A 51,244-nucleotide genomic window follows, 5' to 3' on the forward strand; every position below is an offset into this window, starting at 1 on the left:
CCCCCTGCAAGAGTAGGACGTCGCTGGGCACAAAGCCGTCTCCTGATGGAGGCGGTTTTTTTGTGCGGAAAAATGGCTGTTTTGTTTTCTTGGATGCCTATCTTCTGCCCATTCATAAAGAGCACGACCGCACATAGAACCCGAACAAGTGCACATAGGAATCTTCCCTTTCTCCCATGATTCTCCCATCAAACTCCGTCGAGTGTTAACTAAGGCTTTCTGAGTGTTAAGTAAAGGTCAACTGAGTGTTAAGCATCGTTCCTTTCACCTTCCTCCTGCCGGAAATCGGACCCGTATGCCATTCTCCTTACTGGCCCATTGACTAAGCGCTAATAGTAGCGCTATATGATCTGCTTAAAAGAAGGGCTTCCCTAATACCTGCACCTGCATATCAAACCCAAGGCTATCCGTCATCCGTCGTCCCGTGCGTGTTATAATGGACCCATTGAACGGATAAAGGAGTTTATGCAATGAGCAGTCAGTCGCGGCGGCCGGTCGTGCACATGCTGGAGCAATTCGCAAAAAGCGACCCGTTGTCATTTCATGTGCCCGGCCACAAAAACGGAAATCTGACAGGATTGCCGGAAGCCGTCAGAGGAATGATGTCCTGGGATGTGACGGAGCTGCCGGGACTGGATGACCTCCATGCTCCGGAAGGGCCGATCCGGGAGGCGCAGGAACTTCTGGCCGCTGCTTACGGCGCGCACCGGAGTTTTTTCCTCATCAATGGCTCGACGGCCGGTAACCTGGCAATGATACTTGCCGCCTGCCGTCCCGGAGACAGGGTCATTGTGCAACGCAATGCGCATAAATCTATTTTTAACGGTTTGGTGCTTGCGGGGGCGCGTCCGGTGTATGTCGATCCGGCATGGGATGCGGAAACCCGGTCTCCCGGACACGCGGAAGCGGAGCTAATCCGCGAAGCGATCGAGATGTACCCCGAGGCAAAAGCGGTGATCTTGACCAACCCGACCTATTACGGCAAGGTATCCCCGCATCTCAGTAACATTGCGGACATCTGCCATGATGCGGGCATTCCGCTTCTCGTAGATGAGGCGCATGGGGCGCATTTCAGGATTGGCGCGCCGTTTCCTGAACCATCGCTTGCCCAGGGGGCGGACGTGGTCGTCCAGTCGGCACATAAGACGCTTCCTGCAATGACCATGGCCTCATTTCTGCATGTTGCTCACGGATCGCTGCTCGATGCACAGCGCATCGATTATTACTTGGGCATGCTGCAGTCCAGCAGTCCATCTTACCCGATGATGGCATCGCTGGACGATGCGCGGCATTATATCGCAACCTTCACAGAAGAAGACGTGAAGGCATTTCTTGACTATAGAAAGACGCTGATCATGGGATTGGACGAAGTAAAAGGTCTGTCTGTCATCCGGCCGGATGATCCGCTCAAGCTGCTTCTTCGCGCGGACGGACATTCGGGGAATTCACTTGCGGAAGCGCTGGCCCATCAAGGTGTCCACACCGAACTTTCAGATCCGTATCAGACGCTGCTTGTGCTGCCCCTCCTGAAAAAGGGACAGGATGTTCACCTGGGGGAAACGCTTGCTGCAGCCGCGAGAGCCGTAAAGTCACTCGGACCCGGAAAAGAAGCGAAAGAGCTCGATGAACCGTTTTCACAGCCGGCCGTCACAGCGGCTGATGGTCCGCCCGCTGTCCAGCCAGGAAACTCAACCGAGTGGATTGACTTCCGGGAATCGGAAGGGCGTCTTTCCGCCGCATCCGTTATCCCCTATCCGCCGGGCATCCCGCTGCTCCTGCCGGAAGAACCCATCACCAGGGAGAAAATCCGGACTTTGCATCATTATCTGGCGGCCGGCACGGCTTTCCAGGGAACGCACCGGCTGCATATACAACAAATTTTGGTCTCACGACAGTCACCGGAGGCATAATATACATGAAGACAAATGGTTTATTCATCACACTTGAAGGGCCGGATGGGGCAGGAAAAACTTCCGTCCTCGAGATTTTGGCGCAACGATTCGAAGAGTCGGGGACCGAGTTTCTGCGGACACGCGAGCCCGGAGGCATCCGGATTTCAGAGAAGATCCGGGAAATCATCCTGGATAATGACCACACAGAGATGGAAGCCCGGACCGAGGCGCTGCTTTACGCGGCGGCGCGGCGCCAGCATCTGATCGAAAGGATCATCCCCGCTCTGGAGGCAGGAAAAGTGGTTCTCTGCGACCGGTTCATCGACAGCTCAATCGCCTATCAGGGGGCAGCCCGGGGGATCGGTACGGAGGAGGTCCGCTCGATCAACCGGTTTGCAATCGGGAACACGATGCCCGACCTGACCATCCTTCTTGATGTGCCAGCTGAAGTCGGCATCCGGCGGATCAGCGAAGGAAGGGGCCACGAGGTGAACCGTCTCGATGCGGAAGGGCTCGACTTCCACAAAAAAGTGCGTGACGAGTACCTGAAAATCGCGGAAAGTGAGCCGGAGCGTGTGGTCTTGATCGACGCAACCGGAAGTCTCACCGACACCGCAGAAGTTGCCTGGGACTCAATAAAAAGTCGCATGAAGTAAAGACCGTTTGTGCTATACTTATATAAAAGCTGGCGAGGAGTGATCCACATGAAATTGGTTGTAGCGGTCGTGCAAGACCAGGACAGCAACCGTTTATCCGCCGCTCTGACAAAAAATGACTTCCGTGCCACGAAGCTGGCCAGTACCGGCGGTTTCCTGCGCTCGGGCAACACGACTTTCCTGATTGGTACAGATGACCCGCTGGTGCCGAAACTGCTTGGCATCATCCGGGAGAACTGCCGTTCCCGTGACCAGATGGTCGCACCTGTATCCCCGATGGGCGGGAATGCGGATTCTTACATTCCGTACCCCGTTGAAGTGGAAGTCGGCGGCGCAACAGTTTTCGTACTGCCGATCGAGCAGTTCCATCATTTCTGATTTTAAGACGACCACCCGTGCCCGTGAGATTTTCGGACACGGGATTTTTCTAACAGGGAGGAAGGACGCCGGTGGACACCGATAATAGCATCATGAAGCGGCAACCTAAAGCGGCCTCTCTGCTGGGGGGATCCGCGGCTTCCGGACGCGTTGCCCACGCTTATTTGTTTGATGGCGTGAAGGGTGCCGGGAAAGAGCTGCTCGCCCGCTTTTTCACCCAGCTGCTCCTCTGCCACGGACCCGCGGACGGCATGCCGTGCGGCGAATGCCGCAACTGCCGGAGAATACGGGAGGACAACCATCCAAACGTCACTCAAATTCATCCGGATGGACAAGACATCAAAAAAGGACAGATTTCCGACCTGATCTACAAGCTGAACAAGACCGGTCTTGAGGAAGGCCGCAAAATCTACATTTTGCATCAAGCGGACCGAATGAATATTTCCGCTGCCAACACACTCCTGAAATTCCTCGAGGAACCGGAAGGGGAAGTGACCGCAATCCTGCTCACAGACCGTGTGTCGGCCATCCTTCCGACGATCCGGTCCCGCTGCCAGGAGATCCACCTCCAGCCACCGCCGAGAGAGGCGGTATTGGAGCAGTTGGTTGCGGAAGGCGGCGTCACCCGCACGATGGCGTCGACCGTCACGATGATCACGGCCGATCCGGGAGAGGCACTTGCGCTTTCGGCGGATGAGCAGTTTGGACAGGCCCGTAAGACAGTGATAAAATTGGTGGAAGCATCGGACAAAAGTATCCAGGAAGCCCTGCTGTTCATCCAGACGGACTGGGGTCCGCTCTTCAAGGAGAAGGACGAGACCGAACAGGGGCTGGATCTGCTCCTGTTCGCCTACCGTGATATTTCCGCGGTGAAGGCGGGACTCTCCACGCCGCTTGCCTATCCGGAAAACCGGGCCAGATGGGAAGAGATGGCGCTGCGGCTGACGTTCAGCCGGCTCGCTTCGATTCTCGAAGCCATCCTGAAGGCCAAGCGCAACCTCCAAAGCAATATGAACCGCACGCTTCTAATGGAACAACTGGTGCTCAACATGCAGGAGGGTCAACATGCTCTATAATGTAGTAGGCGTCCGCTTTAAAAAAGCGGGTAAAATATATTATTTCGATCCGGGCGAATACAGCCTGGAAAAAGGCGAATACGTTATTGTCGAAACGGCGCGGGGCGTCGAGTACGGCAAGGTCGTCATTCCGCCAAGGCAGATGAGCGGCGATGATATCGTCCTGCCGCTCAAAATGATTGTCCGCCCGGCGACAGAACAGGACCGCGCTTCCGTCCGGGAAAACGAGGAAGAAGCTAAGCGGACATTCGACATCGCGGCCGGTAAAATCGAAGATCACGGGCTGGAGATGAAGCTGGTCGACGTCGAATACACATTTGACCGAAATAAAATCATTTTCTATTTCACGGCAGACGGCCGTGTCGATTTCCGGAATCTCGTCAAAGATCTTGCATCAGTGTTCCGGACCAGGATCGAACTGCGCCAGATCGGAGTGAGGGATGAGGCAAAGATGCTCGGCGGCATCGGTCCTTGCGGGCGTATGCTCTGCTGCTCGACGTTCCTCGGGGACTTCGAGCCTGTCTCGATCAAGATGGCAAAGGATCAGAACCTGTCGCTGAATCCGTCCAAAATATCCGGACTGTGCGGCCGGCTGATGTGCTGCCTGAAATACGAAAATGACGAATATGAGGAAGCAAAGCGCCTCATGCCGGACGTCGGCACCCGCATCACTACGCCGGATGGTGCCGGAAGAGTCGTCGGGCTCAACTTGCTTGAGCGCATGCTGCAGGTAGAGCTGTCCGGTGAAAAGAAAGTGATCGATTATTCGATGGACGAAATCTTGCAATCGGTTTGACGCAATCAATATGGGGTGTGAGCATTGATGGACCGGAACTTCTTGGACAAGGTCATGGAATTCGGGCAACACCTTGATTCGGCCAATCGCCAGTATGCGGAACTGAAGGAGTCGGTCGCACAGATGATGGAGGAGAACCACGCTCTCCAGATCGAAAACCATCATCTGCGCAACCGCCTGGAAGAGATCGAAAAGCAGCTGGAGGACAGGGGCCGGAAGCCCGGAAAAAAACATCAGCCGAAATCGGCGGAGATCGGGGAAGGACATGACAACCTCGCCCGCCTTTATAATGAAGGGTTCCACGTCTGCAACGTCCACTTTGGAAGTTCGCGGAAGGGCGAGGACTGCCTGTTCTGCCTCTCATTCTTGAACAAGCAGAATGGATAAAGACCGGTTCCGCTATTGGCGGAATACGGTCTTTTCTTTGGGCTTCAATGGCTTCTGCCCAGAAACTGTTTCACGGAGGATAAAAGGCATGAATATAGAACTGAACGAAGATGAACGGCTGGATGATCTGCTCGCGGAAGGGCTGAAAATCATTCAGAGCCCCCAGGTGTTTTCATTTTCCCTGGATGCTGTATTGCTGGCGAAATTCGCCTATGTACCGATCCGCAAATCCGGGAGCATCATCGACCTTTGCACGGGCAATGGGGCGATTCCGCTGTTTCTGAGCGCGCGGTCGAATGCGCCGATTACCGGGGTGGAACTCCAGCCAAGGCTGTCAAACATGGCGGAGCGCAGTGTCGCGCTGAACGGCATGGAGGACCGGATTCGCATCGTCACAGGGGACGTAAAGGGGATTGCGGACATACTCGGGCATGAAAAGCACGATACGGTGACATGCAATCCTCCTTACTTTCCCGCACATGAGCTGAGCGACCGCAACATGCTGGAGGAAGTCGCAATCGCCCGGCATGAATTGTATCTGACGTTGGACCAGGCCGTGGAAAATGCGAGCGCCTTACTGAAACAGGGCGGCAAAGCGGCATTTGTCCACCGTCCGGGAAGGCTGCTCGACATCATCACTTCGATGAGGCAGCATCGCCTGGAGCCGAAGCGGATCCGGTTCGTTTATCCGAAGAGCGGCAGGGAGGCCAACACCCTCCTGATCGAGGGAACAAAGGACGGCAAGCCGGACCTGAAGATCCTTCCGCCGCTTTATGTCTATGAGGATGACGGAGCCTATACGCCGGAAATACGGGAGATGCTGTATGGACCGGGTGAATGAAGGGGAGCATGTGCTCTATGTGCTCGAGTGTTCGGACGGGACCTATTATGCGGGTTATACCAATAACCTGGAGCGTCGGGTAAAGGTGCACAATGAAGGGAAAGGCGCGAAATATACAAAGCCCCGGCGGCCGGTCCGTTGCGTCTTCAATGAAACATTTGAAACCAAGCAGGAAGCGATGCGGGCCGAGTACGCGTTCAAGCAGCTCAGGCGGGTTGAAAAGATCGACTACATGAAGCGGAATGGAGGCGGGCGTCCATGAAGTCCCAGAAGAGCGTACAGGACCCTGGCGGAAAACTTTATCTTGTCGGGACACCGATCGGCAACCTCGAGGACATCACATTCCGGGCGATCCGGATCCTGAAGGAATCAGCGGTGATTGCTGCAGAAGATACGCGAAATACGAAGAAACTTCTGAACCACTTTGATATCCAGACACCGCTTCTGAGCTATCACGAACATAATCTGAAAGAAGGCGGGGACCGGATTTTATCCGCGCTGGCAGGAGGGGAAGACGTGGCCCTCGTAAGTGATGCGGGCATGCCATGCATTTCGGATCCCGGAGCGGACATTGCGGCCCGGGCAATCAGTGAGGGATATGCCGTTGTCCCGGTGCCGGGAGCCAATGCGGCGCTGTCTGCACTGATCGCTTCAGGTCTTCCGGCACAGCCGTTTCTGTTCCACGGCTTTCCGCCACGAAAGAAAAACGACAGGCGGGACCTGTTCGGAAAAATGGCCGTGCGTGGGGAGACGGTGATTTTCTACGAATCACCACACCGGCTAAAGGATTCACTCCGTGATCTCGAGGCTGCCTTCGGATCGGAGCGACGGGTCGTGCTCGTCCGGGAACTGACAAAGAAGTTCGAAGAGATTCTGCGCGGCACCGCCAGTGAGGCGGTGGCTTATGCAGAATCAACAGACCTCAAGGGAGAATTCTGCATCGTCGTCGAAGGCGCGGATTTGAAAACCATCCGGCATGCCGAAGAACAGTCGGAGTGGTGGGCCGGCCTGACGCAAAAGGCCCATGTAGAGGCCGTGATGGAGCGGGAAGGTGTTCCGCCGAAGGAAGCCATCAAAATCGCGGCAAAAGAACGCGGAGAACCGAAGCGGGATATTTATCAGGCGTATCATCTGAAATAATGCACGGGTACGGACCCAAACGAAACCATCAGGCCGAATAATATAAGGCCTGATGGTTTTTTATGTACTTCTTTGTCGGATATCCCGAGTGCGATTAGTGAAAGAAAACGATTCCTGAAACCGACTATTTAATAGGAAGATACTCTTGAGTAAAAAGCGGATCCTTCCGCATAACAATAAAACCGCCCGGAAAGTTCCGGGCGGTCTGTAAGGTCGTTTTATACGTGCTGCTTTTGGCCGAGACGTTCTGAAATTTCGTCAACGAGCTTTTTCGCGCCTTCTTCGCTGAGAATCAGTTTTCCGTCAATCAGGCGGAAATTGTCATCGGACACATCGCCTGTGATGGCACAAGTCATGTTTGGCATGTATTTTTTCAGGATAATCCGGTCGTCATCCACGTAAATCTCCAATGCGTCTTTTTCCTTGATGCCGAGTGTGCGGCGGAGTTCGATTGGAATGACTACCCGTCCAAGTTCATCGACTTTACGTACAATACCCGTCGATTTCATCCAGTATTGCCCCTTTCGAGTTCTATCTTATTTTCGTCAAGATTCGACATGCTAATTGACTAAATCCATCATACCAACTAATGCCAATACCGTCAATTTACAAGGCCAAAAAGTTTTGTAAAAACAATATTTTTTCCGGCCTAAGTCAAATTTATACCATTTCGGGCGATAAATAAAGTGTTTTGTTAGAACGTACTCAAAAAAGTGCTAACAGGTGAATAATGATTAATGGAAATTGTCCTGCCGGCTTGCCTGCATTGAAGTGAAGGGTGGCATCCGGTAGAATGGAGGAAATGCGTATTCATGGAGGCCAAGGCATGAGTGAACAGAAAACTTTTTACTTGACGACGCCGATTTATTACCCGAGCGGCAAGTTCCACATCGGTACTGCGTACACGACAGTGGCATCCGACACGATGTCACGCTACAAGCGGCTCCGCGGCTATGACGTCCGCTTGCTGACGGGGATGGATGAGCATGGACAGAAGATCCAGCAAAAAGCCGAAGAGGCCGGCATGGCTCCGCAAGCGTATGTCGATGAAATAGCCGAAGGCGCGAAGAAGCTGTGGGGCATGATGGACATCTCCTATGATGACTTTATCCGGACGACCGAAGAACGCCACAAAAAGGGCGTTGAAAAGATCTTCAAAAAATTCCTCGATAACGGGGATATTTATAAAGGCGAATATGAAGGCTGGTACTGCACGCCTTGCGAATCGTACTTTACCGAAGCACAGCTGGAGGACGGAAACTGCCCGGACTGCGGCCGCCCCGTCCATAAGGTGAAGGAAGAGTCCTATTTCTTCAATATGAAGAAGTATGCGGACCGCCTACTCAAGTATTATGAAGAGAATCCCGATTTCATCCAGCCGGAATCCCGTAAAAATGAAATGATCAACAACTTCATCAAGCCGGGGCTCGAAGACCTTTCCATTTCCCGCACGTCGTTTGACTGGGGTATCCATGTGCCGGGTGATCCGAAACACGTCATCTATGTGTGGGTCGATGCGCTGTCGAACTATATCACATCGCTCGGTTACGGAACGGAGGACGAATCGCTGTTCCGCAAATACTGGCCGGCTGACGTTCATGTCGTCGGGAAGGATATTGTACGCTTCCACACGATTTATTGGCCGATCTTCCTCATGGCGCTTGATCTGCCATTGCCGAAGAAAGTGTTCGCGCACGGGTTCATCATGATGAAGGATGGAAAAATGTCGAAGTCGAAGGGCAATGTCGTTTATCCGGAGATGCTTATCGAGCGTTACGGCCTTGATGCGACGCGCTACTTCCTTCTTCGTGAGCTGCCATTCGGATCTGACGGCGTGTTTTCGCCGGAAGCATTTGTCGAGCGCATGAACTACGACCTGGCGAATGACCTCGGCAACCTGCTGAACCGCACGGTGTCGATGGTCAACAAGTATTGCGGCGGAATCGTTCCGTCGCATCCGGAAAGTTCGACTGAATTCGACGAGCCGCTGAGACAGGTGATGGAAAAGACGGTGCGGAAATATGAGCAGGGCATGGAGAACATGCAATTTAGCGTCGTCCTGTCGGACATCTGGGCGCTTGTTTCCCGTACGAACAAATATATTGACGAAACCCAGCCTTGGACGCTAGCAAAAGACGAGTCGAAAAAGGGTGAGCTGGATTCCGTCATGCATCATCTTGTGGCAAGCCTTCACGAAATCGCGGTCCTTCTCCAGCCGTTCATGACAAAATCGCCAAAGCAGATTGTCAATCAGCTTGGCCTCGGGGAAGAGGCACTTGCCTGGGACACGCTGGAAGCCGGTGCAATCAAGGAAGGCATGAAAGTGGCCGAAAAAGGGACGCCTGTGTTCCCGCGCCTGGACCCGGAAGTGGAAATCGCCTACATCCGGGGAGAGATGCAAAAATCAGTCCAGCCGCAGGAGGAAGAAGCTGCTGCCGGAGAAGACAGCGTCCCGCAATCTCCTGAAAAGCCGGACGTACCGGAAATCACAATCGACGATTTCACAAAAGTCGACCTTCGTGTGGCGACAGTGACGGCTTGCGAGAAAGTGCCGAAGGCGGACAAGCTGCTGAAACTTCAGCTGGACCTTGGCTATGAAACCCGGCAGGTCGTCTCGGGCATCGCAAAGTTCTATGAACCGGAATCGCTTGTCGGCGAGAAAGTGATTGTCGTCGCGAACCTGAAACCTGCGAAACTCCGAGGTGAACTTTCACAGGGAATGATCCTTGCTGGAGAGCAGGATGGGATCCTCAAACTCGCATCAGTTGATCCTGCGTTGCCGAATGGCTCCCAAATCCGTTGATTTCGGATGTTCTGTAACATTTATATTGACCTGAGAAAATAGAAACCGGAGGACTTTAGTCCTCCGGTTTTCCTTTTTGCTGTTAATGGAACTCGGTTTCTTTGACTTTTTTCGTGACTTCCCGTACAACTTTATAAGTCTTGAGATAGAGTCTTGTCATTTAACTAAATCTAATTTGTAATCTAAATGTAATAGAACTGTGAAATTTGAAAAAGGATTTATGTATAGACTTGAACAATACATTGGGAGAGTGAATCGCATGCTGATTGACACACATGTCCATTTGAATGCAGACCAATACGAGGAGGATGTCGATGAGGTGATCCGCCGTGCGCTCGATGCGGGCGTCGAAAAAATGGTCGTTGTCGGATTTGACCGGCAGACTATCCGTCGCGCGCTCGAGCTCGCAGAAACGTACCCGTTCATTTACCTGGTGATCGGATGGCATCCGGTGGATGCAGTCGACTGTACAGAGGAAGACCTCCGGTGGATCGAAGAAATCGCTGCCGAGCACCCGAAAGTTGTCGGCATCGGGGAGACCGGGCTCGACTATCATTGGGACAAATCGCCGAAGGATGTTCAGCAGGAGCTGTTCCGCAGGCAAATCGCGCTCGCGAAGAAGCTCAAGCTTCCGGTCGTCATCCATAATCGCGATGCGACAGGCGATGTGGTCCGTATCCTAAGAGAAGAAAATGCAGCAGAAACGGGCGGCATCATGCACTGCTTCAGCGGCAGCCCGGAAACAGCAAAAGAATGCGTAGAAATGAATTTCATGATCTCCCTCGGCGGGCCGGTGACGTTCAAAAATGCCAGGCAGCCGAAAGAAGTGGCAAAGGAAATTCCGCTTGATCATCTGCTCGTCGAGACAGACGCGCCATATCTTGCGCCCCATCCTTACCGGGGCAAGCGCAATGAGCCGTCCTATGTTCGGCTCGTTGCCGAACAGATCGCGCTACTCAAGGAAATTCCATTTGAGGAAGTAGCCCGAAAGACTACCGAAAACGCATTGAAAATATTTGAGATTCGCGAATAAAGAGGCCAAAACGGGCCCACACTTCACCCGTGCTGCGGCACAGGAAAAAACCGGTTCGGTTGACAAGCCGGAAAACGGGCCGCTATAATCACTCGGGTGATAAGGAGGAGTTTTTTAGTGTCTACAAATTCTAAGGAACAAGAGAATTCCAGGTTCATGACAGGCAAGAAGATCATCATGTCCATTTTGACGATCGCACTGTTCGCGGGCGTCATCACATATGCAGTTTACGAGGGGACCAAAAAGAACGTCACCCTTTCCGAAGGCGGCGAACAGACGGAATTCCGCACTCATGCGGATACAGTCGGCGAGCTTCTGGATGAGCAGGAGATTGCAGTGGGGGAACATGACGACCTCTCCCCGGCCAAGGATGAGCAACTCGAGGACGGCGCGTCCATCGAGTGGAAAAAAGCCAGACAGTTTACGATCAGCATAGACGGTGAAGAAAGCAAAGTCTGGTCGACGAAAGAGGATGTTGATGCGCTTCTGGCTGATGCCGGCATCGAACTCAGTGAGCATGATGCCGTCACGCCGGCACGCGGAAGCGAAATCGGCGATACAGATACCGTCAATATTGAGAAGGCATATGAAGTTGCCATGATCGACGGGGGCCAGGAAAGCAAGATCTGGACCACTTCGACTACGGTCGCTGACTTTTTAAGCAAGCAGGGCATCAAGCTCGGTAAGAACGACCGCGTGGAACAGGGCATGGATGAAATCGTCAAGCCGGGCTCAAGCGTAAAGGTCGTCCGGGTAGAAAAGGTCACCGATGTAGTGGAAGAGTCGACGGACTTCACTGTACAGACGAAAAAAGACAACAGCCTGCTGAAAGGCAAAGAGAAAGTCGTCCAGAATGGTGAGCAAGGTAAAGTGGAACGGACGTATGAAGTCATCAAAGAAGACGGCAAAGAAGTCAAGCGCAAGCTACAGGACGAGAAAGTGGTCAAAAAGCCGATCAATAAAGTAGTCGCTGTCGGCACGAAAGCCCCAGCACCTGCAAAGGCAGTAGCTTCGAATACGACCAAAAAGGCAGTAGCCTCGAACACATCCAAACAACAGGCTGCTCCGAAGTCGTCCGGCAAGGTGGTTCAGGCATCGGCACCGCGCAACGAGGAACCGGCCGGCGGCAAGGAATTTTATGTGACGGCGACCGCCTACACGGCATCCTGCAACGGCTGCTCCGGTATTACGGCAACAGGCATCAACCTGAAGGCCAATCCGGGAGCAAAAGTAATTGCAGTCGATCCGAGCGTTATTCCGCTCGGCTCCAAGGTCTGGGTTGAGGGCTACGGTACGGCCATTGCGGGCGATACCGGCGGCGCAATCAAAGGCAATAAGATTGATATCTTCGTCCCGACAAAAGACCAGGCCTACAGCTTCGGCCGCAAAAAAGTGAAAATCAAAATCCTTAACTGAGGATGAACGGATCCGCGGCCTGGTGCCGCGGATCTTTTATTTGCTTGTTGCAATATGGGATACGGTAATGAAGCATGGACTGCAGAGTTGCAATATGGGGACAGATTTAAAATAAGGAAGCAGCAAATGCAAGAAGGCGGCTTCGGAAATTGCAATACCGTTTGCAGCCGGTCGTTCTCCTGTTTGCGCCAACTCGTTAACAAAGCATGGTTCAGGGTGAGATTAGATTAACTTAAGACTGATCAAAGGGTGATGAAGGATTGCAGGGAGGACATAAGGGCCGATTGACAAACCAGATGAGACCTTTGTCAGTGCTTATGTTAGCAGTGCGTGGGACCCTAAGGACATGCAACGGTACCGGCTTTCTGTACAATCTGTCCGCATGCCGTTAAAATTGGAGGAAATGAACGAAAGAATGGGATTATCAGTGACTATCGAAGAAATCATCGTCGTGGAGGGCAAGTCGGATACAATCGCCGTCCGGCGCGCGACCGGGGCGGATACGATTGAGACGAACGGCTCGGCCGTCTCCAGGGAGACGCTTATGAAGATCCGGCATGCACAGGAAAAACGGGGTGTCATCGTTTTCACAGATCCGGATTATCCGGGCCGGCGCATCCGAGCAATCATCGAGGAGCATGTGCCGGGCGTGAAGCATGCTTTTCTGCCGAAGGCACAGTCTATATCAGAAAACGGCCGGAAAGTTGGCATCGAGCATGCCGCGGATGAGGATATCCGGGCAGCACTTGCCGCCGTCCGCACACCGGTGCACCAAAGCGGTGCAGAGCCGCCTGTGAGCGATGCCGAGCTGGTCAGTCTGAGGCTTGTCGGCCACCCGGACGCAAGACGCAGGCGCGAGCGCATCGGCCTCCTGCTGCAGATCGGGCAGACCAATGGAAAGCAGCTTGCCAAGCGCCTCTCCATGTTCCGGATCAGCCGGGAGGAGTTCCTCGCCGCTGTCCAAGCCATTGACGAAGAAGGAGACATCCATGCATAGAGACATTGCCACACCCGGACGGACGAAGGAGATCCTCGATAAGTACGGGTTTTCATTTAAAAAGAGCCTCGGACAGAACTTCCTGATCGATCCGAATATCCTGCACAAGATTGTGTCATTTGCCGGCCTGACCGATAAATCGGGAGCCATCGAAATCGGTCCCGGAATCGGTGCGCTCACAGAGCACCTTGCCAGAAATTCCGGGAAGGTCGTTGCATTTGAAATTGATCAGCGCCTGCTTCCGGTGCTGGACGACACGCTATCGCCGTATGACAATGTGAAGGTCATCCACCAGGATATCCTGGTGGCGGACGTTGCGGCCGTGATCGGCGAGGAGTTTGCCGGCTTCCCGCATATTGCCGTGGTTGCGAACCTTCCCTATTACGTGACGACGCCGATTCTTATGAAACTGCTGGAGGACCGGTTGCCGATTGATTCGTTTACCGTCATGATGCAGAAGGAAGTGGCGGACCGGATCAGTGCGAAGCCGGGTACGAAGGAGTATGGCTCCCTGTCGATTGCTATCGAATACTATACCGAAGCCCAGACGGTCATGACGGTCCCGAAGACCGTCTTTATGCCGCAGCCCAATGTCGCATCAGCCGTCGTCCACCTGAAGCGCAGGAGCGCGCCTCCCGTCGCTGTAAAAGACGAAGGCTTCCTGTTTAAAGTGACGAGGGGCTCATTTGTCCAGCGACGGAAAACGATCCTGAACAACCTGCAGACGTCTCTGCCGGACGGCAAGAAGCACAAGCCGGAAATTTTGGAAGCACTCGGCCAAGCCGAGATCGATCCGGGTCGCCGCGGGGAAACACTGACCCTCGAAGAATTCGGCCGGCTCGCAGATGCGCTGTATCCGGAATTTGGTGAATAATTGTTACAAAAAATTTTCAAAACGATAAAAAGAAGAAAATACAGAAGAAAAAACATTGACATACGAAGAGCGCATTGATAAAATTTTAAATTTAATTGACAGAAACTTTGAAATGTGTTATCCTTACATACAGTGAGGTGTAAGCGATAATGCCAAAAACATTAGCTGATATCAAGAAGGCGCTCGATTCTCATTTAGGTCAGCGTTTGCAACTTAAGGCGAATGGCGGCCGGAAAAAGACGATTGAGCGTGCCGGTGTCCTTCGGGAAACGTATCATGCCGTCTTTGTCATTGAGCTCGACCAGGAGGAGCATTCGTTCGAGCGGGTCTCCTACAGTTATACCGATCTTTTGACGGAGGCCGTGGAACTGACATTCATCAATGGCTCAGAGAAAATGGATTTCGTCGTGAAGTAATGCAATTATTTATCCCGTTTTTGCCCGGCCAAAACCTTTTGGAAGGTTTTGACCGGGTTCTTTTTTCATTTCGGGCCATACTACATGTGTCAGCCGAACGAGGAGGAAAAACCGAATGGCTAGAAACGGCGGAGTAATGTCCCAGCGTCTGAAGGAAGAGATCGCGAAGGAACTTGGATTTTACGATGTTGTGCAGCAGGAAGGTTGGGGAGGCATCAAAGCACGTGACGCCGGTAACATGGTGAAGCGGGCGATCGAGATGGCGGAACGGGGCATCGGCGAAGGCCGAAAGTAACGCTTCTGTAACCCGAAATCCAAAAACGGCTGACACCGGCAGACGGAATTTTTCCGTCTGCTTTTTTCATTGTCTCTCCCTATGGTAAAATAGGGGCATTGAATTTTGGGGAGGTGCCTTCATGATCCATGAAAAAGCACCGGCGAAGATTAACCTGACCCTCGACGTCCTCGGCAAGCGCCCGGACGGCTACCACGAGGTCGAAATGATTATGACGACGGTCGACCTGTATGACAGGCTGGCCATTGAAGGCGCCAAGGACGGAAAGATTATCATCAAGTCCTCCGACCGCTATGTGCCGGATGATCGGCGCAACCTGGTTTATCAGGCAGCGGAACTTCTCCGCAAGCGTACGGGCATCCGTGATGGCGTGACGTTTACGCTGGACAAGCGCATTCCCGTCGCAGCAGGACTTGCGGGCGGGAGCAGTGACGCCGCTGCAGCGCTCCGCGGACTCAACCGGTTTTGGAAACTCGGTTTGTCGCTGGACGAACTGGCGGAAATCGGGGCGGAAATCGGATCCGATGTACCGTTTTGTGTGTATGGCGGGACCGCATTTGCAACGGGACGCGGAGAGAAAATCCGCCACCTGCCGGCCCCGCCGAATTGCTGGGTGATCTTGGCGAAGCCGGACATCGGTGTGTCGACGGCAGACATTTACGGTAAGTTCGACCTGTCCAATGCCCGCCATCCGAACATCTCGGCGATGGAGGCGGCACTCCGGGAAGCAGATTACAAAGAGGTCTGCCGCAACCTGGGCAATGTACTCGAGCCGGTTACGATGGAGATGCACCGGGAAGTTGCCATGCTCAAGGACGGAATGGAGCGATTTGGAGCTGATGCCGTTCTCATGAGCGGCAGCGGGCCGACCGTCTTTGGGCTCGTTTCTCAGGAGGCGCGCGTCGCCCGCATCGTCAACGGTCTCAACGGCTTTTGTCCTGAAGTCCACGCGGTCCGTATGCTGGGCGGACGGAACAGTGCCCGGCTTGATTAAATCCGGATGTTTATGTTAATGTGAAGGTAAATTATTCGGATTTTGTGAAAAGCCGGCCAGTTCCGGTTCAGACATAAGCACAGAGGTGGACATTTTGAAGTGGAAGCGCAGTGAACGGCTTGTCGACATGACCCAATATTTGCTCAGCCATCCGCATACGCTCATCCCGCTCACGCATTTTGCCTCCGCGTACGACGCGGCGAAATCATCGATCAGTGAGGATCTCGCCATTGTCAAAGGGACGTTCGAGGAGCGGGGAACCGGCCGGCTCATCACCGTGCCGGGCGCGGCCGGCGGCGTGAAGTACATCCCGGATGCAAGCAGGGAAGAGGCACAGGAGATTATCCGTGATTTCATGGATGCACTCAGTGATCCCGGCCGGCTGCTTCCGGGCGGGTATCTGTTTATGACGGATCTGCTCGGCAATCCCGGACTCATGGACCGGATCGGCCGGCTGTTCGCTGCCCGCTACAAGGATTCGGAAATTGATGCCATCATGACTGTCGCGACCAAAGGCATTCCGATCGCCCATGCAATCGCACGACATCTGAACATCCCTGTCGTTGTCGTCAGGCGTGACAGCAAAGTAACAGAAGGGTCTACGGTCAGCATCAACTATGTTTCCGGCTCGAGCCGGCGCATCCAGACGATGGTCCTCTCCAAGCGCAGCATGCAGGGCGGCCAGCGTGTGCTTCTCACCGATGACTTCATGAAAGTCGGCGGAACGATGAACGGCATGAAAAACCTCCTCGCCGAGTTTGATTGTGAGCCGGCGGGTGTCGCGGTCCTGGTCGAGTCGGAGGACATGCAGGAAGAGCGGCTCGTGGAAGACTATGTGTCTCTCGTGAGGCTGCGCGAAGTCAATGAGAAAAAACGCACGATCAAACTTGTGGAAGGCAACTATTTCAGGGAAGGTGGAAACTGATATGAACTTGATCCAGACAGACAAGGCGCCTGCAGCAATCGGCCCTTACTCGCAGGGCATTGTAACAGGCGGCATCGTTTACACATCCGGCCAGATCCCGCTTACGCCGGAAGGCAGCCTGGTGGAAGGCGGCGTTGAGGAACAGACACACCAGGTGTTCAAAAACCTTTCCGCTGTTCTGGAAGCCGGCGGGTCTTCGCTTGACCGCGTCATCAAGGCCACCGTTTTCATCAAGGATATGAATGATTTTGGCACGATCAACGACATCTATGCCTCTTACTTCGGCGACCACAAGCCGGCACGCTCCTGCGTGGAAGTTGCCCGCCTTCCAAAAGACGTCCTCGTCGAAATCGAAGCGGTCGCCCTCGCAAAGTAAAACTTTCATAGACACGGCAGCTCTCTATATACGGAGCTGCCGTTTTATTATGCGGAAATCTCCCAATTTATTCGGAAACTGTTGCATGAACATCCCTAACTTTGAATAGTTCAAAAATTTTGTATTGTAAGAAGGGGATTTACCATTTATATTGAATATAAACAACCAAGAAGGTGCTGAAGGTGGTGAGAAAGTGGAAGTAACTGATGTGAGACTTCGTAGGGTAGAGACTGATGGCCGGATGCGGGCCATTGCTTCCATCACGATTGATGAGGCGTTCGTGGTCCATGATATCCGGGTCATCGACGGCAATGATGGCCTGTTTGTCGCCATGCCGAGCAAGCGGACCCCCGACGGCGAGTTCCGCGATGTGGCCCATCCGATCAATTCGGACACGCGCCAAATGATCCAGGACGCCGTGCTGGGTGCCTATCACCTGACAAAAGAAGAACCGCAACTCGAAGGCGCCGGCGCTTAACCGGCCCCGACCAGCCGTCCCGTAACCGGTGACGGTTTTTTCATGTCCTGTGCCTGTCGCCTTTTTCAATTTATTGTTAAACTGAAAGGACGGGGGAGGGTCAACATGAAAAAAACTCTGTTTATCACCGCCATTTTCCTGCTGGTCTTCCTGGCAGGATGCCGGGACAAGCCGACACCTGAAGACCGGCTGGAGGAGTATATCAGTCATTGGAACAAAGGTGGCTTTGCCGTCATGTACGACGGTTACCTGACCGAGAAGGCGAAAAAGGACTTTTCGGAGGAAGAGTTTGTAGAGCGCCAGGAAAAACTGATGGAGGACCTCGGTATCAACGATTTGGAAGTCTCCTATGAAAAACCCGGCGAAGATGCCGAATGGGACAAAGAACAGCCAGCCGAATTCGATATCCGGGTCAAGATGGAGACGCTTGCCGGTCCGGTCGAGTTCGACAAGCCGATTAGGCTCCGCCATGAGGAGCAGGAAAAAGAAAAGACCTGGTTTGTCGAATGGGATCCTTCCTATATCTTCCCTGATCTCGAACCGGGCGATGAAATCGATTTATCGCGCACCAAAGCAAAGCGGGGAGAGATTGTCGACAGGGCGGGGATCCCGATTGCGAAAAACGGGACCGGCTATCAGGTGGGCATCGTTCCCGAAAAACTGGATGAAGCTAGAAAGCCGGATATCGCTGAGCTGCTCGGAACAACGGCTGAAGCGATCGACAAGAGCCTGAATGCGGCATGGGTCAAGCCGGAGCTGTTTGTTCCGATCGGGAAGACGGCGAAAAACGACACCGACCGTCTGGAGCAACTGCTTGAAATTCCGGGTGTCGCGGCGCAGGAAACCGCGATGCGGGAATATCCTTATGGTCCGGCACTGGCCCACCTGACCGGCTATATCGGCGCGATTTCCGCTGAACAGCTGGAAAAGCTGAAGGACAAGGGCTACTCGGAAAATGACCAGATCGGCCGGAGGGGCCTGGAAAGTCTGCTGGAGGACCGGCTCCGCGGCCGGGATGGAATGAAGATCACCATCCTGAAAGCGCAGGAAGGGATGGAACCGGTGACCGTCACTGAACGCGCGCCTGAAGACGGGGAGACCATCAAACTGACTCTCGATGCCGAACTGCAGAAAACGGCTTACGATGCGATGAAAGGAGAGCCGGGCACAGCCGCTTCCGTCGTCCCTGAAACCGGAGAAGTGCTGATGCTCGTCAGTTCCCCGGCCTATGACCCGAACGAATTCATCACCGGCATGAGCGGTGACCGATACCGCGAGCTGGAGGAAGACGAAAAGGCGCCCCTGTTTAACCGCTTTGCACAAAGCTATGCACCGGGCTCGACACTGAAGCCGGTCACCGCAGCCATCGGCATGAAAGCCGGTACGCTCGATCCTGCGGAAGGGCTCACGATTACCGGCAAGACCTGGCAGAAAGATGCTTCCTGGGGAGCATACCGGGTGTCCCGCCTGCATCCGGAGGCTCCGAATCCGATTGACCTGAACCGCGCGATGGTTTATTCAGACAACATTTACTTCGCGCAACAGGCGCTCGCGATGGGCAGGGACACCTTCACCGACGGGCTGAAGCAGTTCGGATTCGGCGAGCCGATCCCTCTTGAGGCGATGGAGCTGAAGGCCTCGCAGATCTCCAACGACGGCACGGTCGGATCGGAGGGCCAACTGGCCGATACGTCATTCGGCCAGGGCCAGATGCTGACGAACATCCTGCACCTCGCCTCCATGTATGAGCCGTTTCTGACAGGCGGCACGATGCACAAGCCGACGTTGCTGTTTGACGAAGAAGACGGACAGGTCTGGAAAGAGGGCCTGCTCGACCCGGCACAGGCAGAAACGATCCGTTCCACACTGCGAAGCGTCGTTCTGGACGGTTTCGCCCAATCTGCGAATATCGCGGACGTTCCGATCGCCGGCAAGACCGGCACTGCCGAGCTGAAGGCTGCCGGTGAGGAACGGGGCAAGGAAAATGGATACTTTGTTTCCTATCATGCCGAAAATCCTTTATTCATCCTGGCAATGATGGTGGAAAACGTCGAAGACGACGGCGGCAGCGACTATGTCGCGGCCATGTCCGCCGAGGTTCACCGATATGCATCCGAAAGGTGAACCGATTCAAGCAGCCGCTGCCATCCCGGGAGCGGCTGCTTTTTTGGGGAAGACCGCATTTTATCCTGCCGGATGCAGGTTGCCGATTCGGAACACCCGGAATCGGGGATGTCAAGCCTATGCCCTGTAAATTGTTGAAAAATGGGCCGTTTTCGTCTATCGTTAGAGGGAAATCCAAGAAAAAAAGTTAGGGGAACTGCCTGATGACGAATACATATGCCGTAATCCTGGCAGCCGGCCAGGGAACACGCATGAAATCGAAGCTCTATAAAGTGCTCCACCCGGTATGCGGTAAGCCAATGGTCAGCCATGTTGTCGACAATGTCCGGGAAGTCGGCGCAGACCGCGTCGTCACAATCGTCGGATTCGGTGCGGAGAAGGTCGAGGAAGAAGTCGGCGATCGCAGCGAGTTTGTCCTGCAGGAAAAGCAGCTGGGAACCGGTCATGCCGTTCTTCAGGCGGAACAGAACCTGGGCGGCCTGGAAGGCACGACGATCGTCGTGTGCGGAGACACGCCGCTGATCACGCCGGAAACGATGAAGGCGCTGATTGACCACCACAACGAAACAAAAGCAAAAGCCACGATCCTCACCGCGTTCGCTGACGACCCGACGGGCTACGGACGGGTCATCCGCGACGAAAACGGAAACTTCCTCCGCAGCGTCGAGCAAAAAGACGCCAGCCCGGAAGAACAGCAGGTGAGGGAGATCAACACCGGCACTTATTGCTTCGACAATAAAACCCTGTTCGAAACGCTCCGGAAAGTCGGAAACGACAACGCGCAGGGCGAATACTATCTGCCGGACGTCTTCGGCATCCTCCAGTCGGAAGGCGAAACGATCGCCGCCTACGCGACGGACGATTTTGAAGAAACGCTCGGCGTCAACGACCGAGTCGTGCTCGCGGAAGCGGAGCGCGTGATGCGCCGCAGGATCGCCGAGAAGCATATGCGGGGCGGCGTCACGATCCAAGACCCGGCCAACACGTACATCAGCGCGGACGCCGAAATCGGCCGTGACACCGTCCTCATGCCCGGCACGGTCATTGAAGGCCGCACGGTCATCGGGGAAGACTGCCTGATCGGACCGGACAGCCAGATCAGTGATAGCGTCATCGGCGACCGGACGGTGATCCGCCAGTCCGTCGTCATGTCGAGCAAGATCGGAGAGGACACGGCTGTCGGGCCGTTCGCCCATATCCGTCCGGAGTCCGATCTCGGCAACAGCGTGAAGATCGGCAACTTTGTCGAGGTGAAAAAGTCGAATCTCGGGGAAGGCAGCAAAGTCTCCCACCTCAGCTACATCGGAGATACGGATATCGGCGAGCGCGTCAACATGGGCTGCGGCACGATCACCGTGAATTACGATGGGGTCAACAAGTTCCGCACAACGGTCGAAGACGATGCGTTTGTCGGCTGCAATTCCAATCTGATCGCACCTGTGACAGTCGGAAAAGGCGCTTACGTCGCCGCCGGTTCCACAGTGACAAAAAATGTTCCTGAAAATGCCCTTGCAATCGCGCGCTCCAGGCAGGAGAATAAGGAAGGTTATGTTGAAAAAATGAACAAAAAGCGATCGGAGGAGCAATCCAAAAAATGACGAACCATTATCCGGACCATAAACTGAAGATTTTCTCCCTGAACTCAAACGAGCCCCTGGCCAAAGAAGTCGCCGACGAAATCGGCGTTCCGCTCGGCGCATGCTCGGTCAACCGCTTCAGCGACGGCGAGGTACAGATCAACATAGAAGAGAGTATCCGAGGCTGCGACGTCTTCATCATCCAGTCGACCTCGGCTCCCGTCAACGAGAATCTTATGGAACTGCTCATCATGGTCGACGCGGTCAAGCGGGCATCCGCACGTACGATCAACGTCGTCATGCCGTATTACGGCTATGCGCGACAAGACCGTAAAGCCCGTGCCCGTGAGCCGATCACCGCGAAACTTGTGGCGAACCTGCTGGAGACGGCCGGTGCCAACCGTGTCATCGCGCTTGACCTGCACGCGCCGCAAATTCAGGGCTTCTTCGATATTCTCATCGACCACCTGGTTGCGGTTCCGATCCTCTCCGACTACTTCATGGAGAAGAACATCCCGGGTGAAGAGCTCGTCATCGTATCGCCTGACCACGGCGGCGTGACGCGCGCCCGCAAGATGGCCGACCGTCTGAAGGCACCGATCGCGATTATCGACAAGCGCCGCCCGCGCCCGAACGTCGCGGAAGTGATGAACATCGTCGGGAACGTCGAAGGCAAGAAAGCGATCTTGATCGACGACATCATCGATACCGCAGGCACGATCACGATTGCGGCAAATGCCCTCGTGGAAAACGGCGCGACCGAAGTGTATGCATGCTGCACGCACCCGGTTCTGTCCGGCCCTGCCATAGAGCGCATCAACAATTCGAAGATCAAGGAACTGGTCATCACGAACTCGATCAACCTTCCGGAAGAAAAACATTCTCCGAAGATCAAAGAGATGTCTGTCGCGCCGCTTCTCGCTGACGCCATCGTCCGCGTATTCGAAAACAAATCCGTCAGCACACTGTTTAACTGATAAACAACGGAAAGGCCGCCATTGGGCGGCCTCAGACTGTAGACTAAACGTACCCAGAAGAAATCTATCTGGGTACGTTTTGTCATTCATGCTGATATTTTGCGTGTATTGCTCCTGAATTTTCCTTGGAATGACCGACCGTTAGGTCGGTTCCGGTGACTCCAGGTCCAGCAGGCCAATCTCTTCAGATTCAAGGCAGCAAAAGTAAGCATCGCCTGCATGGACATTTTTGCCTTCCCGCAAGGGTTGTCCATCGCATGCCACACTTTTCCTTGGCATCTCCGAAACCACGCTCCACGGTCTCTTTCCGCCTTGCATAGATTTCTTTGTTTTCCGGGATGAGCCGAATGGCTTCTGCCTGATCGAGGTAGTCCTGCCAGATATGCCGGGTGATGACTTTTACATGGTTCTGGCTTTGAGTGCACTGAGCAAGCAACGGACAACCTGCGCATTTGGCTCATTTGACTTGTATTCCCGGTAGCCTTGCTTATTGGTGGTCGAATACCGGAGTTCCTGTCCGTTTGGACAGATATAGGCATTCTTCTTGTGAGATCATTTCTAGTTGGTCGCGATTGGCTCCATTCGATTTTGACAACATGTTCATCACCCGTTTTGTAGTCTGTTAACTCGATTATATAAACAGGTACCGTTTGCCTCAATAAGCCATATGGCGGATTGAAGCGGAGGGCCCGAGACACCTGCGGGAAAAGCGTTAGCCGAAGACCCCGCAGAGCGAAGCTCGAGGAGGCTAAGGCAACGCCCGCGGTAAGCGAGGGCCCGCAGCGGAAATCCGGAGGATTTTATGGAAAAGAAAAAACTGCAGACAAAGGAGTAATATACTCACTTTGTCTACAGTCTGAGGCCACCTTTGGGCGGCCTTTTTTGATTTGGAGCAATACCGGAAGCCAGCGTACATTTGGCAGAATATCATTCACTTTAGCCCAGATATCACCCATCAACAGCAGGGTATCAACCACTTTCAGATAGATTTCGAGCATCTCCCTATGATTGGGATGTTTGAAAATTTTAAAACTGGGTAAACACTACTTATGACGAAATAATAATATGGATGGTGACTGCAGATGGCGACGACAATCAAGGCAGAAAAACGTGAAAAATCCGGACGTTCCAGGCTGACAGAACTCCGGAACAGCGGGTATGTGCCGGCAGTGGTTTACGGGTATAAACTGGAAAGCGTACCGGTCGCGGTCCGCGAGAACGAATTGTTCATGACACTGCGCGACGAGGGCCGCAACGCCGTGTTCCAGCTGGAGGTTGAAGGCAAAAAAGTCAATGCGGTACTCCATGATTATCAGATGGACGTGATGAAAGGCGAGTTCAAGCACGCTGACTTCCTCGCCATCGACATGAATACGGAAATGGAGGCGGAAGTGAACATCACCCTGACAGGGGATGATGTGGCGCCGGGCGTCAAAGAAGGCGGTGTCCTCAACCAGCCGTTCTGGACGGTCAACATTTCGGCCAAGCCTTCCGACATGCCGGAATCTCTTGAAGTCGACGTTTCCGAACTGGCGGTCGGAGATTCCCTCACGGTCGGCGACGTCAAGTCGAAATGGGGCGTGGATGTCGTCGACGAGGATGATAAAGTGCTCGTCACAATCACTGCGCCCCGCACTGAGCAGGCAGATGCCGATGCAGACGACACGGAAGCCGCACCAAGTGCGGAAGCCGGCGGCGGCCCGGATGAAGCCCCTCAGGAAACCGAATAACCGCTTTAAAAGGATTGCCCGTCCGCGGGCAATCCTTTTTGCCTGCCTGCCTTTCTGAATCATGGTAAAATGGGAAGCATCATTGCCAAGAGGAAGATGTCCATGAAACTTATCGTCGGGCTCGGCAATCCGGGCAGGCAGTACGAACAGACCCGCCACAATATCGGTTTCCACGCCATCGATGTGCTGGCTGACCGATGGAACGCCCCGCTCAACCAGACCAAATTCAACGGCATGTATGCGACGGTGCATCGCCCGGAAGGCAAGGCGCTGCTCGTCAAGCCGCTTACGTACATGAACCTCTCGGGGGAATGTGTCCGCCCGATGATGGACTATTTCGATGTGCCGGAAGAGGACCTGATCGTCATCTATGATGACCTTGATCTTCCGCCGGGCAGGCTCCGGCTCCGCCAGAAGGGCAGCCCGGGCGGACACAACGGAATGAAGTCGATCGTCCAGCACATCGGAACGCGCGACTTCGACCGGATCCGGATCGGAATCGGCCGGCCGGATGTCCCGATGGCCATCACGGATTGGGTGCTCGGAAGGTTCTCTGAGGAAGAAGCGCCGGTCATGAGGGAAGCCGCGGAACGCGCGGCGGATGCCTGCGAGGCTGCCCTCGGACGCCCGTTCATCGACGTCATGAATGAATTCAACGCCAAGTGAGGCATAGCCTCCCCCGCCCCTGTCTATACTGATGGGAAAGGAAGGGGGCGCATGCATGGCGATCCGGTACCGTTGCCGCCACTGTGAAACGGAAATCGGCCGGCTTCCGTTCGGCTCGGCCGACGAAGCGAGGACGCTGCTCCGGCTCGGTGAAGAGGAAGCGGAAGAATTCATCCTGGAAGGGGAAGACGGGGACGCGACCGTCCAGTGCATCTGCAAAGATTGTGAGCAGTCGCTTGACCGGTTTCCCGATTATTATTCCCTGCAGAAATGGCTGCAATGATGCCCTTGCTTTGGCACCCGATGAAGGTGTCCAAGGCTTTTTCTGCATTCGGGGCCAGTGCCGTGCATCCCGGAATCGGACTATATTCCCGAGTAAGGGGAATCTCATAGATACAGAATGTTTCTTTTTGAAAGGATGGAACCCATGGAAGAGTTACTCGATGTACTGGCCGGAGGAGGGGAGATTGCGGACCTCCTCGGCGATCTGAAGGAAGGCCGCGACCGGCAGCTGGTCACGGGCCTTGCGGGCGGCGCACGTGCCGCCCTGTTTGCGCTGGCGGCAAAGGAAACAGGACGGCCTGTTCTCGTCGTCGAACCGAATATGCTGCAGGCGCAGCGCACGTATGAGGACCTGGTGAGGCTCTCGGGAGAGGAGTCGGTCCGCTTGTATCCGGCGGATGAACTGACAGCGGCTGAGCTGTCAGTCGCAAGCCCGGAACTCCGGGCACAGCGCATCGAGGCGCTGGACCATCTCATGCGGGACGGTTCCGGCATATTCGTCACGCCGATTGCAGGACTCCGCAAGCTGCTCCCTACACCGGACGACTGGAAAAACGCCGCTCTTACCGCAGAATTGGGCGATGAGATCGTTCCTGCGGACTGGGCGGCAAGCCTTGTCGCCATGGGATTCTCCCGCCAGCCGATGGTCACCTCCCCGGGGGAGTTTGCACTCAGGGGCGGGATCCTCGATATCTATCCGCTTGACCGCGAGGAACCTGTCCGGATCGAGCTGTTTGATACGGAAATCGATTCGATCCGAACTTTCTCGGCAGAAGACCAGCGCTCAACGGGACGGCTGGAAACGGTCCGGATTCTTCCTGCCCATGAGTTCAGCTGGTCCACGGAGCGGCTTGCCGTCACGGCCCAACGCCTTGAAGAGTCACTTGCCGCAAGTCTTAAGAAAGTGAGTGACGAGGCAGCACGCGAGGCGCTTCTCGAGAACATCGGGGCGGACATCTCTCTCATGAAGGACGGAGAGATCCCGGAGGGTGTCATGAAGTATGCATCGCTTGCCGGAGAAACGGCCTTCCTCGGCGATTATTTCCCGGAAGAGGGCATCCTGTTTTATAACGAGGCCGGCCGGATCATCGAAGTGGCCGAGTCGCTGGAGCGGCAGGAGGGCGAATGGCATACCGAAATGATTGCTTCCGGGAAGCTGGTCCATGACGCGCGGCTCAGCCACACATTCAAGGAGATCGACGCGATGGCCGGGCAAAAGAAAGTGTATCTGTCGCTGTTCTCGCGTTCACTGCCGGGACTTGTCCTTAAGGACACCATTCAGGTTTCTTGCAAGCCGATGCAGCAATTCCACGGCCAGATGAACCTTCTGAAGTCGGAAGCGGAACGCTGGCAGGCCGGCGGTTTTACGGTGTTGCTTCTTGCCGGAGACCGGGAGCGCATGGAGAAAGTCCGCTCCATCCTCGAAGACTACGGCATGGAAGCGGATATTCCGAAGGAGGGTACGGTCCCGGGGCCCGGCATACATGTGATCGAAGGGGACCTGTCGGACGGATTTGAGCTGCCGCTCCGGCAGATTGCCGTCGTGACGGACAGCGAACTGTTCAAGCAGCGTTCCCGCAGAAAAGCGCGCGCCCAGAAGCTGTCGAACGCCGAGCGGATCAAAAGCTATTCGGAAATCAAGCCGGGTGACTATGTCGTCCACATCCAGCACGGCATCGGGAAGTACATCGGCATCGAGACGCTTGACGTGGGCGGTACGCACAAGGACTATCTCCATATCAACTATCGCGGCGACGACAAGCTGTACGTGCCGATCGACCAGATCGACCAGATCCAGAAATATGTCGGGTCCGAGGACAAAGAGCCGAAAATCCACAAGCTCGGCGGCACCGAATGGAAAAAGACGAAAAGCAAAGTATCAAAGGCCGTCAAGGACATTGCCGACGACCTCATCAAGCTTTATGCCAAGCGCGAGGCGGAAAAAGGTTTTGCTTTCTCGCCTGATGATGACCTGATGCATTCGTTCGAGGCGTCATTCCCGTATGACGAAACAGATGATCAGCTCCGCTCGGTTGAGGAAATCAAGCGGGACATGGAGCGCGAGCGCCCGATGGACCGGCTTTTGTGCGGCGATGTCGGATACGGCAAGACCGAGGTCGCGATCCGGGCCGCTTTCAAAGCGGTCGGTGACGGCAAGCAAGTCGCCTTCCTTGTCCCGACGACCATCCTCGCCCAGCAGCACTTCGAAACGATGAAGGAACGGTTTGCCGGATTCCCGGTCGAAGTCCGCATGCTGAGCCGGTTCGGCACGAGAAGAGAACATCAGGAAACCGTCAAAGGCCTGAAGGACGGCACGGTTGATGTTGTCGTCGGAACGCACCGCCTCCTTTCGAAGGATGTGGAGTACCGCGACCTCGGACTCCTCATCGTCGATGAGGAGCAGCGCTTCGGCGTCACGCACAAAGAGCGCATCAAGCAGATGAAGGCGAATGTCGACGTCCTGACACTGACGGCGACACCGATTCCGCGCACGCTCCATATGTCAATGATCGGCGTCCGCGATCTGTCCGTTCTTGAAACGCCTCCTGCAAACCGGTTCCCGGTCCAGACCTATGTCATGGAGTACAGCGGCCCGCTCGTACGGGAGGCGATCGAGCGCGAGATGGCACGCGGCGGCCAGGTGTTTTATCTGTATAACAGGGTCGAGGACATGGCGCGCAAAGCCGAGGAGATCCAGATGCTCGTGCCGGAGGCCCGGATTGCGACCGCGCACGGCCGCATGTCCGAGACGGAGCTTGAAGCGGTCATCCTCGCTTTCCTGGAAGGGGAGTACGACGTCCTTGTGACGACGACGATCATCGAAACGGGCGTCGACATCCCGAACGTCAATACGCTCATCGTCCACGACGCCGACCGGATGGGACTCGCCCAGCTGTATCAGCTGAGGGGAAGGGTCGGCCGGTCGAACCGCGTCGCGTATGCGTATTTCCTTTATCAGCGGAACAAGGTTCTTTCCGATGTCGCGGAAAACCGCCTGCAGGCGATCAAGGAATTCACCGAACTCGGATCCGGCTTCAAGATCGCGATGCGCGACCTGTCGATCCGCGGGGCGGGGAATCTGCTCGGCGCCCAGCAGCACGGGTTCATCGATTCGGTCGGATTCGATATGTATTCGAAGATGCTCGAAGAGGCCATCGAGGAAAAGCGCGGCAACGGCAAGGAAGAAGACGTGCCGGATGTCGAGGTGACGCTCCACATCGATGCATACTTCCCGGACAGCTTCATCCCCGACGGCTTCCAGAAAATCCAGATGTACAAGCGCGTCAAGGCGGTCGGGACCGAAGAGGATTATTCGGAACTGGTCGACGAGATGGCCGACCGTTTCGGAGACCTGCCCCTGGAAGCCGAGCAGCTCCTGAAAATTGCCCTGATGAAGGTATGGGCGCGGGAAGCCGGCGTCGAGTCGATCAAGCAGCAGGGCGACCGGGTGATCATTTCGTTCACGGAAGCAGGGACACAACGGGCGGACGGCGCGAAAATCATGGAGGACACGCTGCAGTTCGGACGCGCGGTCGGCTTCCACATAGAAGACGGTCGGCTTCTGCTCACCGTCGACGGGTCGAAAACCGGCAAAAAGACGCTGTTTGACGTGCTTGAAGGCGTCATGAAAATATTGCCGGATGCGAAAAAACAGGAAGCCTGACCTGCCAAGAGGGCCAGATTGCATAAATTGGCTAATCGTGATGCATACTAAGCGCGCGCAGAACTATCCGAACGTCGAAAGCGAGGCATCACGAATGAGAGCAACTGGTATCGTCAGACGGATCGACGACCTTGGCCGTATTGTCATCCCGAAGGAAATCCGGCGCACGATGCGCATACGGGAAGGCGACCCGCTTGAAATCTTCACTGACCGGGACGGGGAAGTCATCCTGAAAAAGTATTCCCCGATCAGTGAGCTGGGCAGCTTTGCCCAGGAATATGCAGAGACGCTGTACGAAACATTGGGAACACCGGCGCTCATCAGCGACCGTGATGAAATGATCGCGGCAGCCGGCCTCCCGAAAAAGGATTATCTGGGCAAGCGGATCTCCGGTGAGCTGGAGGAAATCATGCTCGGACGCTCGATCGTCACGGAGAAAAATGAAAAGTCCCTGGAATGGGTGCCCGGCGTCACCGAACAGATCAAGTCATCGTGCATTTGTCCGATCGTCTCGGGCGGGGACCCGATCGGCGCGGTCTATCTGCTGTCGAAGGTCCATTTCATCGGCGACCCGGAAGTGAAGGCAGCGGAAACCGCAGCCCACTTCCTCGCCAAGCAGATGGAGCCTTAATCGCCAACGAATGCAAGACCCGGGGGATGCCCCCAATAGAATGGCCAAAGGGCCGCCGCACTTGCCGGAAACAATCGGCGGAGCGGCGGCCTTTTTTGTGTGGCTTACCGGAGCGGATATTGGGAGTCACTGCATGATCAGGAGGCAATAAAGCACTCACGCCCATTTTGAAAGCACTCACTCTCCGATTGAAAGCACTCACCCAAAATTCTGAAGCACTCGACAATCCAGCCCACGGCAGCCCCGCATGGCCACCGTGCTATAATGGGGATATTCTTGGAAAGAAGGAAGCCTGAAGCATGCAGCAGCAATGGAATATGAAGACCTTCATGAAAGGCGCCGCGCTCCTGGCCGCGGCCGGCATCATCGTCAAGATCCTGAGCGCTGTCTATCGCATCCCGTTCCAGAACCTGGTCGGCGACAAAGGATTTTATATTTATCAGCAGGTGTACCCGTTTATCGGCATCATCACGGTATGGACGTCGGCGGGGTTCGCGGTCGCCGTCTCCAAAGTGATGGCGGACCGGGACCGTGCGGAAAGCGGCGCCGTCATGAGGATTGCGCTGGCCTGTCTCGCTGTAGTGTCCGGCGCAAGTTTCCTTGTGCTGTTTTTTGGCGCGGACACCATCACCGGGTGGATGGGCGACCGGCAGCTGGCCCCGCTTTTGCGCGCCGGTTCGCTCGTCATTTTGTTTATGCCGCTGCTCGCCCTCCTGAAGGGCGTCTACCAGTCGGAAGGCCGCATGGCACCTGTCGCGGGTGCCCAAGTGGTGGAGCAGGCGGTCCGTGTGACGGTCATCCTGGCGGGCACCCTGATTGTCGTCTCGGCCGGCGCCTCGCTGTACATGGCGGGGGAGATGGCCATGTGGGGAGCGGTCGCAGGCGAGGCGGCTGGCGTACTTCTCCTGTTTGCCCTGTTCAGGAAGTGGACAGGGCGCCCGGACTTCCGGGACCGCTCCGCATCGGTCAGAGCCTGGCCCATCATCAAAGAGCTGACGGCGATTAGCCTGGCCGCAAGCCTGAGCTCGCTGATTTTGCTGTTTTTCCAGATGGTCGATTCGTTCACAGTGTTCAGCCTATTGGCGGAAACAATGGAACGGGAGAGGGCGATGGAATCGAAGGGCGTCTATGACCGCGGCCAGCCGCTTGTCCAGATGGGCATTTTGCTCGCTTCGACGCTGTCGCTTTCAATTGTTCCGCTTGTCGCGGCCCATACGGCTAAAAAAGGCGGACGGACCGCGGAGCCGTTTGTCCGCCTTGCCTGGAGGCTCGCCTTCCTGTTCGGCTGGGCGGCGGCGCTCGGGCTGATCCTCGTCCTTCCGTATGTCAATGAAATGCTGTTCGAGACGCGAAGCGGGTCTGCCGCCATCATGGTGTTCTGCATCCAGATATTCGAGCTGTCGCTGATCCTGCCGCTCGTGGCGGTGCTACAGGGACTCGGCCGGGTGAAAGTGCCGGCGCTCCTGCTTCTTTCGGGCCTTGCGCTCAAGGCGGCGGCCAATTGGTTACTTGTGCCTCCGTTCGGCATACTCGGCGCCTCGATCGCGGGGACTGCCGGATTTGCCGCGGCCGCCGCGGGAATTCTGATTTACTTTAAGAAAGTGTGGCCGGTGCGTCTGGCCGACGGGCGGTTTTACCGGATGATCGCGGTGGCGTCGCTCATGATGGCGGCCGTCCTTGTCCCGTGGATGCTCCTGGCAGACATCTGGCTGTTTGATGCGTTACCCGCCAGGATCGGTGCGACACTCACCGCTCTTACAGGCGTCACAATCGGTGCGGCAGTGTTTCTTGCAGTCATCGCGAAGGCACGTGTGCTGTCGGAGCGGGAATGGTACCTGATCCCGTTCGGGCGCTGGCTTGCCGTCCTGCAGCTGATTTTAAATAAATCCGATAGGAAGTGATCCCATGAATGAAATTACCGTGATCGGCCTCGGTGCGTCCGGCCTTGACGGGCTGCCGCTCGGCGTCTACCGGAAACTGAAAAACGCGGGGCTTGTCCATGTCCGGACCGCGGACCATCCCGTCATTGCAGAGCTGGAGGCGGAAGGCATCCGGTTCCGCACATTCGATGACGTCTACCGGAAACATGAAACATTCCCGCCGGTGTACCGCGAAATCGCGGATACGCTCCTGGCGATGGCCGAAAAAGAACCGGTCATGTACGCCGTGCCCGGCCATCCGCTCGTTGCCGAACAGACTGTCCAGTATCTGGTCGGGGCGGAGCGGGAAGGGAAGGCCCGCCTTCATATCGAAGGCGGCCAGAGCTTTCTTGACCCGGTATTCAGCGCGCTCAGGATCGACCCAATCGACGGTTTCCAGCTGCTCGACGGCACGGAGATGCACCGGGACGACTTGAAGATGAACCAGCATGTCCTGATCGCTCAGGTGTACGACACGTTCAGCGCGTCAGACGTGAAGCTCACGCTCATGGAAAAGTATCCGGACGACCATCCGGTGACAATTGTCACGGCAGCCGGATCGCCCGAAGAAAAGCTTGTCACCGTCCCGCTTTATGAGCTGGACCGGACTGTGGAGACCAGCAATCTGATGACGGTCTACATCCCCCCTGCCGTCCGGCTTGAAGAGCGGCTGAAGGAATGGGACGCCTTCCGCGAGATCATCGGCATCCTGAGAAGTCCGGACGGCTGCCCTTGGGACCGCGAACAGACGCACGAGTCGCTCCGGAAATTCATGATCGAGGAAGCGCATGAACTTGTCCAGGCGATTGATGACGGGGACGATGACGCCATCATCAATGAACTGGGCGACGTGCTTCTCCAAGTGTTCCTTCATGCGCAGATCGGTGAGGACGACGGCTACTTCCAGATGGAAGATGTACTGGAGACGGTGGCGGAAAAAATGATCCGCCGGCATCCGCATGTGTTCGGCGACGCCGATGCCGCAGACTCCGATGCCGTCGTGACCCACTGGCAGGCGATCAAGGAAAAAGAAAAAGGCGCAGCGTCCGGATCGGTCCTGGACGGACAGGAGCGCTACGCCTCCTCGCTCCTCACGTCATACAACTACCAGAAGGAAGCCGCCAGGCATGGGTTCAGCTGGCCGGATGCGGAAGGCGCCTGGGAGAAGTTCGAAGAGGAATGGCAGGAATTCCGCCTTGCAGCGGAGAATGGGGGAGAGGGCGAACGGACTGATGAATTCGGCGACGTACTGTTTACGCTCGTCAATCTCGCCCGTTACTACAAGGTCTCACCGGAAGAGGCGATGACCGGCGCCAACCGCAAGTTCAGAAGGCGCTTTTCCCATGTCGAAAAACGGGTCCGGGAAGGCCGGGGCCGTTTTGAAGACTATACGCTCGATGAACTCGACGCGTTCTGGAATGAAGCGAAACGATTGGAGAGGATGTAAATGAGACTCGATAAATTCCTGAAAGTGTCCCGCCTCATCAAGCGGCGCACGCTCGCAAAAGAAGTGGCGGACCAGGGGCGGATCACGATCAACGGCAAAAAGGCCAAGGCATCAACCGTCGTGAAAGAGGGCGATGAGCTCGCCATCCGATTTGGCCAGAAGCTTGTCACCGCCCGTGTGGACATGCTGAAGGACTCCGTCAAAAAAGACGAAGCCGGTAACATGTTCACTATCCTAAAAGAAGAAAAACTCGACAAAGTCGAACCCGAATTCATCGACGACGAGGACTGACACAAAACGGCCCGGAGCGCACCAATCGCACTGGGCCGTTTTCCTATTGCCATTCTTCCGGGTCATGTTTCCCCGCCTCCGCTCATACAATGCGTTGAACGGACAAGGACAAGCGAAAAGGGGGAACGAACAGATGCAGATCGAACAGACGGACAATCCGGGCACCGCCTACCAGATTCCATCAGGCGACCACCACGTGTCGCTGCGCAACCGCAAGAGGATGGACCTGACGTCAGTAAAGGCGATCGACCGATTTGACCAGGAAGAGTTTATCGTGCGCACCTCGCAGGGGCAGCTCCAGATCCGGGGAGACGGGCTCCGGATCGTCCATCTCGATGTGGACAAGGGCCTCCTCACCCTCGAGGGCACCGTCAAAGTGCTCCAATACGAAGATGAAGACGGTCATTCGCGGAATATCCTCACCAAGTTATTCGGATGATCGTTTCCCATCAGCTGCTCAGCCTGCTGGCCATGGTCGGGACAGGCATTCTCGCCGCTGCCGCCATCGACATGATCCGGACGGCTGGCGGCGGCACCCGGGCCGGCACCGCCATCGAGCTGATGGCGTGGCCGCTTTTGGGGTTATTCGCGTTTTCTGTCTTGTTCGCCGTGCGCTCCGGCGAATGGAGGCTTTATGACCTGCTTGCCCAGCTGGCCGGCGTGCTGCTCTACGAATCGGCGCTCCACCGGCCGTTCCGTTTTGCCGGTAGGCTGATCACCGTGCTGGTCATCCGGCCGGTCCTGTTGCTTATAGGCGTCATCTGGAGAATCGCCGCCTTCATCGTCGGCATCCCGGTCCGCCTCATTCTTTTTCTGGTCCGGCTGCTGCTGCGCCCGTTTCAAAAGCCGATCCGGGCAATCCGCAGAAAAGCGGGGAATCTGTCAAGAAAAGTTCGCCGCAAGTTCCCCGGGCGCCCCTTAAAAAAGAGGTCCGCATGAGGTATAATGGATAAATCATGCGCTCCGACGCAGGCAGGGGGACCGAGGATGGAACAGAAAAACAGGCAGGCAAACAGTCACGGGCCCGTCACACCGATCCAGACCGAGTATGTCCGGGCCCGGGAACGCAAGGAACAGATCAAGAAAGCGCGGAAAATCCGGCTCTACCGGAGACTTGCCGTCTTTGCCGTCATTGCGGCACTGACGTTCGGATGGATGACCTGGTCGCTCGTCGAAAAAAACCAGGCCATTGCCGCCAAGCAGGAAGAGAAAAAAGCCGCACTCGCAGAACTGGAGAAACTCCAGGAAGAAGGCGCGGCCCTGGAACTCGAACTTGAAAAACTGGACGACCCGGAATACATCGCCAAGCTCGCCAGGAAGGAATACCTCCTGTCCGAGGAAGGCGAGATCATCTTTACTCTCCCGGATGAGGAGAAGAAAGAAAAAGACAAAGAGAAAAAAGACGGAGACTCCGAGGAGTAAATCGTCTTCTATAAAAGGGGGCAGCAGCGGCCCGGTAATGTCCGGAGAGCCGCTGCTGTTTTTAAATGGAGGCTGCCGGAGGGCAGGATCCTCTGAAACTCCGCCCGGTACAAGAAATATGCCCGATTCATTGACACTCTTTGATTGTTGGTTATAATTAGGTCAAGGGACTTGGTCTGTCAAGACCCGGAATATGTATGCATGGCTGTACGAACAGCCCGCTTAATCTTTAAGGAGGAGCATTTTTTTTATGTCAATTGAAGTCGGCAGCAAGGTACAGGGAAAAGTAACAGGAATCACCAACTTCGGGGCATTCGTTGAGCTGCCTAACGGAAAGACGGGCCTGGTCCACATCAGTGAGGTCGCAGACCACTACGTCAAGGACATCAATGAGTTGCTCAAGGTCGGCGATACCGTAGAAGTTAAAGTGATGAATGTCGGCAATGACGGGAAAATCGGCCTGTCGATCCGGAAAGCGAAGCCGGAATCCGAACGTCCTCAGCGCCCGGAGCGTCCATTCCGTCCGCGAGGCGGCAACCGGGGCGGCGGCGATAACCGCGGAGGCAAAGAAAACTTCGAGCAGAAGATGGCACGGTTCCTGAAGGACAGTGAAGATCGTCTGTCCACCCTAAAGCGCGCGACGGAATCCAAGCGCGGCGGCCGGGGTGCGAGAAGAGGCTGACTTGCTGACTGCTTCGATCGAAAAAAATCTCTGATATAGATGCCCGGGACACAGCCCGGGAACGCTTCGGCGGCCTGACGGATATAAACCGCAGGCCGCCTTTTGCTATTCTGGACAAATCCCGACTCAAGCGGGAGATGCCAATCAGCCAGGATCGTTAAGCCGAAGCGACCTCCATGCAGCCCATGATCCGCCAATATTCCGCATGAAACAGGCTGTCCGGCGTGTGCGGACGCAAAAAACCGGCCCTCCCCCGAATGGGGAAGGGCCGGTTTCCATATAGCGGCGGAGGGGATCGAACCCCCGACCTTACGGGTATGAACCGTACGCTCTAGCCAGCTGAGCTACACCGCCGTGTTTGCGACACTACCATATCATACAGAGCCGTAGGGACGGTGTCAATCCTTTTTTGCACAAGAACATCAAAAATCCTGTCGCGTGATTCGCCGTTTTCCCGCCATCATCTGCAAAATAGGAAGATTCCAAAAACGAGGCTGATTCCGTCGAAAGTTTCTCCGGCACGGTTGCCAGGAACAGACAAACTTCAGTGAATCACCCCGGTATACTCAGGACACTTGATTCAAAGACGAGGGGGAATCGAATCATGAGATTATTGGGGAATGAGGCATGGCAAAATGCAGGCATGCCGTTTAGGCGATGGGCGGAGGCTGTGGCCAGGCGCAAGGTGAAGATCGGGTTCTCGCTGTTTTTCCTGGCAGCTTCTTTTTTCCTTTCCAGGGCGGTCCTGTTCGAGGCGGCGGTACCGTTCCTGTTGCCGGTTTGGGCACTGGCGGCGATCCGTTACCGGAACTACCTGCCGCTCGTCATCATCGGCGGGGGGCTTGGCAGCCTGATGCTCGGGCCGGGACAGGCGGCGATTCATATCCTGCAGATCTTGCTTTTCCATTCGATCATCCGTTTCCGGGTTTTCCGGAAATCGGTTCCGGTGACGCTCGGTCTGGTTGTGCTCGCAATCCAGTCAGTCTGGCAGCTGGCCTCTTATGGCGGCCAGGTGGCAGGCGATGTCTGGTTCCTCATTGCCTGCGAAGCGTTGCTGACGGCATTTATGGCGGTGTTCCTGTTTGCGGTGTTTACACCGGCGCACCGTTTTCTGCATGAACGCTGGACGGCGGAGCGGACGGGGGCCGCGTTCCTCGTCGGAGCGCTCATGATTACGGGAATGGGCGGGATGATTTATGGCCAGTTTTCACTTCCGGCCGTGCTGATCCATCTTGCCGTGCTGTTTTCGGTGTCAGTCGGGGGGCTGGCAGCGGGCACGGCGGCGGCAACAGTGATTGGAACCATTGTCAGCGTCTCTGATCTTGAATTCAGCGGAATGATTGCGCTCTATGCGCTGACCGGCTTTTGTGCGGGCATCGCGGCAAAGGCCGGGAAGCTCGGCATTGCGGCCGCTGCACCGCTCGCCTCAGTGTTCTTCTATATGTATGACGAGACGCTGCCGCTTGATGACGTCCACTTTATGTCGATGGCGCTCGCCACGCTCCTGTTCCTGTGCGTTCCGTCCAGCTCGCTCGCATTTGTGCGGAGCCGGGTGAATCCGGACCGAACCGGCCAGTCGGAGCGCCGGAGGGTCTGGCTCGAGGAAAAGATGGACAGCCAGCTGCACGATTTCCATCAGTTTGCGCACTTCATGTCGCAGCTCGTCAGCGACCACAATGGCAGCCATGAAGACGAAGGGCAACGCCGTCCGCCTGCCATCTGCCAGTCTTGCTTCCGATACGAGAAGTGCTGGGCAGATCCCGAGGACGGCATCGCACCGCTTCTTGATGACTGGATGAAAGCCCAGGCCTCGCCAAAACGCGGCCCGAGGATCCGTGTGGAGGAGCGGATCGGTTACAAGTGTGTGAGGTCCACAGGGCTCATGCAGGAACTCGAGGAAGATTATTCCCAGGCCGTCCTGAACAATCAGCTTCATCACGGACGGAAGATGCTTGCGCTGCAACTGCGCGATATGAGCCGTCACCTGAACGACATGATGATGAATATGAAAGAGGAAATCAAGACGTTCCGCCCCGAAGAAGAGGAATTGTCCGCCCGCCTGCACCGGATGGAAATCCCGCATTTCCAGGTGGATATCTTGTCCGAGGAGCGCGGCGCCCGCAAAATCGTCTGCTCGCTTCCGGACCGCAAAAGCGAGTGGGAAACCGAGCGCATGGTCGCGGAGCGGCTCATCATGCCGGTGCTGAACGACATGTACGGCGAGCCGTTCGAAGTGGAAAAGTCGGTGTTCCTGGAGGATCCGTTCCCGCACCTTCAGGTGACATTCGTCTCCGCCGTCCGCTTCACGATGGACTATTCAGTCGTGTCTTCCTCAAAAGACGGCACGTTCCACGCCGGCGACTCGCATGAGGTGTTCCATCTGCATGACGGCCTTGCCGCGGTGATCCTGTCGGATGGCATGGGCTCGGATGCGCAGGCCTACCGGGAGAGCAGGAAGGTGATCCGGCTCATGAGGGAATGCCTGAACCGCCGGATGGACCCGGAAACCGCCATGCACACCCTTCATTACGTCATGTCGCTCAAAGGCGGGGATGACATGTACGCGACGGTCGACCTGGCGCTGATCGACCTGCAGGACGGGCGTCTCTGGTCATACAAGGCCGGGTCGATGTCGACCTACATCAGCCGGGGCGGGAAACTGTTCAAGCTCGAGAGCGCAGCGGTGCCGTTCGGCTTCCTGCCGTCCTTCTCGGTGGATGCGAAGCGCCATGGCCTGAAAGCGGGTGACGTCATCGTCATGATGACGGACGGCATGTTCTCGCCGTCGGTCGCCCCGGAACAGCAGGAGACCATGCTGGGGGCGGTGCTGTCGCGCTGCGAAAATCTGGGCACGGACGGGATGGCGGATTATATCATGCAGGAAATGGGACGCAAATTCCGGCTTCCGTCCGACGACAGGACGGTGATCGTCATCAAGATCGAGCATACGGTCCAGAAATGGTCAATATTCACGCCGTATTCGACGGTTACCGGGAAGGAAACGGTGGTAAGATGAAAGGAAACGGGAGGAGGGATGCAGATGACGGATCAACTGGAAAGGCAGGCGGCAGATCTGATCAGGGAGAATGGGTGGATCCCGGAAGGCTCCCGCGTCCTTGTCGCCTGCTCCGGCGGCCCTGATTCCGTCGCGCTCCTCCATGTGATGAAACGACTCGGGGAAAGCTTCGGCTTTACGATCGGAGCGGCTCATGTCGACCATATGCTCCGCGGTGAAGAGTCAGCGGAAGACGCACGCTTTGTCTGCGCCATGTGCGCCGGGCTTGGCGTGCCTTTCCATGGAACAGCGATCCCCGTCGGGGAGATTGTCCGGCATGAGGGAGGCAATGTGCAGGATGTCTGCCGTGCGCAGCGGTATCGGTACTTCGGTAAGGTCATGGAACGGGAACGGTACAATGTGCTCGCGACGGCTCACCATGCTGACGATGTGCTCGAGACGGTGCTGATGCGGCTCGCCCGCGGTACGGCTGACGCGGCTCCGGGTATTCCGGCGTCCCGAAAATTCGGAGAAAGACTTCTCATCCGGCCGTTTCTTTTAAGTGAAAGAAGGGAAGTCATGGAGTACCTGGAAGCACATGGCCTCCCCAGCAGGGTGGATCCGAGCAATCTGAAGCCGGATTATACACGGAACCGGTTCCGCCACCGCGTCGTTCCCCTAATCCGGGAGGAAAACCCCGGAGCGGCACGTCGTGTCGCCGAGTGGGACCTGGCACGGAGGGAGGACGAGGCCTATCTTGCCGGGAAGGCACGGGAAGTTTGGGAGCAGATTTCCGTACCCCTTCAGGACGGCGGATTGGCCGTGGAGACAGAAGCTTTTTCCCGCGTGCCCTCCGCTTTACAAAGGCGCGTGATTCCCATACTATTAGACTATCTATACCTTTCGGGCCGGTACCCTTCCGGCGGGCGGCTGGAATCTCTGATCCTCAGCCAGCTGATGCGGACGGAAGGGAGCGGTTCTGTCGATCTCCCGGACGGTTTCCGGCTGGAGCGGGAATACGGAAAAGCTGTATTCCGGAAGGCCGGGCAGGGATCGCCCGGGAAGTTCGGGGAAACGCCGCTGCCGTCCGGCAGCTGGATAACGTCGGGATGCGGGATGCGGTTATTCTGGTCGGACCGGGAAACGGTCCGCGAGCCGGAACCCGCGCCCGGCCGGGAGGTTCTGTATTTCGGAGAGGAGGCGGCCATGCCGCCGCTCTCCGTGCGCATGCCGCAAGCGGGCGACCGGATCCTTCTTCCGGGCATGGCTGAACCAAAGAAAGTGTCACGGATCTTCATCGACGGCAAGATTCCGCGGAGCCTGAGGGCAACGTGGCCGGTCGTCACCGCGGCGGACGGACGCGTTGTTGCGGTCCCGGGCGTCCGGTACGGCAAAGGATTCACCCGGGACGGCCGCACGGGCGGCCCGTACATATTCATCGTGGAGCAAGCGCCGATTGCAGATCGCGCGGACCACGCACAGGAGGAAACCACATGATTGGAAACGATATTGAACAGATTCTCATCTCGGAGGAGGAACTCCAGGAGAAGATTTCCGAGCTTGGAGCGGCGCTCACAAAAGAGTACGAAGGAAAGTTTCCGCTCGCGATCGGTGTGCTGAAGGGCGCGCTCCCGTTCATGAGCGATCTGATCAAGCGTTTTGACGGCTATATCGAGATCGACTTCATGGATGTCTCGAGCTACGGCAATGCGACCGTATCTTCCGGTGAAGTGAAAATCGTCAAAGATCTGAATACGAGCGTCGAGGGACGCGACGTCCTGATCATCGAAGACATCATCGACAGCGGGAAGACACTCAGTTACCTGATTGACCTCCTCAAATACCGGAAGGCGAACTCCATCAAGATCGTCACCCTGCTTGACAAGCCGACGGGCCGCAAAGTGGACCTGAAGGCAGACATGGTCGGATTTGAAGTTCCTGATGCATTTGTCGTCGGCTACGGTCTTGACTATGCGGAAAAATACCGGAACCTTCCGTACATCGGAGTTCTTAAAAAAGAAATTTACTCGTTTTGATGCAGTTGGCCGCTAAGTAAAAGGGAAATCTGCAGAAAAGGGTTTTGGATCTGTTCCTCGGACCATTTCCAGCCAAAGCCTTTTATTTTGGCGGCGGTCAAGTCCTATGATAAGATTTACTATAGTTTTCTTTTATTGGTGAGGAGGCTCGGGATGAACCGAATATTAAGGTATACCATCTTGTACGGCCTGATTTTCCTCGTAATCATGGGGATCTTTGGTTCGTTCAATAACCCGAATACACAAACGAAAAACCTGACGTACAACGAGTTCCTGACGGCTCTGTCCGAAGGGGACATCAATGAGGCGACCATCCAGCCGAACCAGCTGGTATATGAAGTCCGGGGAACGATGAATGATGCCAAGGAAGGCGAAACCTTCATCGTCAATATCCCGCCGGACAACGAGCAGCTCATGAATGAGATCGACCGCGTGGCGGACCAGTCCGCCACCAAGATCACCTTCCTGCCCGCACCTCAATCAAGCGGCTGGGTCCAGTTCCTGACAGGGCTCATTCCGTTCATCATCATCATCATCCTTTTCTTCTTCCTCCTGAATCAGGCACAGGGCGGCGGCAACCGGGTCATGAACTTCGGAAAGAGCAAAGCCAAACTGTATAACGAAGAAAAGAAGAAAGTCACGTTTGATGACGTAGCAGGCGCCGATGAGGAAAAAGCCGAACTGATCGAGGTTGTCGACTTCCTGAAGGACCCTTCCAAGTTCGACAACATCGGTGCGCGCATTCCTAAAGGGATCCTCCTTGTCGGGCCTCCGGGTACCGGTAAGACACTCCTCGCACGTGCGGTTGCCGGAGAAGCCGGCGTGCCGTTCTTCTCGATTTCCGGTTCGGACTTCGTTGAGATGTTCGTCGGTGTCGGGGCATCCCGAGTGCGCGACCTGTTCGAGAACGCGAAGAAAAACGCGCCTTGTATCATCTTCATTGATGAGATCGACGCGGTCGGGCGCCAGCGCGGCGCCGGGCTCGGCGGCGGCCACGATGAGCGCGAGCAGACACTGAACCAGCTTCTCGTCGAAATGGACGGCTTCGGTGAAAACGAAGGCATCATCATTATCGCCGCGACGAACCGCCCGGACATCCTGGACCCGGCCCTTCTCCGCCCGGGACGCTTCGACCGCCAAATCACGGTCGGCCGTCCGGACGTAAAGGGACGCGAAGCGGTCCTGAAAGTCCATGCGCGCAACAAGCCGCTTGCTGATTCCGTCGACCTGAAGGCGATTGCGGCCCGTACTCCGGGCTTCTCCGGGGCGGATCTCGAGAACCTCCTCAACGAGGCGGCTCTAGTCGCTGCACGCCGCAACAAGAAAAAGATCGACATGACCGATATCGACGAGGCGACGGACCGCGTAATCGCGGGACCGGCCAAGAAGAGCCGTGTCATCTCCGAGAAGGAACGCCGCATCGTGGCATTCCACGAAGCCGGCCACGTGGTCATCGGCCTGACGCTCGACGAAGCGGAAATGGTCCACAAAGTAACCATCGTCCCTCGCGGCCAGGCAGGCGGATATGCAGTCATGCTTCCTAAGGAAGACCGTTACTTCATGACCAAGCCGGAACTCCTTGATAAAATATCCGGCCTCCTCGGCGGCCGTGCGGCGGAAGAGATTGTCTTCGGAGAAGTCTCGACCGGTGCGCACAATGACTTCCAGCGTGCGACAAGCATTGTCCGCCAAATGGTCACCGAGTACGGCATGAGCGACAAGTTGGGCCCGATGCAATACGGCCAGAGCCAGGGCGGCAACGTCTTCCTTGGCCGGGACATCGGCTCGGAGCAGAACTACTCCGATAAGATCGCCTACGAAATCGACCAAGAAATGATGGATATGATAAAAGAGCAATACCAGCGCACAAAGCAGATCCTGACCGAGCGCCGCGAACTGCTTGACCTGATCGCAAATACGCTTCTCAAGAAAGAGACGCTGGATGCGCGGGATATCAAGCACCTCGAAGATCATGGCAGGCTTCCGGAGCCGCTTGAAGAAGAGCAAGAGCTTGAAACCACTGAATCAACGCCAGACTCGACAGGCGCACCGTACGATCCTTCCTCGGGTGACCTCCCGCAGGAAGACGGTACAAACACCGAGGCACCCCAGAGCCCGATCCGCGAAGACCGGAAGGGACCTGGAATCGAATAAGCCAATCAGACCGGTGCCCCTATTTCAGGGGCGCCGGCTTTTTTTGCCGGCTGGGGTTGTGATATGATGTTACGGACACTCGAATGAATAAGTGAGGAATGGCCATGATTCTGGTAATGGATACCGGGAATACAAATATTGTCCTTGGTGTATACAAAGGGGACGAACTAATCTATCAGTGGCGGATGGGCACCGACCGCCGAAAGACGGAAGATGAGTTCGGCATGCAGGTAAAGTCGCTGTTTAATCATGCTGGCCTCGACATGAAGGCAATCGATGGGATCATCATCTCATCGGTCGTGCCGCCGATCATGTTCGCGCTTGAGCATATGTGCGAAAAGTACTTTGGACTGACACCGGTCGTTGTCGGGCCCGGTGTCAAGACCGGCCTGAACATCAAATACGAAAATCCGCGGGAGGTCGGCGCAGACCGGATTGTCAATGCAGTCGCCGGCATCCATGAGTACGGCAACCCGCTCATCATCGTCGACTTCGGAACCGCGACAACCCTCTGCTACATCAACGACAAAAAGGAATACATGGGCGGTGTCATCGCGCCGGGGATCGGAATTTCGACCGAAGCGCTATTCGAGCGCGCATCCAAGCTCCCGCGCGTGGAACTCGTCCGCCCGGAAAATGTCCTGGGGAAAAACACGGTCGCAGCCATGCAGGCCGGAATTGTCTACGGCTATGTCGGCCAAGTGGAAGGCCTGATTGCACGCATCAAGGAAATGGCCGGAACAAACCCGACAGTCATCGCGACAGGCGGTCTTGCACCGCTTATCGCCAGCGAAACAGATGCCATCGACATCGTTGACGGGCATCTGACACTCAAGGGCCTCAAGCTGATTTACGACCGCAATCAATGAATGAAGGGGATGGACCATATTGTCTGATTACATCGTGAAAGGCCTTGCTTTTGATGGAACGATCCGCGTGATTGGCGCGCGGACGACGGATACCGTAGGGGAAGCACAGCGCCGCCACCAGGCCTGGCCGACTGCGACAGCCGCACTTGGCCGGACATTGACAGGCACCGTCATGCTCGGCTCAATGCTGAAAGGCGACGGCAAGCTGACTGTCAAGGTTGAAGGAGGAGGCCCGGCGGGGGCCATCCTGGCTGATGCTGACGCAAACGGCCATGTCCGCGGATATATTTCTGATCCATACGTCCACTTTGATCTGAACAGCCAGAGCAAACTTGATGTCCGGCGTGCCGTCGGGACGAACGGGATGTTTTCCGTTGTGAAGGATCTTGGCCTCCGCGATCACTTTACAGGCCAGGTGCCGATTGTTTCAGGTGAAATTGCCGAAGACTTCACGCAGTATCTGACCGTTTCCGAACAAGTGCCATCCGCCGTTGCGCTTGGCGTCCTTGTCAATCCTGATAATACCGTCAAGGCAGCCGGGGGCTTCATCATCCAGGTCATGCCCGGTGCTTCCGACGAAACAATCACCCTGCTCGAGGAGCGGATCGCGAAAGCGCGTCCGGTATCACGGCAGATTGAAGACGGCCTGACCCCTGAAGAGGTTCTTCAGGAAGTGCTTGGTACTGATAATGTCCGGTTTATCGATACGATGCCGGTTTCTTTCGACTGCGACTGCTCCAAAGAGCGGTTCGGCAATGCAATCAAAGGTCTCGGGGAGCGGGAAATCCTCGAAATGATCAAAGAAGACCACGGAGCCGAGGCACAGTGCCATTTCTGCCTTGAAAAGTACCAGTTCTCCGAAGATGAGCTGAGAGGATTTTTGAGCGATGAGAAGGACACGGACTGAGACCGGACAGGCGATCCGCAAGCGCCGCCTGAAGACAAAGCCTGTCCTGGCCGTCCTCGGGATCCTTCTTGCGGGCAACCTGCTCTGGTTCACGCTCTGGATGACAAAGGACGGCGGCAGTGTGAAATCCGCCGGCACCGGCGAGCAGGTGGCGTCAGTCGGGAAGGAAACGATCACGAACAAGGAGTGGGTGGCGGCCATGGAAGAACGGGTCGGCCGCGAGGCGCTCCGTGAGCTCGTCAACCAGAAAGTGATGGAAGCAGCCGCGAAAGAATACGGCATCAAAGTTTCCGATGATGAGATTGACCTGGAAATCGCCATGCTGCGTGCAGGAGGCGAAGGAACCGGTGAACTGACGGGGGATCCGCTTCGCAATCAGGTGAAGATGCAGCTGATTTTCGAGAAGGTGCTGACGAAAGATATCATCATCGATGACGAGGCGGTCAAAGACTACTACGAGAAAAACGAATCGCTGTATGATGTGAAGCCGTCTTACAGAACGGCAGCAATCATTCTGAAGGACCAGTCAGAGGCCGAGAACGCACTTGGTGAACTGGACAGCGGCTCGTCGTTTGAAGCGCTGGCACGTGAGCGTTCGATCGACCGCGTATCAGGAAGCCTCGGCGGTGAACTCGGCTACATCAGCGAGTCTTCGGAAAACGTCGATCCGGCCATCATCAAGGCCGTCAGCGGCATGAAGGCCGGTGAAACCGCCGGCCCGATTGCATTGGCGGACGGGGAGGTCGCGCTTGTGAAAGTGACGGATACCGCCGAAGGCCGCCTGTTCAAGTTCAAGGAGGTCAAAGATCAGATCCGCCGCGAGCTTGCCATCGAGCAGCTTCCGCAATCCGTCACCCCGGAAGCATTCTGGGAAGAATTCGGAGCGGAATGGATATACGGCAAAGAATAAGAAATTGCCAAAGCATGCCTGAGGGCGTGCTTTTTTGTTTAGTGCAAATGTTCGGCCTGAAATCAGCCGGCCCACTGAAGAAACCTTGGGAGCAAATGAAGAAGATGCGGCAGAATATGCACCCGGCTTCAAAACAACCCATTGCGGCAATCCGAGAAATTTTCATTAAAGGATACCCAATACGCAGGAGCTGAGGGGCAGAACGTGGAAATGTACTGATTGACACCTTCGCGCATACATTGGTATCATGTAAGAAATAAAGCCTATTGGAATGATAGGGATTGGAGTGATCGGGATGAAAACGCGAGTAGGAAATTCGATTACAGATCTCATCCATCAGACTCCGCTCGTCAAGGTAAACCGCCTGACGGGGGAAAATGATGCAGACATCTATCTGAAGCTGGAGTACTTCAACCCGGGCAGCAGCGTCAAGGACCGGATTGCGCTGGCGATGGTCGAGCAGGCGGTAAAAGAAGGCAAGCTGAAGGAAGGCGGCACGATCATCGAGCCGACAAGCGGAAACACGGGAATCGGCCTTGCGATGGTCGCGGCGGCAAAAGGTTACAAGACCGTCATCGTCATGCCGGACACGATGAGCATGGAACGTCGGAACCTCCTGCGCGCGTATGGTGCGGAACTCGTGCTTACACCTGGCGCGGATGGCATGAAAGGCGCCATCGCCAAAGCCAATGAACTGGCCGAACAGAATGGCTGGTTCCTTCCCCAGCAGTTCGAAAACTTCTCAAACCCGGAAGTCCACCGCCTGACGACAGGGCCGGAAATCGCGGATTCCCTTGACCAGGTCGATGCATTCATCTCCGGCATCGGCACAGGCGGAACCATCACCGGTGCGGGCGGCGTCTTGAAAGAACGCTTCCCTGAAGTGAAGATCATCGCGGTTGAGCCAGAAAAGTCCCCGGTCCTTTCCGGCGGCCAGTCCGGCCCGCACAAAATCCAGGGGATTGGTGCCGGTTTCGTTCCAAAGGTTCTCGACACAGATATTTATGACGAAATCATTCAGGTATCCGATGAGGATGCCTATGACACGGCACGTAAGGCCGCACGGCAGGAAGGCATCCTCGGCGGCGTCTCTTCCGGCGCAGCCATCTACGCAGCGCTTGAAACGGCGAAAAAGCTCGGCAAAGGCAAGACAGTCGTTGCCATCCTTCCGTCCAACGGCGAGCGCTACCTGAGCACACCGCTCTACCAGTTCGACTGATCAACATGATTAATTCCGAAAAGGGGGCCCAGGCCCTCTTTTTCTTTTGCGTGTTTTCCCGGCTTCTCTATGGAAAAACACCACCGGTCCGCTGTAAGATGAGGGGAAGAGCGGCAGGGAGCCGCAGTAAACTGGAGGTATGGCAGCATGAGCTTAAACGGCAGCGACGGTCGCTATCAGATCGGCGGCGCGTCCATGGACTTCAATAAAGAAACGGTGGTCATGGGCATCCTGAATGTGACGCCCGACTCTTTTTCCGACGGGGGGCGCCATAACGGGACAGAAGACGCGGTCCGAAAGGCGCTTCAGATGAGGGATGAAGGAGCGAAGATCATTGACATCGGCGGAGAGTCGACGAGGCCGGGGCATACCGTTATCTCGGTGGATGAGGAACTGTCCCGGATCGTCCCGGTGATTGAACGGCTAAAGGACGAGGAAGGCATCTGCCTGTCGGTCGACACGTACAAGGCGGAAGTGGCCAAGGGTGCGCTCGTTGCGGGTGCACATATCATCAACGACATCTGGGGAGCCAAGCGGGAGCCGGACATCGCCAGACTTGCCGCTGACCGGGACGTGCCGATCATCCTCATGCACAACCGGGAAGAGGCGGATTACAATGATTTCTGGCCGGACGCCAAGGCGGATCTGGAAGAAAGCATCAGAATCGCAAAAGATGCCGGCATCAGCGACCGCAACATCTGGCTGGACCCGGGGATCGGCTTTGCCAAGTCGACAAATGAAAACATCCTCATGATGCAGCATCTGGACAATCTCGTCGCGATGGGCTACCCTGTGCTGCTCGCCACATCCCGCAAGCGCATGATCGGCAACATCCTGGACCTTCCGGTGGATGAACGGATGGAAGGCACGGGTGCGACGGTCTGCTACGGAGTCGGCAAGGGCTGCCATATGGTGCGTGTCCATGACGTGAAGGAAATCACCCGCATGACAAGGATGATGGACGTGCTGACGGGCAAGTCGGCATACAAAGGAGACTTGTGATGGACTACATTCACTTGCATGAGATGCAATTCTACGGCTACCACGGCGCGCTGCCGGAAGAAACGAAGATCGGCCAGCGGTTCACGGTGACGCTGTCCCTTGCCGTCAGCCTGGAAGAAGCGGGGCTCACGGATGACCTGGACAAGACCGTGAACTACGCGGAGGCGTATGCGGTCGTGAAGGAGATTGTGGAAGGCGAACCTGTGAAGCTGATCGAGGCTGTCGCGGAGCGGATCGCTTCGGCAATCCTGACGGGCTTCGGGGACAAGGTCGAAGGATGCCGGGTGCGCGTCATCAAGCCCGACCCTCCGATCCCGGGCCATTACCGCGCGGTCGAAGTGGATGTTGCCAGAGGGCGGTTCTCATGAACACAGCCTATCTGTCCGCCGGTTCCAATATGGGGGACCGCGAGGCTTACCTGCGCGAAGCGGCTGTCAGGCTAAACAGCCTTCCCGGCACGGAACTGGACCGCCTTTCTTCCATCTATGAGACCGATCCGGTCGGGTTTGAGGACCAGGCGCCGTTTCTCAATATGGTATTCCGGCTCAGAACTTCGCTCCCGGCGGAGGAGCTCCTGGATGCGTGCCTCGGGATCGAGGCGGAGATCGGCCGTGTGAGAACGGTGCGCTGGGGGCCGAGGGTGTGCGACCTTGACATTCTGCTGTTCAATGATGAAAATATGGAAACGGAGAAACTGACCGTCCCTCATCCGCGCATGCATGAGCGGGCGTTCGTTCTCGTGCCGCTCCTTGAGACGGATCCGGGAATTCTGGCTACGCTCAAGAGACGCTTCCCGGGTTTTCCCGGAGTCGACCTCGAGGACGGGATCCGGCTTTATAAAACGATTCAAGGACCGGCCGCTTTCCTGGAAGGCAAGTGATCCGGTTTCCATACAGCAGTTGCCCCGAATTGGGGGATAGGCAGGAGGAAATGAAATGAACGAAACACGCAAGCCGTTCAAGATCGGGGGCATCACGATGGACAACCGTGTGGTCCTCGCTCCGATGGCGGGCGTCTGCAACTCCGCGTTCCGGCTGACGGTCAAGGAGTTCGGCGCGGGTCTCGTCTACGCCGAGATGATCAGCGACAAGGGCATCAACCAGCGGAATGAGAAGACGATGGAGATGCTGTACATCGATGAGCGCGAATATCCGCTTTCGCTGCAGATTTTTGGAGGCGACAAGGAAAATCTCGTCGAGGCGGCCAGGTATGTCGACCAGTATTCGAATGCCGACATCATCGATATCAATATGGGCTGCCCGGTCAATAAGATCATCCGGTGCGAGGCGGGGGCCAAGTGGCTGCTCGACCCGGATAAGATCCACGAAATGGTGTCTGCAGTCGTGAGTGCCGTGGACAAGCCGGTCAGCGTCAAGATGCGCATCGGCTGGGATGAGGACCATCTCTATGGAGTCGAAAACGCCAAAGCCGTCGAAGCAGCCGGAGGAGCGGCCATTGCCGTCCATGGCCGCACGCGCGTGCAATTGTACGAAGGCAAGGCAAACTGGAGCTGGATCCGCAAGATGAAGGAAGCGGTGAATATTCCGGTGATCGGCAACGGCGACGTCGAGACGCCGCAGGATGCCGGGCGCATGCTGGATGAGACGGGCGTCGACGGCGTCATGATCGGCCGCGCGGCCCTCGGCGACCCGTGGATGATCTACCGTACGGTCAAGTACCTCGAAACTGGGGAGCTGATCGGGATGCCGTCGGTGAAGGAGAAGATCGACGTCTGCCTGCTGCATTTCGACCGCCTTGTGAACCTGAAAGGCGAATACGTCGCGGTGCGCGAGATGCGCAAGCATGCATCATGGTACCTGAAGGGCATCCGGGCAAATGCGGGGATCCGCAAGGGGATCAACCAGGCGGAGACAGGGGACGAGCTGAAGGCGCTTCTTCTCGGGTTTGCGCAGGAAATGGAAAGCGAACCGGCTGCCGCAAGCGCCGTCTGATGGAATGGGGCTGCCACTTTTGTGGCGGCTTTTCTATATGAGGAAACACCGGGAGACTTCTTTCGGGGTAAATAAATGTGAAGAAACGGCATGGATTGTGTACAATGAACGCATGACTGTAAACCCTGTGTACGGACTGACAAAGGAGAGGAAAGCATGTCGCACCTTGACGAATTAAATGATCAGCTCGTGGTCAGACGCGAGAAAATGACGGAGATAAGGGAAAAGGGATTGGATCCGTTCGGTTCCCGCTTTGAGCGGACACACCTCACTTCGTGTATTAAAGAAGACTTCGGGGAGAAAACAAAAGAGGAACTGGAAGCAGAGTCGCATGAAGTGTCAATTGCAGGACGGATCATGACCAAGCGCGGCAAGGGCAAGGCCGGATTTGCGCATGTCCAGGACCTGGACGGGCAGATCCAGATCTATGTCCGCAAAGACGATATCGGCGAGGATGCCTATGAGCTGTTCACCGGAGCGGACCTCGGTGATATCATCGGCGTGACCGGCACAGTGTTCAGGACGAAGGTCGGCGAACTGTCCGTCCGGGCAAACAGCTTCACGTTCCTGACAAAGGCACTCCGCCCGCTGCCGGACAAGTTCCACGGCCTCAAGGATGTCGAACAGCGCTACCGCCAGCGCTACCTGGACCTGATCACTTCGGAGGAAAGCAAAGAGACTTTCATTACCCGAAGCAAGATTATCCGCTCGATCCGCCACTACCTGGACGGCCAGGGCTATCTGGAAGTCGAGACCCCGATGCTGCACAGCATCGCGGGCGGTGCGGCGGCCCGTCCGTTCATCACCCACCACAATGCTCTCGACATGGAACTCTATATGAGGATTGCGATCGAGCTGCATCTGAAGCGCCTCATCGTCGGCGGACTGGAAAAGGTGTATGAGATCGGACGCGTCTTCCGTAATGAAGGCATCTCGACACGCCACAACCCGGAATTCACGATGCTCGAGCTGTACGAGGCGTATGCCGACTACAGAGACATCATGGAACTGACGGAAAATATCATCTCCAATGCTGCGCAGGAAGTGCTCGGCACGACAAAAGTGACCTATGCCGGTGAAGAGATCGATCTGTCACCGGGCTGGAAACGGGTCCACATGGCGGATATCGTCAAGGAGTTCACGGGCGTCGACTTCTGGAAGCAGATGACACAGGAAGAGGCGCACGCACTTGCTAAAGAGCACGGCGTCGAAGTGAAGCCGACAATGGAAGTCGGCCACATCCTGAATGAGTTCTTTGAGCAGAAAGTCGAGGAAGAGCTTGTCCAGCCGACATTCGTCTACGGCCATCCGGTCGAGATTTCCCCGCTCGCGAAAAAGAACCCGGATGACGAGCGGTTCACGGACCGCTTCGAGCTGTTCATCGTGCGCCGGGAGCACGCAAACGCATTTACTGAGCTGAACGACCCGATCGACCAGCGCGAGCGCTTCGAGGCGCAGATGGTCGAGAAGGAGCAGGGCAACGATGAGGCGCATGAGATGGATGACGACTTCATTGAAGCGCTCGAGTACGGCATGCCGCCGACAGGCGGACTCGGCATCGGCATCGACCGGCTGATCATGCTGCTGACCGACTCCCCGTCGATCCGTGACGTCCTGCTGTTCCCGCAGATGCGCAAGAAAGACTGAGTGGTTTGCGCCTGTTTTCCCTCTGTGGGAAGACAGGCGTCTTTTATATTGTCCGGGAAGAGGAAGGTGTACTGAATTGCCCGGTGAAATGAAAGATTCCGACTATAAATATTGGGCTTGCGCAGTTCATATTGCGGTGGTATAGTTATCAACGTTGCGTTTCCGATACGGACGCCGCAGCAAAGGAAATGAAATAAGCTTAAAAAAGTTGTTGACTTGCATGGTGCAGCGTGTTATATTAGTGAGGTCGCTGTCAAACAACGACAACAACACCATGAACCTTGAAAACTGAACAGCAAAACGCTGATGAAACGAGTTCCCGATCCCCGACCCCGTCGGGTGAGAACGGAACAAATGATATCGGACAT

Annotated in this window: 51 protein-coding genes, 1 tRNA gene and 1 pseudogene; 48 read left to right on the forward strand and 5 right to left on the reverse strand. The window is 55.9% G+C overall.

Features of this window, described 5'->3' with window-relative positions; genetic code table 11:
* Window positions 1–470: 470 nt before the first annotated feature.
* The 9 genes from KHA84_RS14645 (at window position 471) to rsmI (ending at window position 7,166) form a co-directional block, all read left to right on the forward strand.
* Window positions 471–1,910, forward strand: a complete 1,440-nt coding sequence (locus KHA84_RS14645; protein ID WP_213424264.1) for an aminotransferase class I/II-fold pyridoxal phosphate-dependent enzyme — start codon at window positions 471–473, stop codon at window positions 1,908–1,910.
* A 5-nt stretch (window positions 1,911–1,915) separates the two neighbouring features.
* A complete protein-coding gene (gene tmk / locus KHA84_RS14650) occupies window positions 1,916–2,548 on the forward strand; it encodes a dTMP kinase (protein WP_213424265.1) in 633 nt (210 codons plus the stop codon).
* Window positions 2,549–2,596: 48 nt separating this feature from the next.
* Window positions 2,597–2,926, forward strand: a complete 330-nt coding sequence (locus KHA84_RS14655; RefSeq protein ID WP_008301272.1) for a cyclic-di-AMP receptor — start codon at window positions 2,597–2,599, stop codon at window positions 2,924–2,926.
* Window positions 2,927–2,997: 71 nt separating this feature from the next.
* The gene (holB, locus tag KHA84_RS14660; RefSeq protein ID WP_213424266.1) at window positions 2,998–4,002 is read left to right on the forward strand and encodes a DNA polymerase III subunit delta'; all 1,005 of its coding nucleotides are present in this window, start codon (window positions 2,998–3,000) and stop codon (window positions 4,000–4,002) included.
* On the forward strand, window positions 3,992–4,798 hold the full coding sequence (locus KHA84_RS14665; RefSeq protein ID WP_213424267.1) for a PSP1 domain-containing protein: 807 nt from the start codon (window positions 3,992–3,994) through the stop codon (window positions 4,796–4,798). Before holB ends, KHA84_RS14665 begins: the two co-directional genes overlap by 11 nt.
* Window positions 4,799–4,822: 24 nt before the next feature.
* Window positions 4,823–5,185, forward strand: coding sequence for a DNA replication initiation control protein YabA (gene yabA / locus KHA84_RS14670; RefSeq protein ID WP_092098250.1), 363 nt, complete (start codon window positions 4,823–4,825; stop codon window positions 5,183–5,185).
* Between the two features lie 88 nt (window positions 5,186–5,273).
* Window positions 5,274–6,026, forward strand: coding sequence for a tRNA1(Val) (adenine(37)-N6)-methyltransferase (locus tag KHA84_RS14675; protein WP_213424269.1), 753 nt, complete (start codon window positions 5,274–5,276; stop codon window positions 6,024–6,026).
* Window positions 6,010–6,288: a GIY-YIG nuclease family protein gene (locus KHA84_RS14680; protein WP_213424270.1), complete on the forward strand. Its 279-nt coding sequence runs from the start codon at window positions 6,010–6,012 to the stop codon at window positions 6,286–6,288. Before KHA84_RS14675 ends, KHA84_RS14680 begins: the two co-directional genes overlap by 17 nt.
* The gene (gene rsmI, locus KHA84_RS14685) at window positions 6,285–7,166 is read left to right on the forward strand and encodes a 16S rRNA (cytidine(1402)-2'-O)-methyltransferase (protein ID WP_213424271.1); all 882 of its coding nucleotides are present in this window, start codon (window positions 6,285–6,287) and stop codon (window positions 7,164–7,166) included. The genes KHA84_RS14680 and rsmI overlap by 4 nt, the downstream gene beginning before the upstream one ends.
* Before the next feature lie 218 nt (window positions 7,167–7,384).
* On the opposite strand, the gene KHA84_RS14690 is transcribed toward rsmI, so the two are convergent.
* Entirely contained in the window at window positions 7,385–7,675 is a 291-nt protein-coding gene (locus tag KHA84_RS14690) for an AbrB/MazE/SpoVT family DNA-binding domain-containing protein (protein ID WP_213424272.1), read from the reverse strand.
* 317 nt (window positions 7,676–7,992) lie between these two features.
* Between KHA84_RS14690 and metG the strand changes: the two genes are divergently transcribed.
* The 14 genes from metG (at window position 7,993) to KHA84_RS14760 (ending at window position 22,451) form a co-directional block, all read left to right on the forward strand.
* On the forward strand, window positions 7,993–9,969 hold the full coding sequence (metG, locus tag KHA84_RS14695) for a methionine--tRNA ligase (protein WP_213424273.1): 1,977 nt from the start codon (window positions 7,993–7,995) through the stop codon (window positions 9,967–9,969).
* A 259-nt stretch (window positions 9,970–10,228) separates the two neighbouring features.
* Window positions 10,229–11,002, forward strand: a complete 774-nt coding sequence (locus KHA84_RS14700) for a TatD family hydrolase (protein WP_213424274.1) — start codon at window positions 10,229–10,231, stop codon at window positions 11,000–11,002.
* 117 nt (window positions 11,003–11,119) lie between these two features.
* A complete protein-coding gene (locus tag KHA84_RS14705) occupies window positions 11,120–12,418 on the forward strand; it encodes a ubiquitin-like domain-containing protein (RefSeq protein ID WP_336511155.1) in 1,299 nt (432 codons plus the stop codon).
* Between the two features lie 403 nt (window positions 12,419–12,821).
* On the forward strand, window positions 12,822–13,415 hold the full coding sequence (rnmV, locus tag KHA84_RS14710; protein WP_236823320.1) for a ribonuclease M5: 594 nt from the start codon (window positions 12,822–12,824) through the stop codon (window positions 13,413–13,415).
* The gene (gene rsmA, locus KHA84_RS14715) at window positions 13,408–14,289 is read left to right on the forward strand and encodes a 16S rRNA (adenine(1518)-N(6)/adenine(1519)-N(6))-dimethyltransferase RsmA (RefSeq protein WP_213424275.1); all 882 of its coding nucleotides are present in this window, start codon (window positions 13,408–13,410) and stop codon (window positions 14,287–14,289) included. Before rnmV ends, rsmA begins: the two co-directional genes overlap by 8 nt.
* 149 nt (window positions 14,290–14,438) lie before the next feature.
* Window positions 14,439–14,705, forward strand: coding sequence for a biofilm formation stimulator Veg (gene veg, locus KHA84_RS14720; protein ID WP_008301256.1), 267 nt, complete (start codon window positions 14,439–14,441; stop codon window positions 14,703–14,705).
* A 115-nt stretch (window positions 14,706–14,820) separates the two neighbouring features.
* Window positions 14,821–15,000 carry a small, acid-soluble spore protein, alpha/beta type gene (locus KHA84_RS14725; RefSeq protein ID WP_092098234.1) on the forward strand — a complete coding sequence of 60 codons (180 nt, stop codon included), beginning with the start codon at window positions 14,821–14,823 and terminating at the stop codon, window positions 14,998–15,000.
* A gap of 121 nt (window positions 15,001–15,121) precedes the next feature.
* On the forward strand, window positions 15,122–15,994 hold the full coding sequence (gene ispE / locus KHA84_RS14730) for a 4-(cytidine 5'-diphospho)-2-C-methyl-D-erythritol kinase (RefSeq protein WP_213424276.1): 873 nt from the start codon (window positions 15,122–15,124) through the stop codon (window positions 15,992–15,994).
* A 94-nt stretch (window positions 15,995–16,088) separates the two neighbouring features.
* Window positions 16,089–16,919, forward strand: coding sequence for a pur operon repressor (purR, locus tag KHA84_RS14735; RefSeq protein WP_213424277.1), 831 nt, complete (start codon window positions 16,089–16,091; stop codon window positions 16,917–16,919).
* Between the two features lies 1 nt (window position 16,920).
* A complete protein-coding gene (locus KHA84_RS14740) occupies window positions 16,921–17,295 on the forward strand; it encodes a RidA family protein (RefSeq protein ID WP_213424278.1) in 375 nt (124 codons plus the stop codon).
* Window positions 17,296–17,488: 193 nt separating this feature from the next.
* On the forward strand, window positions 17,489–17,773 hold the full coding sequence (gene spoVG, locus KHA84_RS14745) for a septation regulator SpoVG (RefSeq protein WP_157297198.1): 285 nt from the start codon (window positions 17,489–17,491) through the stop codon (window positions 17,771–17,773).
* A 105-nt stretch (window positions 17,774–17,878) separates the two neighbouring features.
* Entirely contained in the window at window positions 17,879–19,897 is a 2,019-nt protein-coding gene (locus KHA84_RS14750; RefSeq protein ID WP_213424279.1) for a penicillin-binding transpeptidase domain-containing protein, read from the forward strand.
* A gap of 203 nt (window positions 19,898–20,100) precedes the next feature.
* Window positions 20,101–21,495 (forward strand): bifunctional UDP-N-acetylglucosamine diphosphorylase/glucosamine-1-phosphate N-acetyltransferase GlmU, encoded by a 1,395-nt coding sequence (glmU, locus tag KHA84_RS14755; RefSeq protein WP_213424280.1) that lies wholly within the window; start codon window positions 20,101–20,103, stop codon window positions 21,493–21,495.
* A complete protein-coding gene (locus tag KHA84_RS14760; RefSeq protein WP_213424281.1) occupies window positions 21,492–22,451 on the forward strand; it encodes a ribose-phosphate diphosphokinase in 960 nt (319 codons plus the stop codon). Before glmU ends, KHA84_RS14760 begins: the two co-directional genes overlap by 4 nt.
* Before the next feature lie 86 nt (window positions 22,452–22,537).
* Here the strand turns inward: KHA84_RS14760 and KHA84_RS15455 are convergent.
* Both KHA84_RS15455 and KHA84_RS14770 read right to left on the reverse strand, forming a co-directional pair.
* A pseudogene (locus tag KHA84_RS15455) lies at window positions 22,538–22,991 on the reverse strand (transposase); the annotation flags it as partial.
* A 260-nt stretch (window positions 22,992–23,251) separates the two neighbouring features.
* Window positions 23,252–23,449 carry a hypothetical protein gene (locus KHA84_RS14770; RefSeq protein ID WP_213424283.1) on the reverse strand — a complete coding sequence of 66 codons (198 nt, stop codon included), beginning with the start codon at window positions 23,447–23,449 and terminating at the stop codon, window positions 23,252–23,254.
* An 84-nt stretch (window positions 23,450–23,533) separates the two neighbouring features.
* Here KHA84_RS14770 and KHA84_RS14775 point away from each other — a divergent pair, with 84 nt between their 5' ends.
* The 12 genes from KHA84_RS14775 (at window position 23,534) to KHA84_RS14830 (ending at window position 35,185) form a co-directional block, all read left to right on the forward strand.
* The gene (locus tag KHA84_RS14775; RefSeq protein ID WP_213424284.1) at window positions 23,534–24,181 is read left to right on the forward strand and encodes a 50S ribosomal protein L25/general stress protein Ctc; all 648 of its coding nucleotides are present in this window, start codon (window positions 23,534–23,536) and stop codon (window positions 24,179–24,181) included.
* 102 nt (window positions 24,182–24,283) lie between these two features.
* The gene (gene pth, locus KHA84_RS14780; protein WP_213424285.1) at window positions 24,284–24,847 is read left to right on the forward strand and encodes an aminoacyl-tRNA hydrolase; all 564 of its coding nucleotides are present in this window, start codon (window positions 24,284–24,286) and stop codon (window positions 24,845–24,847) included.
* A 55-nt stretch (window positions 24,848–24,902) separates the two neighbouring features.
* On the forward strand, window positions 24,903–25,130 hold the full coding sequence (locus KHA84_RS14785) for an anti-sigma-F factor Fin (RefSeq protein ID WP_008301240.1): 228 nt from the start codon (window positions 24,903–24,905) through the stop codon (window positions 25,128–25,130).
* A gap of 144 nt (window positions 25,131–25,274) precedes the next feature.
* Complete coding sequence (gene mfd, locus KHA84_RS14790) at window positions 25,275–28,793, forward strand: transcription-repair coupling factor (protein WP_213424286.1); 3,519 nt, start codon at window positions 25,275–25,277, stop codon at window positions 28,791–28,793.
* Window positions 28,794–28,887: 94 nt separating this feature from the next.
* Window positions 28,888–29,424, forward strand: a complete 537-nt coding sequence (gene spoVT, locus KHA84_RS14795) for a stage V sporulation protein T (protein ID WP_008301238.1) — start codon at window positions 28,888–28,890, stop codon at window positions 29,422–29,424.
* A 299-nt stretch (window positions 29,425–29,723) separates the two neighbouring features.
* The gene (locus KHA84_RS14800) at window positions 29,724–31,325 is read left to right on the forward strand and encodes a putative polysaccharide biosynthesis protein (RefSeq protein ID WP_213424287.1); all 1,602 of its coding nucleotides are present in this window, start codon (window positions 29,724–29,726) and stop codon (window positions 31,323–31,325) included.
* 4 nt (window positions 31,326–31,329) lie between these two features.
* A complete protein-coding gene (gene yabN / locus KHA84_RS14805; RefSeq protein WP_213424288.1) occupies window positions 31,330–32,790 on the forward strand; it encodes a bifunctional methyltransferase/pyrophosphohydrolase YabN in 1,461 nt (486 codons plus the stop codon).
* Window positions 32,791–33,081 (forward strand): RNA-binding S4 domain-containing protein, encoded by a 291-nt coding sequence (locus KHA84_RS14810; protein WP_213424289.1) that lies wholly within the window; start codon window positions 32,791–32,793, stop codon window positions 33,079–33,081.
* Window positions 33,082–33,214: 133 nt separating this feature from the next.
* A complete protein-coding gene (gene yabP, locus KHA84_RS14815) occupies window positions 33,215–33,520 on the forward strand; it encodes a sporulation protein YabP (protein WP_008301233.1) in 306 nt (101 codons plus the stop codon).
* Window positions 33,517–34,020 (forward strand): spore cortex biosynthesis protein YabQ, encoded by a 504-nt coding sequence (gene yabQ, locus KHA84_RS14820; protein WP_213424290.1) that lies wholly within the window; start codon window positions 33,517–33,519, stop codon window positions 34,018–34,020. The genes yabP and yabQ overlap by 4 nt, the downstream gene beginning before the upstream one ends.
* 48 nt (window positions 34,021–34,068) lie before the next feature.
* The gene (locus KHA84_RS14825; protein WP_213424291.1) at window positions 34,069–34,503 is read left to right on the forward strand and encodes an FtsB family cell division protein; all 435 of its coding nucleotides are present in this window, start codon (window positions 34,069–34,071) and stop codon (window positions 34,501–34,503) included.
* 250 nt (window positions 34,504–34,753) lie between these two features.
* A complete protein-coding gene (locus KHA84_RS14830) occupies window positions 34,754–35,185 on the forward strand; it encodes a S1 domain-containing RNA-binding protein (protein ID WP_213424292.1) in 432 nt (143 codons plus the stop codon).
* A gap of 280 nt (window positions 35,186–35,465) precedes the next feature.
* On the opposite strand, the gene KHA84_RS14835 is transcribed toward KHA84_RS14830, so the two are convergent.
* Window positions 35,466–35,539, reverse strand: a tRNA-Met gene (locus KHA84_RS14835).
* A gap of 250 nt (window positions 35,540–35,789) precedes the next feature.
* Here KHA84_RS14835 and KHA84_RS14840 point away from each other — a divergent pair.
* From KHA84_RS14840 to lysS, 13 genes are all read left to right on the forward strand, one after another.
* Complete coding sequence (locus tag KHA84_RS14840; RefSeq protein ID WP_213424293.1) at window positions 35,790–38,201, forward strand: SpoIIE family protein phosphatase; 2,412 nt, start codon at window positions 35,790–35,792, stop codon at window positions 38,199–38,201.
* A gap of 24 nt (window positions 38,202–38,225) precedes the next feature.
* Window positions 38,226–39,677, forward strand: coding sequence for a tRNA lysidine(34) synthetase TilS (gene tilS / locus KHA84_RS14845; protein ID WP_213424294.1), 1,452 nt, complete (start codon window positions 38,226–38,228; stop codon window positions 39,675–39,677).
* On the forward strand, window positions 39,674–40,216 hold the full coding sequence (hpt, locus tag KHA84_RS14850) for a hypoxanthine phosphoribosyltransferase (RefSeq protein WP_213424295.1): 543 nt from the start codon (window positions 39,674–39,676) through the stop codon (window positions 40,214–40,216). The genes tilS and hpt overlap by 4 nt, the downstream gene beginning before the upstream one ends.
* 153 nt (window positions 40,217–40,369) lie before the next feature.
* Window positions 40,370–42,370 carry an ATP-dependent zinc metalloprotease FtsH gene (ftsH, locus tag KHA84_RS14855; protein ID WP_213424296.1) on the forward strand — a complete coding sequence of 667 codons (2,001 nt, stop codon included), beginning with the start codon at window positions 40,370–40,372 and terminating at the stop codon, window positions 42,368–42,370.
* A 104-nt stretch (window positions 42,371–42,474) separates the two neighbouring features.
* A complete protein-coding gene (locus KHA84_RS14860) occupies window positions 42,475–43,239 on the forward strand; it encodes a type III pantothenate kinase (RefSeq protein WP_213424297.1) in 765 nt (254 codons plus the stop codon).
* 19 nt (window positions 43,240–43,258) lie between these two features.
* Entirely contained in the window at window positions 43,259–44,146 is an 888-nt protein-coding gene (gene hslO / locus KHA84_RS14865; RefSeq protein ID WP_213424298.1) for an Hsp33 family molecular chaperone HslO, read from the forward strand.
* Window positions 44,127–45,056 (forward strand): peptidyl-prolyl cis-trans isomerase, encoded by a 930-nt coding sequence (locus tag KHA84_RS14870; RefSeq protein WP_213424299.1) that lies wholly within the window; start codon window positions 44,127–44,129, stop codon window positions 45,054–45,056. Before hslO ends, KHA84_RS14870 begins: the two co-directional genes overlap by 20 nt.
* 295 nt (window positions 45,057–45,351) lie before the next feature.
* The gene (cysK, locus tag KHA84_RS14875) at window positions 45,352–46,275 is read left to right on the forward strand and encodes a cysteine synthase A (RefSeq protein WP_213424300.1); all 924 of its coding nucleotides are present in this window, start codon (window positions 45,352–45,354) and stop codon (window positions 46,273–46,275) included.
* 147 nt (window positions 46,276–46,422) lie between these two features.
* On the forward strand, window positions 46,423–47,277 hold the full coding sequence (gene folP / locus KHA84_RS14880; protein ID WP_213424301.1) for a dihydropteroate synthase: 855 nt from the start codon (window positions 46,423–46,425) through the stop codon (window positions 47,275–47,277).
* On the forward strand, window positions 47,277–47,645 hold the full coding sequence (gene folB / locus KHA84_RS14885) for a dihydroneopterin aldolase (protein WP_213424302.1): 369 nt from the start codon (window positions 47,277–47,279) through the stop codon (window positions 47,643–47,645). Before folP ends, folB begins: the two co-directional genes overlap by 1 nt.
* Window positions 47,642–48,157: a 2-amino-4-hydroxy-6-hydroxymethyldihydropteridine diphosphokinase gene (folK, locus tag KHA84_RS14890; protein ID WP_213424303.1), complete on the forward strand. Its 516-nt coding sequence runs from the start codon at window positions 47,642–47,644 to the stop codon at window positions 48,155–48,157. Before folB ends, folK begins: the two co-directional genes overlap by 4 nt.
* A 55-nt stretch (window positions 48,158–48,212) precedes the next feature.
* Window positions 48,213–49,229: a tRNA dihydrouridine synthase DusB gene (gene dusB, locus KHA84_RS14895; protein WP_213424304.1), complete on the forward strand. Its 1,017-nt coding sequence runs from the start codon at window positions 48,213–48,215 to the stop codon at window positions 49,227–49,229.
* Window positions 49,230–49,385: 156 nt separating this feature from the next.
* Entirely contained in the window at window positions 49,386–50,876 is a 1,491-nt protein-coding gene (gene lysS, locus KHA84_RS14900; protein ID WP_213424305.1) for a lysine--tRNA ligase, read from the forward strand.
* A gap of 126 nt (window positions 50,877–51,002) precedes the next feature.
* Here the strand turns inward: lysS and KHA84_RS14905 are convergent.
* Window positions 51,003–51,244: hypothetical protein (locus KHA84_RS14905; protein WP_213424306.1), on the reverse strand; the 242-nt coding region annotated here is incomplete at its 5' end.

The sequence above is a fragment of the Bhargavaea massiliensis genome, from assembly GCF_018390575.1.
Taxonomy (GTDB): Bacteria; Bacillota; Bacilli; order Bacillales_A; family Planococcaceae; genus Bhargavaea; species Bhargavaea massiliensis.

Coding starts and splice junctions, on each gene's coding strand:
- KHA84_RS14645 (WP_213424264.1), top strand. CDS start 471: ATGAGCAGTCAGTCGCGGCGGCCGGTCGTGCACATGCTGGAGCAATTC.
- tmk (WP_213424265.1), top strand. CDS start 1,916: ATGAAGACAAATGGTTTATTCATCACACTTGAAGGGCCGGATGGGGCA.
- KHA84_RS14655 (WP_008301272.1), top strand. CDS start 2,597: ATGAAATTGGTTGTAGCGGTCGTGCAAGACCAGGACAGCAACCGTTTA.
- KHA84_RS14665 (WP_213424267.1), top strand. CDS start 3,992: ATGCTCTATAATGTAGTAGGCGTCCGCTTTAAAAAAGCGGGTAAAATA.
- KHA84_RS14675 (WP_213424269.1), top strand. CDS start 5,274: ATGAATATAGAACTGAACGAAGATGAACGGCTGGATGATCTGCTCGCG.
- KHA84_RS14680 (WP_213424270.1), top strand. CDS start 6,010: ATGGACCGGGTGAATGAAGGGGAGCATGTGCTCTATGTGCTCGAGTGT.
- rsmI (WP_213424271.1), top strand. CDS start 6,285: ATGAAGTCCCAGAAGAGCGTACAGGACCCTGGCGGAAAACTTTATCTT.
- KHA84_RS14690 (WP_213424272.1), bottom strand. CDS start 7,675: ATGAAATCGACGGGTATTGTACGTAAAGTCGATGAACTTGGACGGGTA.
- metG (WP_213424273.1), top strand. CDS start 7,993: ATGAGTGAACAGAAAACTTTTTACTTGACGACGCCGATTTATTACCCG.
- KHA84_RS14700 (WP_213424274.1), top strand. CDS start 10,229: ATGCTGATTGACACACATGTCCATTTGAATGCAGACCAATACGAGGAG.
- rnmV (WP_236823320.1), top strand. CDS start 12,822: ATGAACGAAAGAATGGGATTATCAGTGACTATCGAAGAAATCATCGTC.
- rsmA (WP_213424275.1), top strand. CDS start 13,408: ATGCATAGAGACATTGCCACACCCGGACGGACGAAGGAGATCCTCGAT.
- veg (WP_008301256.1), top strand. CDS start 14,439: ATGCCAAAAACATTAGCTGATATCAAGAAGGCGCTCGATTCTCATTTA.
- KHA84_RS14725 (WP_092098234.1), top strand. CDS start 14,821: ATGGCTAGAAACGGCGGAGTAATGTCCCAGCGTCTGAAGGAAGAGATC.
- ispE (WP_213424276.1), top strand. CDS start 15,122: ATGATCCATGAAAAAGCACCGGCGAAGATTAACCTGACCCTCGACGTC.
- KHA84_RS14740 (WP_213424278.1), top strand. CDS start 16,921: ATGAACTTGATCCAGACAGACAAGGCGCCTGCAGCAATCGGCCCTTAC.
- KHA84_RS14750 (WP_213424279.1), top strand. CDS start 17,879: ATGAAAAAAACTCTGTTTATCACCGCCATTTTCCTGCTGGTCTTCCTG.
- glmU (WP_213424280.1), top strand. CDS start 20,101: ATGACGAATACATATGCCGTAATCCTGGCAGCCGGCCAGGGAACACGC.
- KHA84_RS14760 (WP_213424281.1), top strand. CDS start 21,492: ATGACGAACCATTATCCGGACCATAAACTGAAGATTTTCTCCCTGAAC.
- KHA84_RS14770 (WP_213424283.1), bottom strand. CDS start 23,449: ATGCTCGAAATCTATCTGAAAGTGGTTGATACCCTGCTGTTGATGGGT.
- KHA84_RS14775 (WP_213424284.1), top strand. CDS start 23,534: ATGGCGACGACAATCAAGGCAGAAAAACGTGAAAAATCCGGACGTTCC.
- pth (WP_213424285.1), top strand. CDS start 24,284: ATGAAACTTATCGTCGGGCTCGGCAATCCGGGCAGGCAGTACGAACAG.
- KHA84_RS14785 (WP_008301240.1), top strand. CDS start 24,903: ATGGCGATCCGGTACCGTTGCCGCCACTGTGAAACGGAAATCGGCCGG.
- mfd (WP_213424286.1), top strand. CDS start 25,275: ATGGAAGAGTTACTCGATGTACTGGCCGGAGGAGGGGAGATTGCGGAC.
- spoVT (WP_008301238.1), top strand. CDS start 28,888: ATGAGAGCAACTGGTATCGTCAGACGGATCGACGACCTTGGCCGTATT.
- KHA84_RS14800 (WP_213424287.1), top strand. CDS start 29,724: ATGCAGCAGCAATGGAATATGAAGACCTTCATGAAAGGCGCCGCGCTC.
- yabN (WP_213424288.1), top strand. CDS start 31,330: ATGAATGAAATTACCGTGATCGGCCTCGGTGCGTCCGGCCTTGACGGG.
- KHA84_RS14810 (WP_213424289.1), top strand. CDS start 32,791: ATGAGACTCGATAAATTCCTGAAAGTGTCCCGCCTCATCAAGCGGCGC.
- yabP (WP_008301233.1), top strand. CDS start 33,215: ATGCAGATCGAACAGACGGACAATCCGGGCACCGCCTACCAGATTCCA.
- yabQ (WP_213424290.1), top strand. CDS start 33,517: ATGATCGTTTCCCATCAGCTGCTCAGCCTGCTGGCCATGGTCGGGACA.
- KHA84_RS14825 (WP_213424291.1), top strand. CDS start 34,069: ATGGAACAGAAAAACAGGCAGGCAAACAGTCACGGGCCCGTCACACCG.
- KHA84_RS14830 (WP_213424292.1), top strand. CDS start 34,754: ATGTCAATTGAAGTCGGCAGCAAGGTACAGGGAAAAGTAACAGGAATC.
- KHA84_RS14840 (WP_213424293.1), top strand. CDS start 35,790: ATGAGATTATTGGGGAATGAGGCATGGCAAAATGCAGGCATGCCGTTT.
- tilS (WP_213424294.1), top strand. CDS start 38,226: ATGACGGATCAACTGGAAAGGCAGGCGGCAGATCTGATCAGGGAGAAT.
- hpt (WP_213424295.1), top strand. CDS start 39,674: ATGATTGGAAACGATATTGAACAGATTCTCATCTCGGAGGAGGAACTC.
- ftsH (WP_213424296.1), top strand. CDS start 40,370: ATGAACCGAATATTAAGGTATACCATCTTGTACGGCCTGATTTTCCTC.
- KHA84_RS14860 (WP_213424297.1), top strand. CDS start 42,475: ATGATTCTGGTAATGGATACCGGGAATACAAATATTGTCCTTGGTGTA.
- KHA84_RS14870 (WP_213424299.1), top strand. CDS start 44,127: ATGAGAAGGACACGGACTGAGACCGGACAGGCGATCCGCAAGCGCCGC.
- cysK (WP_213424300.1), top strand. CDS start 45,352: ATGAAAACGCGAGTAGGAAATTCGATTACAGATCTCATCCATCAGACT.
- folP (WP_213424301.1), top strand. CDS start 46,423: ATGAGCTTAAACGGCAGCGACGGTCGCTATCAGATCGGCGGCGCGTCC.
- folB (WP_213424302.1), top strand. CDS start 47,277: ATGGACTACATTCACTTGCATGAGATGCAATTCTACGGCTACCACGGC.
- folK (WP_213424303.1), top strand. CDS start 47,642: ATGAACACAGCCTATCTGTCCGCCGGTTCCAATATGGGGGACCGCGAG.
- dusB (WP_213424304.1), top strand. CDS start 48,213: ATGAACGAAACACGCAAGCCGTTCAAGATCGGGGGCATCACGATGGAC.
- lysS (WP_213424305.1), top strand. CDS start 49,386: ATGTCGCACCTTGACGAATTAAATGATCAGCTCGTGGTCAGACGCGAG.